Origin of the sequence: Rubripirellula reticaptiva (assembly GCF_007860175.1) — a bacterium.
Taxonomy (GTDB): domain Bacteria; phylum Planctomycetota; class Planctomycetia; order Pirellulales; family Pirellulaceae; genus Rubripirellula; species Rubripirellula reticaptiva.
In genome coordinates, this window is record NZ_SJPX01000006.1 from 290,431 (window position 1) to 348,101 (window position 57,671).

Below are 57,671 nucleotides of genomic sequence, written 5' to 3' on the forward strand. Positions count from 1 at the left end.
AGAACAGCTCGTCGGACATACCAGGCACGAAGTGCACATTCCAGCGCGCGATGCTGTCAAACAGAGGCAGGCCGTCGCGGTCCGCTTCACCCAGTACGATTGGCGGACGAATGATTGTGATCGGAACTTTGGCGGCTAGCCGAATTGCCTCGTACTCGCCGGCCAACTTGCTGTGCCCGTAGTTGGAAACCGGCGTCGGTAGATCGGACTCGATTCGATTTCGATTTGCATCGGTGGGTCCCGCGGCAGCGAGTGAAGAGACCTGAATCAATGTGGGCGGATTGGAGCATTGGGCACACACGCGAACCATATTTCGCACTCCACCCACATTGATTCGTTCGAGATCGCCAATACGCAGTCCTTTAGTCGCGCCCGCTAGATGAAAAACAACATCAACCGACTTCACGGCTCGCCAAAGCGACTCAGGATCACTCACGTCGCCAATTTTGAACTCGGGATCGAACGGAATAAGTCGGCTGCGGTCTGACGTCGGACGTACCAGACAAGTGATTCGAATACCATCTTGGTGCAGCCGCTGCACCAGATGGCTGCCGATGAATCCGCTAGCGCCAGTGACCAGAGCGTGTGGCATGATGAACATTTCCGCAAGTGACAAGACGAACATCAAAGCGGGCAATTTAAGCAAACTGTGTGCCGTCGCCGGGCACGTCTTCCAAGTATACTTACACCGAACACACCACTTCCGTTCCGCCGACATCGACCGGATGAACGTCTAGCTCGCCCTGAATCATCCTTGCTCGGTAGGCCATCGTTCGTAAGCCCATTCCCGTTGCTGGCGGATCGCTCGTCTCGATACCGCGTCCGTCATCAATGATTCGCAAGACGACACGTTGATCCGTGCGTTCTAGAAGAATCCGGACATGCGCGGCATGCGCATGACGGATCGCATTGGTTGTCGCCTCTTGCGCGATCCGGAACAGTTGAGTTGCGGTTTCGTTGTCCCTTAACAAAACCGGCTTGTCACACTGAAATGAACAGTCGATGCCATCGACTTCGCTGAGCTGAATGCACATTTCGGACAGGGCTGACATCAATCCTTCAGCATCGATATCGACAGGATTCATGCCTCGCGACAAAGCACGCACTTGAGCAAGGGTTCGCTGTAACCCGACTTTAATCTTGTTCGCAATCGCCAGTTCCGGTCGCGAGTCGCGTGAAAGCGCGATGACCAACGAGTCGGCGAGCATCGAAAGTCCCGTCAATTCCTGACCCACTCCGTCGTGCAAATCATTTCCAACACGCCGCCGTTCCTCATTGGCAATTTCCAAGACGTGGCGTTCTAGTTTGCGCCGCCCCGTGACATCCTGGCCGGTACACAGCAAACCAATCAGCTGACCGTTTGAGTCAGTTAGCTGTGAGTTATACCACTCGATGTATCGCATTTCTCCGTCTTTGGTGAGGATAGGATTCACGTTTCCATTTGGCAGTTTGCCCGCCAAAGCATTTTCAAACAAGTCTTTAATTACTCGGCAATCAACATCAGGCAAGAATGTTTCGAACCAATCAAGACCCTTGACCTCATCGAAACTATAGCCAGTGATTTTTTGCAAGTACGGATTGAACTCCACGATCCGGCCTTTGCAATCCAGCACTAAAGTCACATATGGACTCGTATTGACGATGTTGTGATTGAATTCGTGTTGGCGTCGTAGTTCTTCGGCAACTTGCTTTCGGTGAGTGATGTCACGCTGGATTGAAACGAAATTTGTTCGTTTGCCGTTTGCGTCAAAAAGCGCTGTGATGAACAGTTCAACATCGTAGGGCGTTCCATCTTTGCGGTAATTCACGAGTTCGACATGGCTGGCCCCATGCGTTTTCAACTCGTAACGAAGTCGTTGCAATGCATCGGATTGGGTTGCTTCACCTTGTAGGATGCGGGGCGATTTGCCAATCAATTCGTTTGGTCCGTAACCGGACATCCGGCAGACTGCTTCATTGACAAAAATGATTACAGGGCCGGGCCATTCCAGGTTGTTGCTTGTAATCATCACGCCTTCACCCAAGTGGGCCATCGCTTCGGACAAAAGTCGCAATCGGTCGATGCTCTGATCCAATTGGCTCGACGTTTCCGAAAGTGAATCGTCCAAGTTGATGTTTAGCTTTCTCAGTGCGTCAAAAGCGATTCTTCGTTCCGATTCGTCCGAAATTGTCGTACGACATTGCTCCAGCTTTCCTTGGTTATTGAAAAAGGCCAAACTTTGCACAAGGAATGAAGTCGGCACGCCTTCTACGGCTTTCATCCGTAGTTCGCACGCCGCTGAGAGAGGCTCTGCGAAAACTGTTCGCCGATGCAGATGCCACGTGTCCTGAGAATCGTTGCTGACAAATTCGCTGAATTTACGTCCTTTCAAGTGTTTTCGCTCGACATCCAACATCGTTGCGGCTGTCAGGTTGGCTTGCTGGATGACACCTTGTCGATCGAGCGTCAGGTAGCCGACCGGCGCAAACTCGTACAGATCGGAATATCGGTCACGGGACTCGGCAAGTTGGAGCTGTGTCTGCCGCAACTGCTCGTTTTGAATCTCCAGTTCCATCTGATGAACTTGAAGTTCATGAAGTAGTTTCGGCATTTCCGCAATCGGCACTTCTGCCGCATCCTTAATGGAGCGTTTAAGTAGCGCCAGGGCACGACGACGGAGGGATTCAGATGGTTCGTTCATGCTCTTCTTCGCCTTGGCCAAAAGTCATGTTTGCTGTTTGCAGTGCCGGTCAATTGACAAGTTGACGATGTTGGTTGGCGGTGGGTTGATCGTTCCGCTTTTCGGCAGTCATTTAGGACCTTCTTGCATTACCAACAACAATCGTCCAGGGAAGGTAACAAGGCTGCTTAGTCGTCTAGCGTTAAGCACAAACTTCCTTTCACCCAGGTCTGCGAAATCTTGTTCGATTTCCAAATCCTTTATGGTCGTATCCTTTGATATGATTTCGTCGAATGATTGCTTCAGCTTAGGCAGGTTCCACGCACCACCTTTGATCTCGTACAGCGACTGGCCAACGACTTCGTTCGATTGCAGTTTGAATGTGTCGTAAAAGAATTGGTTCGCAGAGATTACAGCATATTCTTCGTCCAGCACGACCAGTGGTTCTCTGACTGTGTTGAAGATCGATTCGAAGTACGTCCGCATTTCGCCGGCCGTCTCGGCTGCCTTCAATTCTTGGATATTGACGAACGTCAGCACCAAGCCGTCAATCACATTGTCTGTCGTGCGGTAAGGCATGATTCGCATCAAGTACCAAGTACCGTCGACCGTTTCAACACGCAGTTTCTTGGGCACCAGCGTGTCGAGAACTGCCTTGCAATCGCCGATCAAATCGACGTCTTTCAAATTAGAGTTCAGATCACTAAGCGGTCGCCCCACGTCCGTCGGACGCAAGGAAATGATTTGCGGAGCTTGGACGGTGTAACGACTGATCTGCAAGTCGTCGTTAAGAAAGACCGTGGCGATGTCGGTGCTGTTGAGCAGATTTTGCATGTCATCATTTGCTTGTGACAAATCGTTGACCTTGGACTGCAACTCAACATTGACCGTCGTTAGTTCTTCGTTGAGCGATTGCATCTCTTCCTTCGATGTCTCTAGCTCTTCGTTGGTGCTTTGCATTTCCTCGTTGGTCGACTGCAATTCCTCGTTGGCAGATTTCAGTTCTTCGTTCGACGTTTCCAACTCTTGCAACGTCGCTTGATGCGTCTCACGCAGAAACTGCAGCTCGCGAGTCAGTGCTTCGCTGTCGCCTATTTGACCGAGGACGGATCCATCTATCGTCTCGTCCGCGAATGCGGGCGGGTGAGCGGTTTCAACAGGTTGGAAGGTGATGAAAATCAAACCGCCAATCGACTCGGGACATGTGATTCTTTTGGCAACAAGCCGAACCAAGGTAAAGTCACCATTGGTTTTTACACGCACATTGCTGCGGATGACTTCGTCTTCGGTGGTCGAAGCGAGTCGCATGATCGTTGCCAATTCATGCGGCAATCCTTCGCGTGCCATGTCCAGAACATTTGTCCGTGCGTGGCCTTGCGCCAACTCGAAATAGTCACCCGTGCGGCCATGCACATGCACCAGGTCGCCTTGCTTATTGACGACAACGAACGTCGGGCAAAAGCGATCCAATGCCACGCGCTCCAACAACGCCGCAACCTGAGGCTCTCGAACTTGCGAGACCGCGTTCGAAGCGGTGGGTCCGAGTAAATCCTCAGAGTTCTTTGCGGCGGGCATTGCAGGAATGCGATGAATTGCAGGAGCAGTTTCCTTGCGCCGGTAGACCTTCCACTTCTTATCGACCGTCTCGAACAATTCCAAATAATTTCCGGTCGTCTCGGACGAACCCAGTACCAACAGTCCGCCGGGTTTGAGCGCATAGTGGAAGATTGGCATCAGTTGCTTTTGCAAATCGGCGTCCAAATAGATCAGCAAGTTCCGACATGTGATGATGTCAAGCTTCGTGAACGGTGGGTCCTTGATTAGATTCTGTGGTGCAAAAATCGCCATTTCGCGAACTTCCTTACGAACGGTGTAGTGTCCGTTATCGTCAGTAAAGAAGCGGTCTAAACGTTCAGGCGAAACATCCTCGGTGATACCAGCGGCGAAGCGGCCCATTCTTGCTGTTTCGATCGCGGCACTGTCCAAGTCGGTGCCGAAGATCTGATAGTTCAAACGCAGTTTGAGTTTCTCTGAACACTCGCGCATCACCATCGCTAGCGTGTAGACCTCTTCGCCTGTTGCACAGCCAGGAACCCAGGCACGAATGGTTGTGTCAGAACCAGCGGTTTTCAGTAGCTGAGGCAGCGGTCCGCTGGCCAACGCATCCCATAATTCTGGATCGCGAAAAAAGCTAGTAACGCTGATCAACAGTTCCTTAAACAGCGATTCGATTTCGTGCGTGTTTTGATCCAGAAATTGAACGTAGTCTTCCGGGTTCTCGATCTGATGGACGTTCATCCGTCGCTCGATTCGACGCCTGATCGTATTTGCCTTATATCCGGAAAAATCATGTCCCGTATGCTTGCACAGCAGTTGGAAAATCTTCTCCATCGGCTTTGCTTCGATTTGCACCGGCTGGTCGGTGGACGATGCATCACCGGACAGCCGAGCATCCCTGAGATAAGGTCCCTGTGCATAGGCAACAAGTTGCGGGGGCATGTCGGCCGGCGCCAAAACGTAGTCCGCCAATCCGGTCGATTCGGCGCTGGATGGCATCCCAGCGTACTTGGCTGAATCTACCAGTTGAACCATCGCCATCCCGGACTCAGCTTTGATTGCTTTCAAACCCAGCGTGCCGTCGGTGCCGGTGCCTGAAAGCACAATGCAAATTGCATGTTCTTTTTGATCGGCGGCCAAGGATCGGAAAAAGGAATCAATTGGCAAGCGGACTGATTGCGTGTTGTCTTCAACTCGACGCAGCATCGAGTTGCGGATCGTCAATCGTCCACCAGGTGTTCCGACATAGACATGATTGGGCTGTAGTTCGATTCCATCTGTCGCGGGGACAACCGGCATCTTGGTTTCACGAGCAAGCAACTCTGGCAGCAGACTGGTGTGCGAGGGATGTTGGTGCGTGACCACGACAAAAGCCATGCCGGTATCCGGTGGCAAGTGGTCAAGCAATTCGTCGAGTGCTTCAAGGCCACCGGCGGAAGCGCCGATGCCGACAATCGGAAATCGCCTGGTCGTTGGTTTGTCCTTCGTCAAAGTTGTCGTCCCAAGAAATGTTGCCACACAGATTTGCTGGCAGAAGTTTAACCTTTCCCAAACGTTGCTCCCACCGGGCGCGCGACTTCGCACTGCGCTGTTCTTTTTGGCACTCATCAGGACCGAACGATTCTACGAGTGTAGAGTGAAAAAGCTTTTCCGAAACAAGCAAATCTTCGTGACATGCATTCGCAAAATTGCTGCTTTTTGCGATCGAACGTCATTCGGCGATGCGCTAAAGAACAGATGCTCGATCCGCGAGCACTGGACCGCACTGTTCGGCGAAGAGCCGTCAAGGCAATTTCAGTGCATGTACATGCATCAGGATAAACCTGACATCGAGATTGGGTCGTTCGCGACTGGGCGGCGTCCATCGGCCACGTACATTTCCTAAACACACCTCTGATGAACGCCACTTCGCATCACCTCTTCCTATCGCACCGGAGGCTCCCGATGAATCAAGGCCTAGTTTACTTCAACCAAGACTGTTCCGTTTGCGGTCGTGGCATGCGAGTGCGGATCGAACTGCTTGGTAAAGAAATCGCCTGTGCTCATTGCAGCGCCATCACCGTGGCCTCTGACAATGTGGACCACCCTTGGGCTGGCTCGGACCGGTTCCAAAAGATCGACCGGAAAGAACTACGAGAACTCGCATTTTCGGAGCACAGCCACGACATTCGGCACGTGTCTTGCTCATCAATCGAAACATGAAAGTCGTCATGACTTTGGCAACTCACTATCAATTTTTGGAGACTCACAATGGCGTTTCAATTCACTTGGCCGCGTGAACTCAACCGCTTGCAAAGCGAGATGGACCAATTGTTTGGTCGGGACGGCGGTTCGATTTCTCGTTCGCAAGCGTATCCAGCAATCAACCTGCTGGAAGACGACGACAACTTGTATGTCGAATCTGAAATTCCCGGGATGGAACTGGATCATTTTGAACTGTTTGTCAATGACGAGAATCAATTGACGATTCAAGGAGAACGGAAACAGCCCAACGGGGGAACAACGACGCGGCACCGCGAGGAACGATCGTTCGGCCGATTTTCGCGAATGATCTCGCTGCCGGCACTTGTTGATGGCGATGCAACGACGGCCGAGTATGTCGCTGGGGTGTTGACGATCACGCTGCCGAAGAGACCCGAAGCGAAACCGCGGCGGATTCAAGTTGCGGCTGGCTGAACAAATGAGAGGCTTTCAGTCTTTCAATTCCATTGAACGAACCTTCACTTGATCAAGGATATTTATCATGGCAGAAACCACACTCACCCAAACGGCTCCCGCACAATCCTCGGCCGAGCCGACTCGTCAGGCTCCGTTGTTTCAACCTCGTTTCGATATCACGGAAACCGAAAATGAACTGACGCTCTTCGGCGATTTGCCCGGTGTCGACCAAGGCGACTTGGACATCCGTTACGAGAATGAGCAACTTATCGTTCAGGGTCGGGTAGCGGCTCGCAATGAAGGCTTGCAGGTGTTGCGTCAGGAATACGGCGTTGGTGATTTTCAACGTACCTTCACGATCGGAGAGGCGATCGATGCAGAAGCGATCAACGCTGAAGTACACAATGGCGTCTTGGTGGTGCACTTGCCCAAGGCCGAAGCGGCCAAGCCGAAAAGGATCGCCGTGAAGGCGGTCTAGTCCAATCACGCAGGTCCGTCTCGCAAAGACGGGCAGTTTTGAGCCGACAGCACAGTTGCGGGGGCGCCATGATACCGCACTAAGGAAGTACCCAAAGCTAGCGCCATCACCCTTCGAATCAACCCTTCAAACTTAAGGAATTTTAGTCATGTTTAAAAATCTAATCCCCCGGAAACGTCAAAGCGACTCTGGATTGATGGAAGTCGACCCCAAGAACGAAATGGCACAGTTCCGAGCCAACTTTGATCGCATGCTAAATGATGTGTGGCGTGGCAATTGGGACGACGCCTGGAACAATGGCTGGGGCTGTGACGTGAAAGACGCCGAAGATGAAATCGTCGTCCGTGCAGAAGCCCCTGGGTTTGAGCCCGACGAAATCGACGTCCGTCTCTCAGCCGGTCGCTTGGTCATGCAAGCCGAACACAGGGCAGAGCAACACACGACCGAGAATGGCGATGGCCAATTCAGCAGCTACGGAAAGTTCTATCGTGCGATGAGTGTGCCGGCGGGCATCGAAGCCGACAAGATCGAAGCCCGATATAAGAACGGAGTTCTGGAAGTCCATTTGCCGAAAGGCGAAGAGGCGAAATCAAAACGCATTGCCGTACAGGCGAAGTAGCAGGCCCCGAAAACAGCTCGGTCTGTTGCCCACAAATCAGACCGAGCTCATTCGGGTTTCTTGAACAAATCCAAGAACCGGTCTTCATAGCTCTCGAACAACCCCAGCCTGTCGAGTTCACTCTTGAGCTCAAATGCGAGGCTGCGATCCTGGCCTGCGATCTCAAACAGCGAGTTGATTCGCTGCTCGTCTTCCGGCGAGATCTTCGAAGCCAGTTTCCATTCTTCGCCTGTTGTCTCTTCGCTTGTCGTCTCTTCGCTAGGATCTGGCTCAGGTTCTAAACGCCGGTGCATTTCGGCAACAATCTGTCCCAGCCGATGTTCGGTTTGTTCAGAATGTTGAGCCAGTTCGGCTAGATCCAAATCGATCTTTGCCATACTTAAAAAGACGCGTAGCACCGCTAGCGAAGCTTTCGGATACAGCAATTGCATGAAAATGTGCGGCATTTCGCCCAATAAGCAAAATCCTGGCATCCCCTTTTCCGCTGCCGCTGCTAATAGCACGCCATTGAGTCCGCCGACGTGACCATCGTCGAGGATATGAACATTCAGTGGCACCGCCGCATCGAGTAACGACTGTTGCGTCGCGGCAGCGAATACGCGCGCCTCGCTGCCAGGTTGCATTTCAGTTGCCATCGCTGCGAAGGTGAACAATCGCTCGACACCCTGGTCACGAGCAAAGTCGATCAACCGTTCGCAAAATGCCAGCTTACCAAGTTGAGGCTGCGATTCCCCGATGAAAACGATTACATCGCGACCACCCGGCGGCGCTTTCCAAGCGAACAAGCGGCTACGAGGTCGATGCGGCTTTTGCACCAAGCCGTCTTTGACAACGACGGCGTCAACGTCAAACAGTTCGCCTGCTGTCAGCTCGGCAAATTGGACCATCCCCAGCTTGGACATTAAGTAGTAACCCGCACTTAAGGCAACATGCCCCATACCGGGCCACACGGCGATTAACCAAGGATGATCAAGTTGTGGTGTATCTGTCATTTCGAATCCTCCATGCAGCGAGTGGTGCAAAATCCGCGCCCTTGCGTGTCATCAGCATCGGGCTTGTTTGCGGCAGAATTGCAGTTTGGAACTGCTTACGCCACTTTGGTCCGTAACTTGCATTCGCCTGAGACCCAGTTTTCCATTCGAACACTCGGAGAATTCAATCATGGCTGAAACAATGGTCTATCGAAACGTTCATGGCGTCGAACAGTTTCTCATCATCACCGATGATGAACGCGACAATTCCAAAGCATCAGGGCGCGAGCACAGGGGCGTTGCCGCGTTCGCATCAACGGTCCAGAAAACAAAACAGTGGGTCAACGAACTGATGCAAGAATTGCAATGGGATGACGCGCAAAAGACTTACCACGGTTTGCGCGCGGTGCTGCACGCCCTGCGCGACCGCTTGACCATCCACGAGACCGCCGACTTTGCTGCGCAATTGCCGATGTTGATTCGCGGCATGTTCTACGAAGGATGGCAACCTGATTTTGTGCCCGTCAAAGATCGCACAAAAGAAGCATTCTTGGCGCACGTGTCAAAAGCGTTCTCCGCCGATCAAAACGTGAATGTTGAAGAACTGACCATCGCCGTGTTGAAAATTGTTGCCTCTCATGTCAGCGAGGGAGAGATGAACGATATCGAAGCCATCATTCCTAAGCCGCTTGGTGAGTTGTTTTCGTAGTCGTTTGCCGTTTACCGTCTATCTGCGAATCATGCAAGGAACCCAAACCATGTGGACCAAACCTGCGATCCTATTGATCTGCCTATTGCCCAGCGTCTCGATGAATCTGGTTATCGCCCAGTCCATCCCAGCCGTGCCAACCGAGGACCAAGAATTTGCTCAGCTTGGCGTCGAGGTCACCGACAGTCCGGGTGTTGGCGTCCAAGTGGAGGTTGTTGCCGTCGACGGTCCGGCCGACCAAAGTGGTATTCGGCCCGGTGACTACCTGATGGCGATTAATGGCGAGCCCATCGATCAACCAGACGACCTCATTGCGACCATCCATGCCCAAAATCCTGGGACAGCAGTCAGCGTCAGAGTCTGGCACGACGGCGAAGAGACGGAAATGAAGATTGTTTTGGCAACGTCAGGTAGCACGGTTCAGCGAACCGATCGAGCTTGGTTGGGCGTTACCCTCGAGGTCAACGGGAACGTCGGTGCCAAGATCGGCCAAGTCATTCCCGGCAGCCCTGCGTCCGACGCAAAATTGAAGGAGGGCGATGTGATCGTAGCGATCAACGACACGGAAATTGAATCAGCGAAGGACTTGGTCACTGCGATCGAGTCGCACAAGTCAGGCGATCGCATCACGCTGACGCTGGCGGGTGAAACTGAAAATCCGCGTCAAGTGAAGCTTGGTGCGTTGGCTGTCGCACCACCGATTTTCAGCCATCGCATGCCAATCCCAGAACTGGATGAAATATTCCCCGATTCGTTTGCGCCTCCATCATGGCATCAGGAAATGTCGGACCTGCGTCGTAAGGTGCAAGAGCTGCAAGATGCGATTCGTAAGCAAGGCAAAGGCGATCTGGACTTGGACGAAGAGGACGCTGAGAGTCAGGATCCAACCGAGCATCAGCCCGGCGACGTTTCTGAACTGAACGGCACATCGGCACTCTTTCAATTTGTCGACTACGATCTGCGGCGAGGCGATGCACAGAGTCGTTCCAGTCACGATGGATACCGATATCGCCCCACGTATCGGTATTCGTATCAGTATCGACCGAACTACGGATATCGGTACGGCTACGTACCTCGTGCGATACCGTATTCCAGTTACTACGGACGCTATCCGAATTATCGATCATACTACCGTCCCTACTATCGAGCAGGCGCGCAACTCTACATCGGACCTTTTGGTGTTCAATACTACTATCGGTAATGCGGGATGAAGTTGCATGCTATGCTGCGGGGTGATCCGTTCACCACGGATGCGCAGATTAATTTTGGTGTGTATGATTGAAGGCAAAAGACGATTCGGTTTGCAATAGTTACCGTTTCGCGGCCTCGGGGTATCGATATCATCTGTTTTGGCGATGTCAAGAAAGCGCAAATAAGCGCCAATCGTTGGCAATCTTTTTCCTAGCAGTGACGACTGTCATCTTCTTCTTGTCCGGTTTAATGGCGGCGGTCGACGCCGCCGTTTTGCGTGTGACACGCCGAGAATTCGAAAATTGATGTATCACGGGCGTTGCGGTGCCGAATCTTTACGCGATGTTAAGCTTAGCATTCGTGATGCGGTCGTGGTGAGTGTCATCGCTACGAACACGATCAACGTGCTTGGACCAGTGCTGGTCAGCTATCAAGCGTTCGTGATGTTCTCGTCTGGCGGCGTCGTGATCGCGACGATCGTCTTGGCGTTGGGAACGATTGGATTCTCGGAAATATTTCCCAAAGCGATCGGCAATCACTTCGCCCCTCTCATCGCTCGACTCTTTGCGCCGGCAATTCTTTTCGGCGAGCGCATTTTGTTTCCGTTGGTGAAGCCATTGGTTTGGTTGACCGGTCGATTGACACCCGGTACTCGGCGAATCGGTACCGAACCGCAGATTCAATCACTCGTGCGCATCGGTCACGAAGCAGGGCACATTGAAACTGACGAACATCAAATGATTCACCGTGTGTTCGTGCTCAATGACCGCAGCGCACGCGACATCATGACGCCGATGAAAGACGTTCGAGCAATTGCGGCCCAATGACGCCAGTGCGAAAGACGATCGATGACACATGACCTTCGCCGGTCGACCGCAAGCTCATGATGAATCGCAGCGAGTTTTCACCAATTCCCTTCTGGTCTGGATGCAAAGTGATCGAAGGGTTGAACAACGCCGCCGACGCGAATGCGTACTCCATTGTGAAATACGATCCGATAAGTAGCTTCCGCGAATCATCAACGTTACTTAAACCGGGAACAAGCTCTGCCGCTTCGTTAAAGTGGTCACGCCACACCAAGTTCATATGCCGATGCCGCGATTCGAAGTCGGCCTGCACGCTGGCGAGCATTTCGGCGACCTGAGTATCAGAAAGTTTATTAACGCGGTCGCAAACGCTTCGTACGCGAGTTTCGCCGCCAGGAAAGAATGGGCGAGACACGACCCAAGAGTCGTCTGCGGAAAAGCGTATCGGCAGCCGAGTAACGAGGTCGCAGTCACAGTTCGAATGGCAAGGTTTAGGTTCCATGGTTCGTGGACGTGCAAAACTGGGACCAAATTCAGTTGCGAACACGCAAAATGAACCGCGTTCATAGTTGCGAATTGCAATCCTCGTCCAGGATCACCGACGCATCTCGCCGCACACCTGTGCCGATCAGCGCAGTGGACATTTCGCTTAGTGGCCGCTTTGGCACAAGTCGAAACAACACCTTTGATCACATTTCCGCTGGCTGGCCGTCTTTCGCCATTTCATGGCCGACGGAACGGCACTTGCATTCAATTTGGGGTGATGGAAGTGAGCCATGAAGACTCATTGTGTGCTGAGTTGTAGACCGTATGTCCAACCAAAACGGCACCTTTCGACAAGGTGTTCCGATTGAATAGCCAAGGCCAAGGCCGTGAAAAATCTCTTTGCGTTTATCATCTTCCAAGCTCTGCTGGTGATCTCTATTCCAGGGGCAACCGCGGACGAAGTGTCGTCTTCCAGGGTGGACGTTCGCGTTGTGTGCATGGAGGTATTTGTTCGTGGAGACCGGCCATCCGCAAAGGCGGTACGGCAGTACACGGATGGATTGATGCGGCGTGCACCCGGATTGAATGTGATAGTGCATGACGTCGTCAAACAACGTGACCACCTCGCCCGACTGTACGAACTGAGCAAGAAGGCGGGGCGGGAAAAGCCGAGCGTTCCGGCGTTTCATTGTTGCGATCGGATGTACTTTGGTTTTGAAAGTGCAGCAGCGAGTGGGCCGAGCATTGAGTCGTTATTGACGATGGATGTTTACACTCGATCGACTTGTCCACGATGTGCCGACGCGAAAAAGTATCTGTCAAAGCTCAACCAGGTTTGGCCGGCAATTCGGTTGCAAATTCATGAAGTCGACGCGGATTCAGTGGCGAGACTGCGGTGGGAAGCGTTGTGCCGTGGCGGCGGCAGTGTTCCTGGATTGCCTACATTTGACTTTTCTGGACACGTCATCATTGGATATCAGGGCGACGCGGTCACGGGAGTGCAGATTGAGCGTCTGATCGAGCGCTGTGAATGTCGTTCGGCGACCGATAATTCGCCGAAAAGTACGATGCTGCGATTCGCCGACCTTTCGCTGCAAGCTGAAGCAAACAATCGAGATGGCGACGATTTTGAATTCGAGCTGCCCGAAGAGGCTGGCGACGACGATATCGGGACTGCCACGATCGCATCGGAGTCATTGCAAGAAACCGATCCGCTAGAGAGCATCGACGTCCCTGTCTTTGGCAAGCTAAAAGTCGACGATCTTGGACTGCCGCTATTTACATTTGCGGTGGGGATCGTCGATGGATTCAATCCCTGTGCGATGTGGATCTTGGTCTTTTTGTTGTCAGTGCTCGTTAACATCAAAGACCGTCGCAAAATCATCTTGATCGCGGGTACCTTTGTCGTGGTTAGCGGGTTGGCTTATTACGCATTCATGGCAGCGTGGTTGAATCTATTTCTGCTGATTGGCATCGCTCGACCGGTACAGATCGTCTTAGGCTTAGTGGCGTTGTTTATCGGAGTCGTGAACGTCAAAGACTTCTTTGCATTCAAGCAAGGCATCTCACTGTCGATCCCAGATAGCCAAAAACCCGGTCTTTATCGACGGGTAAGACAAATTGTCGAGGCGAAGTATATCGGTGCCGCCATTGGCGGAGCGATTGTCTTGGCAGTCGTCGTCAATACGGTCGAACTGCTTTGCACAGCGGGATTGCCCGCGCTGTATACACAGGTGCTGACGTTGCAGGAGTTGCCGGCTTGGCAAAACTATGCCTACCTCGCGTTGTACATCGCTGCCTACATGCTCGACGATACCATTTTGTTGACAATCGTTGTCGCGACGCTATCGCATCGTAAACTGCAAGAACGAGAAGGACGATGGCTCAAATTGATCAGCGGGATTGTAATACTGTTGCTTGGCATCGCCATGATTTTCTTCCCATCCTGGCTGACATGGGGACACTGACGCGAAAGCCGCCGCCGAGTGTTGGTTTCGGCGCGGCATGATCAGCGGACTAAATTTTTGCGTCTACGGAGCCATGATCACCTCATCGACACTTCGCCGGGGCGTGGGTTTGACTTCACTACCGTAGCCCAAACGAAGCAGGAGTTGAGGATACCCGTTGACTCCGATCGACTTGGCAAGCTTGGTACGCAGGCTGGGAACTTCGATCGGTTGGTTCAGGTACGACGCATCGATCGAACAGGAAGCGGCACGCAAAGTGATCTTTGCGAGTGCTTGCCCGCAATCGACCCAGTCGGCAGGAGTGTCTGCCTCGGATCCGATCACGGCAAGCAAGGGTGATCCTTCGGCAAGTTGCCGATCCTTGGCGGCCTGTCCATTGCCCCAATCGAACGTGCGAACGGCGAGCCAACCAAAGTGCGACGCCAGGTCACTAATTCCTTGCGAGTAACCCGGTATCCCATCACGCCGCGAACTGCTGTTGGAATGAACCCATTTCGCCAGTTCACGACAGAATTGTTTGTCGCTCGCTTGTATTTTATCGCCTTGGGAAACCAAGTCGGCAACTGCGTGCTTTTCACGATCCGAATGAATCAAATGAATCCAAACTCGTTCCGACTTGGCATCATCAATCCATTCCGCTTGCCGATCGGAATCGATCGCTTGCTTGCTGAACGGAAACCGATTGGTTCGGCGCTTGGGAATCGCATCAAACAGGACTCGTTCGTCATCGCTTGGGTTGTGCGGACCTGCTACCAACACACGAGCGATCAGGTCCTCGTCATCATTCGCTGGAAGCACCCGAACCAAGGTGGCGAGCGAATCATTGTTCATCGCAAGCCTGAGATGATACAGTGCCGCACCGCAACTGATCGTCAGTTCACGATTGTGCGGATCAACAACAGGGCACGCGCGCGTAAGATCGGCGAACAACTCGACTTGGCCGGGCTTCAAACGGAACGCCCATGGCTGTGTGTTGTGGCTCGACGGAGCCATAACGGCGTACCGTATAGCGTCGTGAAGTCGGTGATTGAGCGAATCAGTCAATTTTGGATCGGTCGCAGTGTCCATGGAATCGTCGCCTAAAAAGTAGAGTCGATCTGCTGCGAGATGACACGTCACAGCACTTGCAATGAACAATTGCAAGGTTTGTGCCAACGATTGCCTGCGAACAGGATTGCGATCAACACTTCGGCTCGACGTTGCATTTTCTTATCATGCATCGACGCCACACGTTTCAAGCGTGACTTACAATCGAGCTTGAAGATCGTGAAACTCGTTTCGCAGCTTCTGCAGATTTTCGGCGTAGTCTTCCGCGTCACCAAATTCGCAGAACAGGCAGGTCCGACTGTGGCACCCCTTGGCTCGGCGAGCGTGCTTGATCGGGCACCAATACTGTTCGGTTCGGGCAGCGATCTCGCGGGAAAACGCTAGTACGCCGTTACAGTAACCACAGTAGACGCAGTTTAGTTTCTCGATCACATTCAAGTAGGCCAATGCATGACGGTCGACAACGACGTAATCCTGTCGCTTCACTTTTTGAATTTTGTAGATCGGAAAACAGACAGTCTGGTACACCGTGACAAATAGATCCAGCACTGAAATGGGAAGGATCAATGCATAGATAAACGGCGCAGTAGCGATCGTCAAAAATGACGACTCAAAAATCGTGCGCCAGGCACGCTTCATCAATGCTCTGTGCCGCGATCGCACATCGATATCAAACACCGCGCGCCCATGCTCGATCTCGTATGTCAGCGTTTTCTTTGTTTGCTGAACTTTCTCGGCGACGATTCTCTCGAGCTCCTGGATTTCGTCGAGCAATGGACCGAGGCGATTGGACATGTCGGGTGCTCTTTGCTGACGGAACTCGGTTTGAGTTTGGTTAACCTAGCAAATGGAGTCGCAGAACCTATACGAGTACCGTCAATAACCGCGGCAAGACTAGAAATTCTGCCAATTCAGCCGGAAATAGCAATCCAAGGACGTCGACGGTAGCGTATGAAAAGTTTTCGAATCCGAACGGCACACTCGCAGGGGATCGTCACGGCTGAATAGACGGCTTGCATCATAGATGCGCAGCGACCTGTACCAGATCGGGGACATCCACGACGTGGCTGAGTTCGGATTGCGTCAGCGGTTGATGCGTTGCGAGTTGATGTTCAAGTACTCGCAAGTCGGCGTCCGAAGCATCTTGGTTCTGAGACATTCGGTCGGCAACGCGCTGTCGCAACGTTTGTTCATCGCTGTGACAATCAAGAATCGCAAAGGGGACACCTTCGCTTGTGGCCAATTCGTGAAACCGCTCACGGTCACGTTGTCTTAAAAAGGTCGCATCGATGATTACGCTGTAGCCCGCTCGTAGGATTTGGCTTGCTCGATCTTCTAGATAAGCATAAGTCTTTTCACTGGACGCTTCGCTGTACAGCTCCGTCTTTTGTTCACTTGATGGTCGGTCGGTCGCAAGCAAACCGAAGATTCGTTTGCGTTCTGTATCACTACGTAGTCGGACGGCATCATGTCGTTGAACGACCAGCTCGCTGAGAGTCGTCTTTCCGCTGCCGCTAACGCCGTGAGTGATCCACAACTGTGCTCTTTCTTCCGCAGTGAATTGATGCGCCAATTGGACGTGCTTGCGAGCGTCTCGCATCGCGGATTCACGGTCACTAGGTTTTAAATGGCTCTGGTCGGTGCGGATCGTTGCCACTAACGCACGTACTAACGAACGGTAAATCAGAAACGGGCGAATCAGGTCGAGTGAATCATAGTCGCCCGTACCTTCTAGGTAATGATTCATGAATGTTCGCGACAAATCCAAATGCCCGCAAAAAGCTAGATCCATCTGCAGAAACGCAGCGTCAGCTAGGATGTCGATCCAGCGAAGCTCTTCGTTAAACTCGACACCGTCAAACGGAACCAAACGATCGCCCCAATGGACAACGTTCCCAAGATGTAAGTCACCATGGCATTCACGGACGAATCCGTCGTCCAAACGTTTTGCAAGCGTTGCGAAGTTCTGTTTCAACCAGTCATCTGTCCAACGATGGATAGCTTTCAACGTAGCGACGGTCTCGCGATCAAGTTTGGATTGCAGCGAGAGAACGATCTGATGAAGGTTCTTGACAAAAAAGTCGGGCCAAGTGTTCCGATCCGTGGTGTCAGAAATCGCAGCGACTTTATGAAAGCTGGCGATGTTGTCGGCGAGTTGATGGACTTCTGCAGTGGTCAGTTTTCCGTTCTTGATTTGTTCGCTAAGCAACGAACCTTGCTTGAATCGTCGCATCTTGACCGCGTACTCGACGCGTTCTCCAGAACCATCGACCTGAATGTGACCTTCGTGCAAACAGATTGGTACGACACCCAAATACAAATCGTTTTCATATCTGCCATCCAACCGGACTTCTTCATGACAGAAGTGACGTCGGAGTTCTAGCGTGCTGTAGTCGAGGAAGTTCGTCTTGATTGACTTCTTAATCTTGTAGGCGAATTCGCCAGCCAAGAACACGATTGAAATATGAGTTTCTTGAACTTCAATGATCCCTTCGACCGGGTGCGGGTAAGCGCCGGGTTTTGACAAGCCTTCGACAAGCGTTTCCGTCCTGATCGCCTTTTCAGTTGGGGCAGACATGGAAGGCTCCGATGAAATGGGATGAAAGAATGACAAACGCAAAGCAAATTTAGCAGGTGACTGCTAACCAATCGCGACAAACTCGATCGCTCACAGCAAAGGCAACGGCTCGTCATCTTCGACTAAAACGACACTCGCCATTTGCACCGGAGAAACGAACCCGTCGGGCTTGAGTGCCAATAGCGAACACGTCACGTCCGGAATGACGGTCTCTGCAGTGTTGCCGATCAGGAACCCTGCAACGCCCGTTCGGCAGACGGTACCCATCACTAACAAGTCGGCCTCAATTTCATCGGCAACGCTGCGGATCACCGACGCCGCTGATCCGTGACGCAAATGCAGTTGAATGTCGTCGGCTTGTGAAAAGGGTGCCTGCAGCAACTCGTCGAGCGCTTTACGAACCTTCGCTTCGTGGTCTTTGCGAATAGAATCGACCTCGGCGTTTCCCGCATGTCGCCGCATCGATTCTTCCATCCACAATTGCCACGCGGCGACGATATGCAGTTTCGCGTTGTCTCGTTGGGCGATCGAGTAAGCGAGTTCCAAAATTTTCCGGTTCAGATCACCATGATTCTTATCGTCTGATTCAACGTCGATGGCTGCCAAGACTCGGTCAAACTGACCGTGAATTTGCGGCTTCAACAACCAAACGGGACAGGGACAAAGCCGTAGCAGTGACTTCGCCACACTGCCAAACAGTCGGCCCGCCGGTGAGAATCCATCAGCCGTTTTGACTAGAAGGTCGTGCCCGTCGCGGATCACTTGCCGAGCGATTTCCGTCGCCGGATCACCGATGGCGACCGCCACGTCGAGCTGTAATCCTGTGTCGGAAACGTCACTGGCTAAGTCTAGCAGACGCCTCCGTCGGTCAGCCGCGACAAGCTTTTCGAGTTCTTCTGGCTTAGCGACATCCGTCATCATGCCGAGCGATTTGGGGATGGGCTTGACGACGTCCATCAACGTTAGCGAAGCCTTGTTTTCAAGAGCCAACTGAGCGGCACGCGTGACCGCGACTTCCGGTTGGTCGGTTCCGGCGTACACCAGAATGTGTCTAAATCGTTGCATTTTTATCCTCGCTTTGACTGGTTGATTGACTCGCGTTGTGCGATTACGAGTCGGAACTTGCCGATTCACTCGCTGTTATTTCGTGCTTGTCGTGAAAGCCGTGGATCATCCGGTTGCGGGTAATCCAGACGCTGCAGGGCGCGTGCCGGAGGACAAACCGAGTCATGCTGCCCATCAGTATTCGGCTTAACCGGGTACGCGGAGTTTCGCCGACTACCATCAAGTCAATGTCGTTGACCTCAGCGAACTTCACCAATCCTTCGCCGACATGATCATTCTTGATGACACGTCCGGTGGATCTTTCCGCACACTGTAAAAGTTGTTCGGCTGCTAGGTCTGCGGCTTCAGCCCGACGCTGTTCCTCGCGTTCGTTGTACAAAGGATTCACGGTAACCACTTGGACGTCCGTTTGGGCGCCCCACTGAAATTCTGCAAACTCTTCCACCGCTGCTTGAGCCGGTCCGCTTGGTTCGTAGCCGATGGCGACACGCAATGGATGCTTTCCGCGAAGCCCGCCGGTTGAACGGACCACCAATACACTGCAGGGGGCGTGAGTTGCCACGTAGTCACTAGTGCTGCCCAACAACATGCGAGTCACCGCGGAATGCCCGGTTGCCCCAATGACCACCATCTCGGCATGAATCTCTTTTGAAATCGAGACGATCGTCTCGGCCGGACGACCTTTACGAATAATGGACTTCAGACGAACGTCAGCGCCGGTGAAGATCGCTTCTATCGCTGCGTATGTCTCCTTCGCTGTTGTTCGCTCTTGTTCAAGACAAGTCGCGATCCAATCGCCAACCAGATTGGATTTATCTTGGCCGGGCACAAACAGAACTGAGACTACCGTCAATTCGATCGTTTCATCGTGCGGCAGGTGCGCGAGGAACTTAGCACCGTTCAAGGATGAATCGGAACCGTCGGTGGCAAGTAAGATTCTTCTCATGATCGTTTCCTTTTGGTGAACTCAACTGCATAATTGACGACGAACTTCACGGTGAACGCAAAACGGGTGCAACCTCAGGGCTAACAAAGATTGAGTGAGTCTTGAACGTTTTGGCAAACAAACTGGGGTTCTGCGGACTTGTTACCCGTGGATTCCACGCCTCCCTTCGTCCTCTTCCCACTTGGTTGGCAATTCAGCGTGTGGTGGATGATCTGCATCTGGTTGATGAAAGTCGCTGGTGTTGCGGTAGTATTCTTTACATTCGTCTTCGCGACCCCGGACGATTCTGCGGCCTTGCAGTTCGCCAAACTGGGACGTGATGACGGTCCAGCGACCGTGCGAGTCCGTATCATCGCGATAGATGATGACCCAGTCACGAGTGGTGTGTCGCTGATGAGCCTGTTCGGTGTTGGAATAGAGTGCTGTGTAGTTGCGATTGTCGCGATGAGTGTGCAGGATCGAAAGCCAGGCGACTTTGCCTGGGTTGAAGTTCTTTGGCGCTACTTTGGGTAGACTGTCGTCCTCGGCCTTTTGTCGGTATTCCCGGTCGATCGAGAGCAATTCTGCGATTGGAATCGATTTATCCGAATCGGCATAATTTGCTGCGGCGTCTGAGCTGGTTCGCGATTGGAGGCTTTCCATGATTGCCTGGATCCGTTTGCGGCCAAGTCCGGATACTTCCTTGAGTCGCCCCTGTTTTGCTGCCGCAAATAGTTCCGGAAGGGTCTCGACGTGCAAGGTATCGTAGATTCGGTGAGATAGTTCTGGTCCGATTCCGGGCAACGTTGTGAAGTACGCTTCGGCGTTTGCTACTCCGCGAAGCCGATCCAGCAACGGCATGTGGCCAATTCGCAAATACGTCTCTACGAGTGCCGCGGTCGAGTGGCCAATTGTCGGCAGTGAAACCAGTCCTGTGATACCGTCGTGGTCTAACAATGCGCGAATCGGTGAAGGTAATCCGGCGATCGTGTCGGCCGCCGCGCGGTAAGCACGCAAGCGAAACTCGCTTGCGTGCTGTTCCTCTAACAGCACTGCGATCTCGCGAAGCAAATCAGCGATTTCATGATTTTCATGAAGACCGTCGATGTCTTCGGCAGCATGAATCGGGTCCGACGAGTTGATGGCTACCATCGCATTGGCTCCTGCTAGGTCTTGTGACCGAAAGCGTCGCCCGTTTCGGGCGAAACAACCGGCGTGGGATCGAAATACGTTGTCGAGCGTGTCAGAGGATCGGTCACTTGCAGACGCATGATTCGTTCGGGACCGATCTCGGCGGCCGGCCTGGAATGCTGGAAGTCACTGATCGTCGGATAGTGATTGATTTCAAGGTGACGTCTGATGCCGTCGACGATACTGCGAATTGCGTTGGGCCCCTCGCGGTAAACGGCAGACGTCACCATCACAACATCCGCACCAGCAATCATTGCTTTAATGGCCTCATCGCTATTTGATACACCGCCGCTAGCTGCGATCGAAAGGTTCAGATTCGCATTGTAGACCCGCACGATTCCTTCCAAAATTCCGCCAAGTGAATCGATCGGTGAGAGTTCCCAGGCGATCGTCCAGTGCTTTCGATCCAGCGAAACGTCCCAGTGCGGTAGGTGCGTGAACAAAACGATGCCTTTGGCACCAACGTCACGGATCTGCCGAGTGATGGACGCAAGATTGGTGTACCGCTGACTGACTTTGACCGTTACTGGAATGGAAATTCGACTTACCAAGTCGGCAACCATTTCGCACAGGTCGGACTCGATTGTAGCGGCGGTCGTGTGCGGATCGTAGATCGCCGACTGCACGTTTAACTCCAATGCGTCGGCACCGGCAGACTCGATCTCTTCAGCATAGGCAAGCCAATCACCTTTGCTCGCGCAATTCATGCTGGCGATGATAGGAATGCAGGTGACCCGTTTCAGGTTCGCAATGATACCGGGATAGTTATCCGCACCACCGTTGTATTTGTCTTGCTGTGATTGATAGCCGCTGTCGGAAATCGCTCGCAGGGGGTCGGTTGACTTCAGTTGCCGATGCACGATTTGTTCTTGCAACATCGACGGCAGCACGACTGCCCCGACACCAGCGTCGACGAGCTGACGCACTGTCTCGGGCTGAATCGTCAACGGACACGCTCCCATAACGACGGGCGATGTCAGTTGGAGTCCCAAATAGTTGACAGCAAGTTCGTTTGACATGGCTTGTAGCGAACGAAGTAGGAGAATGACCTGTGAGCGAGTCCGTTAACCGCAAACCGCGTACCTAGACGTTCTGCGAACAAGAGTGGTCCCTGGGGCGCGCCAGTGTGCCGATTTGGTGCGTTGAACGTGGCCGATTTGGCGCGGTTGGAAACGCCATGATCATAAGATCGCCACAATGAATTGCGGTTTCGACTCGTTTGAGAAGCAACAGAGCTGTCTGGCACATTTCTTGCCTTACTGCCTAGACAGATGTCTTCGTCGACGAGAACAGGTTCGTCGAAGACAGGGGCGCTATGGAGAATTTGCACCTAGCGATCCGGTGAGCATCGCCCCAGCGTGACAGCTCGGCTGCCCGCGATTGCTAACCATCGAATGCCCTTTTACTACCTTTCCGCAAGATACAAAGATGCACCGCATGACTCGTAATTCACTGATGCTTTCCGTCACGATGCTCTTGCTCGTCCCGCAATTGGCACGCTCCGAAAGCGACGATGGCGTGGACGGCACGGGGCAGAAGGTGGTCGTCCACCTTTCTCACTTTACCGATGATCTGCATCGCTGCTTCATGGCGTTGAAGGTTGCCAACCTGATGCAAGACTATGGGGCGGAAGTTACCGTTTTTGTGGATCTTGAAGGTGTGCGAATCGCCGAACGACGAGAGCGTCTCGACTTCACATGGCGAGAAGGTTCAACGACGCTAGCAGAACTTTACGAGAAGTTTGATGATGGCGGCGGCAAGGTGGTCGTGTGTCCCCATTGTGCACATTCGGCTCACTTGACAGATCCGAGCCTGAAACGCAACGCATCGATCGCGACAACACCAATGCTCGGTAAACTTCTAATCGAAGCCGACAAGGTGATGGATTACTGATGAAAATTGGCGTCTTATGCAGCGGTGGTGATGCGCCGGGGATGAACGCATGCTTGCGTTCCGTCGTTCGGGCCGCCGTATCAGACGGCCATAGCGTGGTGGGAATTCGCCATGGTTACCAAGGCTTGCTCGACGAGCATTTCTATGGTGATGAATCGACTGGGAAGGCAGCCCCAGTGATGTCAGCTCGCAGCGTATCGCACATCTCGGAGCGTGGCGGAACGATTCTAAGTTCGTCCCGGTGTCAGCAGTTCCGATCTGACAACGGAGTCAGAATGGCGGTGTCAATGCTGGATCGACACCATTTCGACGCCTTGATTCCGATCGGTGGCGATGGCACGTTTCGTGGTGCAGCCGCCTTGTCGAAGGCGTGGAGTGGTCAAGTGATTGGTTGCCCAGGAACGATCGACAATGACCTTATTGGAACCGATTTTACGATTGGATTTGCCACCGCTGTGCAAACTGCAGTCGACTGTATCGATAAACTACGAGACACGGCGGAGAGCCACTCGCGTTTGTTCTTGGTTGAAGTGATGGGGCGTCACAGCGGACACTTGGCGCTCTACACCGCGCTAGCGGCCAGTGCCGAAATTGCCTGTGTGCCAGAGGTCGCCGTCATTGCCGCCAAAGTTTCGGTGCGTGTGCAACTACTGAAATCGCTTGGAAAGCACTCGATCATCGTCGTGGTGGCCGAAGGCAACAGAGAAGGTGGGGCACTAGCATTGCAAGAGAAGTTGAAAGAATCCGACTGTCCCTACGATACTCGTGCGGTCATCCTCGGCCACGTACAACGTGGCGGGTCACCGACGCCGGCGGATCGGATTCTGGCGACTCGCTTGGGTGATTTTGCCGTTCGGTCACTCGCCGGCGGCACATCTGGGATGATGGCCGGTCAACAAAACGGTCGATGTGTTCTGGTGCCTTTCGAGGAAACGTTTTCAAAGCACAAACCGTTGCCTGAGCACCAAATTGAATTATTGGATCGGATGTCGTGCTAAAGAGACGCGAAGAATCGAAAGTGAACAATGGTTAGCGAATCGATTCGCAGACACGTTCCTCGGTTGTCTTGACAACACTCGGTCGGCCGTTGAAGCGATCCAAAAGACGGTAGAGTTTGCGTCGATGGATGCCCAATTTGCGAGCAGCGCCGGCTTTGTTTCCGTCTTCCCTGGCAAGAACTTCCATCACGTGAACGCGGACGATGTCGTCGAGTTTGAATTGTGGGTCGCCGAGCATCCGCTGGAACGTTTCCAAGCTTAACGCCCCGCCAACCATTGAACTGCCGGACGCGAATGCGGGTGGTATTTCACCGAAGTGCGCAATTTCGTCGGGCAGGTCATCCAGGGAAATCTCAAACTGGTCAGCCAAAATCGTGGCACGCTCGAGCACGTTGATCAATTGCCGAATATTTCCCGGCCAAGAGTAGGTTGCGAACGCGTCTCGAACGCAGGAATCCAGATGATAGGACTTTGGCAAAAAATGTTCGATCAAACCATCAATGTCACCCATCCGATCGCGAAGTGGCGGCAAGTTGATTGAGAGCACATTGATGCGATAGTACAAGTCCTCGCGGAAGTTTCCCGCATCGACTTCCGCTTTCAAGTTGCGGTTCGTCGCGGCGATGATCCGCACTTTCACTTTTCGTTCGCAATGAGAGCCGACTCGCCGCAGCGAGCCGTCCTCGAGTACTCGCAACAACTTGGGCTGTAACGCTAGCGGCAGTTCACCGATTTCATCAATAAACAGTGTGCCTCCGTCGGCAATTTCGAACAGTCCAGGCTTTTCTGCGGTCGCCCCCGTAAACGAACCTTTTTGATGGCCAAACAACTCGCTTTCGACAAGATTCTCGGGAAGTGCGGCGCAGTTCACGGTCACAAACGGTTTGTCGGCGAACTGACTTGCCTGTTGAATGGCTTGGGCGACAACCTCTTTGCCGGTGCCGCTTTCGCCTTGAATTAGTACTGGCTTCGTCGTGGGCGCTACTTTGTCGATCATCCTAGCGACCTCGCGAATCGATTTCGATTGGCCAACTAGCTTGGCCACCGGACGGGTTCGAGAGATCACGGCCTTGAGTTGTTTGTTTTCTTTCTTCAACTCATGCCGTTCGCGAGCACGGAAGCAGTGAAATTCAAGATCGCCAAGCGAGCATGGCTTGCTGATAAAGTCGCACGCTCCCATTTTCATCGCTGATACTGCGGTTTCGACGGTTCCTTGCCCCGTCAACATGATGACTTCGATGTCGATATTGTCTTGTTGGACGCGCTGCAACAATTCGAGCCCCGACATCCCGGGCATATTCATGTCAAACACGCCGACGTCAAAATGCTCGCGTTCTAACAAACTCATCGCCTCGGCCGCGCTCTCGACATCGGTCACGTCGTGGCCCTTGCGCAGCATCCACCTGGCCGATGACCGACGAGAATCCTGTTCATCGTCAACGAGCAACAGTTTGATGGGTGATTCAGACATGCCGGCATCCCGCGTGTGAAAAGGACGGTTGATCTGACTCGGACGACAGTGCGAACGGCGTTCCCACCTCGCCAAACGATAGAATTGCGAGGACAGTCGCGAATTGTACAGTTCAAAGCGTGCCATCTGTCTCACCTGATCCTATTCGCACTCACTCGGTTGGAACAAGCTGCGAGCGGCTGGGACCGCGGGCAACCAAATTTTGACCTCGACACCGCCCGCGGGATGATTTTCTGCTTCGATGGTTCCTTCGTGCGCTTCGATGATCCGGCGGCACGCGGATAGCCCCAGCCCGGGACCCTTATGTTTGGTCGTAAAGAAAGGATCGAACATCCGCATGGAAGCCTCCGCGGTTAGCCCGGTTCCCTGGTCACGCAGTGTGGTCAGATCAGCGTTGGGAAGTGATTGGCAGTCCAGCAATATATTGCTGTCAGGCGGGCTGGCGATGATTGCATTGTCGAGCACGTGATGAAATACGGCACGCATGTATGCAGGATCGGCAACGATAAACTGCTGTTCGGCTTGACGACTGACCACCAACTCGGGGGCCGGTCGATCGTTCTTACGAATCCACGATTCCATTGCATCACGGCAAACCGACGCCACGTGTATCGTCGACTTCTTCAGCACAATCGGTTTGGCGTAGTTCGCAGCGTGTTCGTAGCTGCGATGCAAGTCACCAATCGCCAAGCGAATTCGGTTGGTCAGGTGCAGTAAGTCTGAACGATCCGAAAGGTCCAACTCCAACAATTCCAAACAAGACTGCGCTCTCTGCATCGCGTTGCGGCTTTCATGGGCCAATCCCGAAACCATTTGCAATACCGCCGCAACACGCTCTGCTTGGATCCATCGTTGCTGCATCGACTCATCTTGCATTGCATCGATAATGGCAACCCAACCACGGTCGCCCGAGCCTCCATCGATGCGATAGAGCGTGACTCTGACTGAAAAAGTGGAGTCATCTTTGCGTTTGCCGATTACCTCGAAATTCTGCCCCGACTCGCAATCGTGCAGCGGCGCCCAGCAGCACGCCCCCTGTGACGCAGATGCACTCAGCAAACTGGGTGCGAACAGGATCTGCAGAGGCTTCGCGAGCAGATCCGATCCAGAGTAACCGAACAAGGACGACGCGTTTGAATTGAGCTGTTGGACCATTCCGGCTGCATCTGTCACGACAATCGCCAAAGGTGACACTTCGAGGGAATGATCCGCTTGTCGATTTTTGCGGATCAAATTGGGGTCTATTAGCATGGTCTCTCCCGACTGTTTCGGATCGCTTCGCGATACCCCGATTCCATTGCAACTGGGGTACCTAGCGGTAATAAAATCGAGACTCCAACGCATTTGTTCGCCATGCCGGCATCGCCTGGGTCATGGAGTTTGAGGTGTCGTCTGGCAGGGCGGACTTTGGCGGCGCTCCATCAAGCACAGCGAATGGCAACTGCGCGCGGAATCGCACAGATATTTGTTCCTGCGGGATCAAAACATGCCATCCGTCGTTTGGTATGCAACATGCCCTGTCACCAGTCGTTCAACATCATTTCAGTTCGACGACTTTTGTGGGGAGACGCAGCGATGAAAGTGCTTTTGCCGATCGATGGTTCTGCGGCGGCAAGCGATGCTGTCAAATTTGTTCGATCATTGGCCGACAATCAAACTGTCGACGTGATCGTTGTGATGGTTTCCTATGACCCGTCGAAGTACTCGTTTCAACCTTGGGTTCCTGAGTGGACTGTTCAGGAGAACGCGAGGGCGGAAGCGACTCTCAGCAAAGCGAAGCAATTGCTTGCTGAAACATGCAATTCCGTGTTAACGATTCACGGATCGGGAGCACCGATTCCATTCCTATTGAAGCAAGCGATCGATTCGGACGTCGATTTGATCGTTTTGGGTGCGGTCGGACATTCGGCGGTTAGCCGTCTGCTGCTGGGAAGTGTTTCTGACACGATTGCTTCGCAAGCAAAGTGCTCGGTCGTTGTCGTCCGTCCGTCGGATAACGATACGGGGCGGCCCCAACGGTTGGTGCTTGCGTACGATAGATCCGCCGCATCGCGCGAAGCCGTGGCTGAACTGATGCAGTGGAACCTGCGTGGGGACACAAAGGTGGATGTCGTCAGCGTCGTGCAGAACCCGTTTATCTTTGTCGGCGAAGGCTATGTTGCCGAACCGAATATGGTTACGCCAGAGCAGATCCAACCGGTCAGCGAGACCGCCGAACGAATGGCCAGCCAAATCGCAGACCACTTCCACCAAACGCAGTCTCATGTTCCGGTAGCGGATCACATTGGTGACGCCATCGTCCAGGCTGCTCAGAAGGAAAAGGCCGAGTTGATTATCGTTGGCGATACAGGACACAGTCTGCTCGGCGAGCTGTTTTTAGGCAGCACATCCAAGTACGTCTTGCGCCACGCGCCGTGCAGCGTTTGGATCTCACGACACCACTACAAGTCGGACAAGTCGGCACGTGAGAACGATGATGCTGTCGCGGCAAGCTGATCCCTGGACGGTTTGTCCCGCCGTCGTCCGTGAAGTTCAACTTGAAACGCCCGGAGTGATGACGTACAGCATTGAATTGACGGACGCCGGAATGCGAGATGCCTACGCGGCCAAGCCGGGACAGTTCAACATGCTATACTTGCCGGGTGTAGGAGAAGCGGCGATCTCGCTCAGCCGACTTGCCGTCGCGGGCCAACCGCTCACTCATACCGTTCGATCGGTAGGAAATGTAACGCGTGAACTGGCTGCCGGCGGTGTTGGCTATCCGATCGGCGTTCGCGGTCCCTTTGGTACGTGTTGGCCAGTTGACAAGGCGGTGGGCAAAGAATTGATTTTGGTCGCCGGAGGTATCGGTTTGGCGCCGCTGCGTCCGGTGATTCACGAAGTGATGGAACATCGCGATCGTTTTGAACGAGTGATTCTGCTGATGGGCGCGCGCACGCCGGCAGACCTGCTTTACAAAAATGAATACGACCTTTGGCGGTCGCATGACATCGATGTTCAAACAACCGTTGACAGAGCGGGACGTGAATGGACCGGACACGTAGGAGTGGTCACGCTGATGTTGGATCGTGTCGGAATTGCTGATCCAAAACGTACAGTGATGTTCTCGTGCGGACCCGAAGTCATGATGACCTACGCCATTGCATCCGTTCGGCGTCGCGGAGTTCCGCGCGGCCATCTTTGGTTGTCGCTCGAACGCAATATGAACTGCGCTATCGGGCACTGTGGACACTGTCAATTCGGGCCGCATTTCATCTGCAAAGATGGACCCGTGTTGCGTTACGACCAGGTCAACGATTTGATGCGAGTCGATTCGCTATGAACTTATTGCAACCACCGCCGTCAAAAAAGCGTCTTGGCGTTTTCAAATTTGCATCGTGTGATGGATGCCAATTGTCGCTATTGTCCTGTGAAGACGAACTCTTGGAAGTTGCTGGAAAGATCGAGATTGCTCACTTCTTGGAAGCCAGCAGTGAAATCAAACCTGGCCCCTACGACATCGCACTGGTCGAAGGTTCCATCACGACGCCCTCGGACATCGAACGAATTCGACACATCCGACAGCAATCCAAGACGCTTGTTACGATCGGCGCCTGTGCAACATCTGGTGGTATCCAAGCACTTCGAAATTGGGGCGACCACGAAGAATTCATCTCGTGCGTGTACACGAACCCCGCGTACATCGAATCGCTCGCCACCAGTACCGCAATTGCAAATCACGTTTCAGTCGATTTCGAACTGCGCGGCTGTCCGATTGATCGGTATCAATTGCTCGAAGTGCTAACCGCGTTGATTGCTGATCGTCAGCCGCGAACGCCTCAGCACAGCGTTTGTATGGAGTGCAAGCGTCGCGGTACCGTTTGCTTGTCGATCACGCGCGCATTGCCCTGTCTCGGACCTGTCACGCAAGCAGGATGTGGAGCAATCTGCCCGGCGTATGACCGAGCCTGCTACGGATGCTTTGGCCCGGCCGCCCAAGCTAACTGCCCCGCGCTGTCGCAGCATTACCTAGCAACGGGAACTCCGGCGACTAAATTGGTTCACGCCCTACGGAACATGAATGCGGGTGCAGAGATCTTCCAAATTGAAAGCGACCGATTGGAAAGAGGTTCGCCAGAGAGATGACAAAAACTCTAACGATAACCGTCAACGCATTGACTCGGGTTGAGGGCGAGGGGGCGTTGCACGTCCAGGTCAATGGCGACACGATCGAAAGCGTCCGGCTCGCCATCTATGAACCACCGCGATTCTTTGAAGCGTTTCTACGTGGTCGTAAAATTGAAGAAGTGCCAGACATCACCGCCCGAATCTGTGGCATCTGTCCAGTCGCATATCAAATGACGTCGGTGCACGCGATTGAAAATGCGCTCGGCATTCGGATCAGTCTCGGTGTTCGGCAACTACGACGTTTGCTGTACTGTGCCGAGTGGATCGAGAGTCATGTACTTCACATCTTCATGCTCAACGCTCCCGATTTCTTCGATTGCCACAGCGGCATTGAACTGGCCGAGCATTTTCCGGATCAGGTCAACATGGGCCTGCGAATGAAGAAGATCGGCAACGGATTGCTGGAGCTGCTGGGTGGACGGGCGATCCATCCCGTCAACGTTCGAATCGGTGGCTTCTATCGTTTGCCGACCCGTGACGAACTCGCCCGTCAGCTTCCAGACCTGCGGTGGGCACTCGACGCTGCCGTTAAGTCCGCCCATTGGATCGCCGGTTTTGACTTCCCGGAATTCAATATCGAATGCGAGTTGGTGGCGATGAAACACGCAAGCGAGTATCCCATGAACGAAGGTGAAATTGCTTCAACGCGATTCCCGTCGATTCCGGTTGATCGTTACGAAGAATACTTCGGTGAACTGCAAGTCCAGCATAGCACCGCGTTGCAATCGGTCCGGCGTGACTCGCAAACGCCCTACTTTCTAGGTCCGCTGGCACGCCTTGAACTGAATCACGGAAACCTAACGCCGCAAGCAAAGAAACTGTTTCAAGATATTTGCCCGCCTTTGCCTCTGCGAAATCGTTTCCATTCGATCATTGCTCGAATTATCGAAGTCGTCCATGCGTTTGAAGAGGCGATCGCGATCATTGAAAGCTATTCGCCACCGAGCGAACCTTTTACCGAATACAAATCCCACGCCAGTCGCGGTTGCGCCGCCACCGAAGCTCCGCGCGGCATGATCTATCATCACTATGAAATTGACGATCGCGGGTCAGTGGTGTCATCAAAGATCGTACCACCGACATCTCAAAATCAATTACAAATTGAAGCCGACCTGCGAGAATACTTGCCGCGTTTCTTGCAGGAGTCGGATGAAACGATCGCTTCGGAGTGTGAAAAACTGATCCGCAACTACGATCCCTGCATCAGTTGCTCAACCCACTTTCTGACGCTGCGTCTGGAACGAACATGAACAGTTCGTGCACCACCATTGTCATTGGAGTCGGCAGCCCGCACGGAGACGATCAATTCGGTTGGGTTGTAATTGATCAGTTGGATTTGCGTCAGCTTCGCGGCGCCAAGACGCTCAAGATCAGCAATCCGGTTGATCTGATTCCCTATCTAGCGAGCTACGAACACGTGGTCCTGGTTGACGCCTGCATCGGATTACCACGAGGCCAGGATTTCCTGAGACTCGGCTACGCAAATGCAATAGATCGCGAACGGATCCAGAAACTTCCCTGTCGTTCCACTCATGATTTCGGAATTCATCTTGCCCTTCGAACAGCGGAAGTCCTTGGCGAGCGAACCGAACATGTGGCGTTGTGGATTGGCCGGGGTGAGTCGTTTGAAAGGATGAGTGACATGCGTGAAGAGACCGTGAAAAGGGCAATCGCATGCGCCGATGAGATTGAAGGTGCAATCGAGAAGGTGTTGTGCGATGCACGAATTGTCGCTGGTTAAAAGTCTGCTATCGCAGGTGCGTTCGATCGTTGTCGACAACAAGTCGGAATCGGCTGAGGAAGTGGTCGTCGAGATTGGCCCGCTATCGGGCGTTGAGGTCGAGCTTGTTCGATCGGCGTTCAATCAGCTTTCAAGTGAGCTCAATCAGAGCGGAACCACACTAACGATTCATGAAGTTCCACTCGTCGTCCGCTGTCTTGATTGTGGCTGCGAAAGTGAAGTCCGCGGATTCGTCTTTCGATGTCAGCACTGCAGTTCGGGACGAGTGCAAGTGATACGAGGCGACGAGTTTCGTTTGGTTTCAGTAACTTTGACCGAGAGTCCCGTAAATGCCTAACCGAACAATCGTCGTCCAACGCGACATCCAAGCCGAACGACGTGAGGCGGCTGCAAAACTGCGAGACCATTTTACCCGCCAGGGGACACTCGTCGTGAATCTGGTGTCGTCACCGGGTGCCGGAAAAACCAGCTTGCTCGAGGCAACGTGTCGGCACTGGGGCGACCAATGGAACGTCGCGGTCTTGGTCGGCGACTTGGCAACCGATCGCGACGCCGAACGTTTGCGGCCATATGTTCCCGTACAGCAGTTGACGACGGGCGGAGCGTGCCATTTGGAACTGTCGCTCGTCGAACACGGACTCGCAAAACTTCCGCAACAAAAGTTTGACTTTTTGTTCATTGAGAACATTGGCAACCTTGTCTGCCCCGCCTCACACGATCTGGCCGAGCATCTTCGCGTCGTCCTGCTTAGCACGACCGAGGGTGATGATAAGCCGGGCAAGTATCCGAAAATGTTTCGCACCAGTGATGTGATGGTGGTCACCAAGACAGATCTGTTGCCCTATGTGCCGTTCTGTGTCGGCCGTGTCGCCGACGATGCGAGATTGATTCGAGACGACATCCAGGTTCTTGAACTCAGCTCGCTGCAGAATGTCGGCGTCGACATCTGGTGCAAACTTCTTGAATCTGAACGAGCGAAACTCGTTGGCGAGGGGGGGACGCCATGACAGACATTTCCGTAACGGCGGAAGTGACACGATTTGTGCTGCAAGGTCTTGTGCAAGGACAAGGCGTGCGACCAAGGATTGCTCGTTTCGCAGCCGCGCATGAGATCACTGGTACGGTGCGTAATTCGGGCCGCGGCGTCGAGATTTTGGCAGTCGGTGAACTCGATTCGATGGCCGCCTTTGAAAATGCTTTGACTTCGTCGTTTATGGGTTCATCGTTGATCGCGGAGACGGTTCAGGCGTGGGCCGATCCGATCCCCAAGGATTTTCGAATCGTCGAGAGTCTAACGCGTGGCGGAGTTTATACGTCTGTTCCACTCGATATCGCGGTGTGCTCGGATTGTCTTTGCGACGTTCGGACACCTGAGAATCGACGGTTCGGATACCCATTTACGACCTGCACTCGTTGCGGCCCTCGCTATTCCCTACTGCGACGAATGCCGTTTGATCGCGATTGGACCAGTATGGCAGCGTTTCCAATGTGCAACGCTTGCCAAGCCGAATATCGCGACCCATCCGATCGTCGTTTCCACGCACAAACGATCGCCTGCCACGAATGTGGACCAACTTGTTGGGCGAGTGACTTGGACGGAGGATGTCTAGCGAGACAAGAGGATGCAGTCCATGTTGTCGGCGAGCAGATCGCGGCGGGAAAGATTGCAGCGGTCAAAGGAATCGGCGGCTATCAGCTGATCTGCGACGCAACGAATGAAGCGGCGGTGCGTCGACTCCGCGATCGGAAGCGACGTCCAGGCAAGCCGCTGCCCGTGATGGTTCGCGATGTGTCCGCCGCAGAGCAACTTGCAAACTTGTGCCAGTTTGAGCGAGACGCATTGGCAAGTCCAGTCAACGCGATTGTATTGTTGCGAGCGGGTGAAAGCGTCAAAGCCTCGTCGGCGGTGTCTCCAAATCTGAACAAGATCGGCATAATGCTGCCCACATCGCCGCTTCACGCGATGTTGCTTGACGCGGTGGGCAAGCCTCTCGTTGTTACCAGTGGGAATGTGCACGGTTCACCGTTGATCTACAAGAATGCGACCGCCACAGTCGAACTCGCCGGAATCGCTGATGTTTTTTTGCACCATGATCGCGAAATCACGCACCCCGTCGATGACAGTGTTGTTCACTGTTACGGAGACAAAGTTTCGACAATTCGAGCCGCACGAGGAATCGCACCGATGACGATTCCTTTGCCTCGGAACGGGCCGGCGATTGCAGTTGGCGGGCACCAAAAAGTTGCACTGGCGATCAGCAACAATCGCAGTTTCGTACTTGCTCCCCACATCGGCGACATGGAAACAGAATCGAGTCGCATTCGTTTTCATGATGGTGTTAAGCGTCTACAAACGCTTTATCAAAGCGATGCCGATCACATCGCTTGTGATCAGCATCCGAACTACTTCACATCGTCGATTGCCGGTCGACTTGGCTCGTCGAAAATCCATGTTCAACACCATCACGCGCATATCGCGGCCGCAATGCTGGACCACGGGTTAATCGATCAATCCGTGCTTGGAATCGCGTTTGATGGCACGGGGTATGGCGACGACGGAACCATTTGGGGAGGCGAGGCACTGTTGGCTACCGATGCCAATTTCGAACGCGTAGGACATCTACGACCATTTCGACTTCCGGGGGGAGAGCACGCGATCAAACATCCCAAGCGAATTTTACAGTCATTGCTATCGCAACTCGACCATACACTGGCGGTTGAACCGCATCTGGAGTACGCGATCAAGCATGGCCCTGTCACATCGAGCATGGGACGATTGTTCGATGGAATTGCGGCGTTGCTGCTAGACCTGGTCACCGTCGAGTACGAAGGTGAAGCAGCGATGCGATTGGAAGCTCACTGCGAGACAACCGAACTCGGATCGTATGTTTTCCGCGTGACGAACAATTCGCCCCTACAATTCGATTGGCGGCCGGTTCTAGCTGAAATGCATGCTGACCTTGGCCGTCTAAGCTCAACGCGAGTTGCGATGAAGTTTCACCGCGCGGTTGCGTTTTTGGTGATCGATGTGGCATCACGTTACGACGGATTCCCGTGCGTGGTAACCGGAGGAGTGTTTCAGAACCGTATTCTGCTGGAACTCGTTCAGTCGATGGCAATCGAACGAAAAATCGATATTCGGTTGCCAGGACGGATTCCTGTCAACGATGGTGGATTGGCGATCGGTCAGCTGGTCGTCGCGTCCGCAAATCGACGTCGATCCGATGGAGATGCGGTATGTGTTTAGGCGTGCCCGGCCGAATTGTCCGCTGGATCGATCGCGATCCAACGTTTGCTAAGGCAGTCGTCGAGTTTGCTGGCGTTAGCCGCGACGTTCACATGGCCTGTGTACCCGACGCGACCGTTGGGCAATACGTTATCGTGCACGCCGGAATTGCGATTTGCGTACTCGACGAGTCCGAAGCACACAAAACATTGGCGGCGTTCAAAATGCTCGAAGAGGTTGACGATGAAATACCTCAGTGAGTTTCGCAATGTCTCGGCTGCCAAAATCCTGGTTCAGCAAATTCGTGATCGCGCGACGAGACGGTGGGTTCTGATGGACGTTTGCGGAGGTCAGACTCATAGTCTTGTCCGGTACGGCATCGAACAAGAACTCGAAGAGCACGTTGACCTGATCCACGGTCCCGGATGCCCTGTCTGCGTGACATCGACGGAACTGATCGACTTCGCCGTTTCATTGAGTTTGCAGCCGGACACGATCGTTGCGAGTTTCGGCGACATGATTCGCGTTCCCGGAAGTCGTGACTCTTTGATGCAAGCCCGCAGTCGAGGTGGGAACGTAAAAATCGTCTATTCTCCGGTCGACGCCGTCTTGATAGCCGCGAAGAATCCTCAGTCCCAAATCGTTTTCTTTGCCGTTGGTTTTGAAACAACAGCACCCGCTACTGCGATTGCAATCTTACAGGCTGCAAAACTTGGCTTACAAAACTTCTCCGTCTTGCCGGCTCATGTTCGCGTCTTGCCCGCGATGCAAACGATCATGGAAATGCCGGGTAACCGAGTCGAGGCGTTCTTGGCGGCCGGGCATGTGTGCAGCGTCACGGGATTCGCCCAATACGAACCGTTTGTTTCGAACTACAAAGTGCCGGTTGTTGTCACTGGATTCGAGCCGGTCGATCTACTTGGTGGAATCTTGCGGTGTGTTGAGATGTTGGAGCAAGGAATATGCGCGGTCGACAATCGCTATGGTCGCAGCGTTTGTCGCGCGGGCAACGAGTCTGCACAAGCCATCATAAATCGTGTCTACATGGTCGATGACCGTGATTGGCGTGGGTTTGGCACCATCTCGGGTGGAGGCTATCGATTGCGATCCGAGTTCGCCAATTTCGATGCAGCCAAGCGGTTCGAGCGTTGCGTCCAAACGGTGGCCGTCGAGAGCCTTTGTCGTGGAGGTGATGTGATGTCCGGTCGGATCAAGCCGAAACAGTGTCCTGCGTTCGGCGTCGGATGCACGCCAGAGTCACCGATGGGAGCGCCGATGGTTTCGAGCGAAGGAGCGTGCGCGGCCTACTATCGCTTCGATCCGTTGCAACTGGAGAAACCACGATGAGTACCGCAAAGTTTGATCTGAGCTGCCCCGTATCACCTCGCAGCGCAGGCACGATTACGCTTGCGCACGGCGAGGGCGGCCCAGCGATGCGCCGATTGATCCGAGATCGGATCGCTGCCAAATTCAATGGAGATACCGTCCAACTGCACCGTGATGCTGCTTCACTTGGAAAAATCGACGGCGAGATCGCGATGGCTACGGACAGCTTTGTCGTCTCGCCAATCTTTTTTCCGGGTGGCGACATCGGCTCGCTCGCAGTCCACGGCACGATCAATGATCTTGCGATGGCGGGCGCACGGCCGCTGTACTTGACTCTGTCCCTTATCCTCGAAGAAGGCCTACCACTCGATATACTTGACCGCGTCATCACTAGCATTGCGCTCGCGGCCAAAGACTGCGACGTCCAAGTGGTCGCCGGCGATACGAAGGTTGTCTCAAAAGGTGCGGCCGACGGGATTTTCATCACCACCACTGGGATCGGCGAATTCCTGGGTGATCATCGGATGGACAGTGCAGCAATCATGCCCGACGATGCCATCATTGTTTCTGGCCCGATTGCACGACACGGGCTCGCTGTCTTAGCGGCGAGAGAGTCGATTGAATTTGATCCGACTCCGTCAAGCGATTCGGCACCGCTACATACGGTCGCAGCAGCATTGTTGGAAACGCTTGGCAGAGACCTACGGACGATGCGAGACGCCACGCGAGGCGGGGTTGCGGCGGTGCTGCACGAATGGGCGGAAGAATCAGGGCAGGCCATTTGGATCGAAGAAGCACGTTTGCCGCTGTTGGCACAAAGTCGAGGCGTTTGCGAACTGCTTGGGCTCGATCCCTTGTTCGTTGCCAACGAGGGAACTTTCGTTGCAGCCGTTGCGCCCCACCGACTTGACGACGCGATCAACGTTCTTAAGCAACACGCCACCACCGGCTCTCCCGCCCACATCGGTCAAGTTCGCGAGCGACAACTGTCTTCCGTCTTAATCTCGCGTGGCCTTCGTGCTGATCAGCCGCTCGACGAACCCATCGCCGCGATGCTACCCCGCATCTGTTGATGCGGAAGTAGCGGATTGAGACAACGGGGTGTCATCAATCGCTAATTTCTTCGTGATGATTTCAACTCGGCTGATCACTTTGTCATGGTCGATGTCAATTTCGTCGGCATGAACAAGAATCCAAAGCTGGCGTGGTCCTTTACCGGATCGCGGTTGGCTTGGCTGGGGGACTCACTGTTAGACGATGCCTCTTTGCCACCACGTTGATTTCGGTCACGACTGCCGACTAGATGATGTTGGAGAACAAATCGCAGCTTTGCATCACTTTGCTGTACAGACCGTTACAACCAAAGGTAGTGGTGCTCGCCAAGAGTCCAGTAACAATTGTCACTTGACTGGCGGCTGCGATTGCGAGTGGTGTTGTGCCGAAACGGGTCAAGCACAATGTACTGACCATCGCCTCACTGGGATTGATCGTAGTTTTCGGGCAAGCCGATTTCACGCTCGCGTTGTTCGTTGCCCGTATAGAATTCGTTAGGTAGCGGTTTGGGGAAGTATCGTGTACGAGTCAAAGTGGCCCAAACGTTTGAGCCTCGGTTGCCGATTTCACCAACGTGGTTGCTCAGTGCAAAGTACAACGCCGCCGAATGACAAAGTTGTCCAACCCGTTTGCGCCATGATTGGCAATTTAATGGGCTTGGTGAAGCATCGATTTGAGACTGTGTTTGAGGAGCAGCCGAGTGATGCATCACGCTGGCGCGGACTCAAGGCGATTGGTACGTCAATCAGCAATACGACTCGCCGAAGCGGTGATAGCATCGAGATCCGCTACAACATTCTAGACAAGTCTGTTTCAGGAACACGGTTCGCTTCGGCAGTTCGTAGTCACTGGGGAATCAAGAACAGCATTGACTGGCAACTAGATGTCACCTTTGGTGAAGACCAGAGTCGCATCCGAAAAGTTCACGCGAATGAGAACTTCAGCATGCTTCGACGGACGGCATTGAGCCTGCTCAAACAACAAAAGACGGGCAAGTGTGGAGTCAAGAACAAACGGCTCAAATCAGGATGGGACGGTGACTATCTCGCAAAACTTGTGTTCGCAGCATGACTTGCGCTGCAATCGTCCAGGCTGCAAATTCAAATTCATCCACGTCCATCTTGAATACAGCGGCGTATTTTCGGTCCAAATAGGAGGTGGGCGGAGCCTACCTGCGTTTGGTCATTGAGCGTGCGAGTGGCGGCACCGAGCCAAGTCACTAATAACATCCAAAGAACGGAGTCTGAATTGATGAGAAAAAAGACTGTCTTGAATGTGCTGGTGACGCTGGTGATCATTTCTGCGTCGGCATTGTTTCCGCAGAAGATGATGGCGGGATCCGATGTGATGTTAGGCGTGAATGTTCCTCCGGGACAGCAAGTTTCGATCGACCAGATTGACACTAGCGATTGGAATCGTTTGCTGAAACGTTACGTTGATGACAACGGGAACGTGGACTACACCGCATGGAAGCGATCTGCCGCAGACTTGCAGACGCTCGACCAATTTCTAGCCCGGCTATCGACAGCTAAACCCGAGCAACAGGCTCGCCCTGCCGCCAAGCTGGCGTTTTGGATCAACGCCTATAACGCAGTGACTGTGCGAGGGATCCTGCGTGAGTATCCCACGACGAGCATCCGAAATCACACTGCGAAACTGTTTGGCTACAACATTTGGGACGATCTCTTGCTAACAGTTGGTGGCAAACCGTACTCGTTGAATGAGATGGAACATGAAGTGTTGCGGAAGATGAACGAGCCTCGCATTCACTTTGCTATCGTCTGTGCGTCGCGCAGCTGTCCACGACTGTTGAATGAGGCCTACACGGCTGACAAGCTGGAGGCTCAGCTAACGGCGAATGCGAAGGTGTTTTTTCGCAGTCCAAGAGGTTTCCAGTTCAGTGCCGAAAAGAAACAGTTTCGGCTTTCGGCTATTTTGAACTGGTTTGGCGAAGATTTCGGATACGACCAGGCCGCACAACTGCGGACGATCGCGGCGTACCTGCCATCGCGTGAATCCCGCGATGCAGCAATCGCGAACACAGTCTCAGTGTCCTATCTTGACTACGACTGGAGACTCAACGATCAGGAGTCTGCAGGAGATGCGCAAAAGTAGGCTCTACTGCGTACAACGATTCGACGCTCGATATGCACCTGGTGTTTGTCCGGTTTCGCGTTTGAAGACCGAGCTGAGACTTTCTTTGTGGTTGTAGCCTGCCTTGGAAGCGATTTCTTCGAGCGTCATGTCAGTTTCTCGCAGCAGTTGCTTGACACGATCGATTTGAGTCGCCGTGATTTGTTCGTGGGGCGTTAGGCCTAGCACTTCCCGGAAGCGTCGTTCGAGTTGTCGCCGCGAAAGTGATGTCGCTTGGGATAGATCGCTGACGTTGATTCCATCGCAGGCATACTGGCGAATGAAATGGCAAACTCGAGCTAGTTCGATGTCGTCGACCGCAATGACTTTAGTCGACATCCGTTCGGAAACCGAAAGCGGTTCGACGTACTCGACATCCGTTTCCGGTTGGATCCCCGACATCATCTGGTGCAAGATCTCTGCGGCGCGGTATCCGACCTGTTCCGCATCTGGCTTTACGCTCGACAGCGGTGGATCACAAAGCAGACAAATCGCGTCATCGTCATCAACACCAATGACTCCGACGTCATCTGGGATCGCAACGCCGGCTTTTTGGCAGGCATGCATCACTTGCTGGCCGCGAATGTCGTTGCAAACGAAGATACCGGTCGGGCGGACAAGACCGGTAAGCCAGTTTGCCATCGGTTCGATGTCTCGGATGCCTGCACCTTCTAAACTAGTCAGGGTGCTGCCCGGCGGACCTTCAGACTCGTAAACGTCAAAGGGAGAGTTTGAGTTTTCGACCAGTTTTCGAAAACACTTCAATCGTGCGTCCGAGTAGGTTGCAAATCGGAAGCCACAGAACGCAAACCGCCGAAAGCCGCGACTCCACAGATGCTCAAACGCAAGTTCGGCGACGCGTTGGTTGTCCGTTTCGACTTGTGGAACACCTGTGAATTTTCGATTGCATCGAACATCCACAATCGGCACGCCCAACTTTCGTAGCGGTTTGATCGTGTGCGCATCGACACGAGCAATCACCCCGTCAATCTGTGACCGACGAATCCACTCGGGGATGGCCGAATCCAACATCATCTCTTGATGCAGCAGAGCCCAATGAACTTGAGTTCTGGCAAAGTACGCCACACCTCGTAACAGTCCACGCCCATATGCGCGTGACGCCTCGACGACTAACGCAATTCGTGGACGTGACTTTCGATTCATCAAAGACTCCCGTCGGCGTGACGCAAATCGTACGCGGCGTGTCGCAAATGGTTATTGCGGAAATCCCGCACTGCGTTACTATAGCGCAACTTAGGATTGAGGGGCAGTCGTAAATCATTGTTTTGACTGTCGAGCGAGATTTTTTTACGGCATAGACGTGACAGAATACTAATTTCAAATCAGTCGAGCCTTTCTCGGTTGGGTGTCGGCCTAACAGGTTGACACCCACAGCAATTCGAAGCGTTTTGCCTACTTATTTAGATGGGTAGGCAATGGCGGTTCCGCCACGATGATTGCGGTGTCGGCCAGCCGAGGCTTCGCAGGGCGAGTATTGGGGAAGGCGTGCAGGACACGGACTTACGACCGACGATGGCTCCAGATTTGGTATTCAAATTCGCCTCGTTTGACTTGACGCAAAGTTTCAGTCACTACGCTAAACTAACTCGCTCGCAATCGACTGATTTTACCGAAACATTTGTACTAGAACGTTGGCAATGAGCACGAATAATTCACCACTGAGCGTATTCAACGGTAGCCTTCCTAAAATTGGCATTCGTCCAACAATCGACGGCCGGCTCGGAGGTGTTCGCGAATCGCTTGAAGATCAGACGATGAATCTGGCCAAACGAGTAGCGGATTTGGTTTGCGAAAACCTTCGTTATCCAAACGGCGATCCGGTCGAGTGCGTCATTGCAGAGGCTTGCATCGGAGGCGTTGCCGAAGCGAACGCTTGCGAGGACCTGTTTCGCCGCGAGAACGTTGGCGTATCACTGACTGTGACGCCATGCTGGTGTTACGGATCCGAAACGATGGACATGGATCCGCTGCGTCCCAAGGCAGTGTTCGGATTCAACGGGACCGAGCGGCCTGGTGCGGTCTACTTGGCGGCCGTTCTTGCTGGGCATACTCAAAAAGGAATTCCCGCGTTTGGAATCTATGGCCGCGACGTCCAAAATGCTGGCGACGGCGCGATGCCAGATGATGTCGAGAGAAAGATCCTGGATTTCGTCCGCTGCGGATTGGCAACCGCAATCATGCGAGGCAAGGCGTATTTGTCGATGGGCGGAACGTCGATGGGCATTGCCGGATCGATGATCGACTATGCGTTCTGGGAAAAGTGGTTCGGGATGCGTGTTGAAGACATCGACATGAGCGAGTTTGTCGGGCGGATGAAAAAAGGGCAGTTTGATCAAGCGGAATACGAAAAGGCGCTTTCGTGGGTCAAAGAAAATTGCCCCGAAGGCAAGGATTACAACAGCGATGAAACCAAACGTTCACGCGAGCAAATCGATAGCGAGTGGTCGGACAGCGTAAAGATGGCCTTGATCGCTCGCGATTTGATGGTTGGCAATCCCAAGCTGGCGGAGATGGGTTTGGGCGAGCAAGCACAAGGTCACCAAGCGATTGCATCGGGTTTCCAAGGTCAACGTCAGTGGACGGACCATTTTCCCAACGGCGATTTCTTAGAAGCAATTTTGAACACATCGTTCGACTGGAACGGCAAACGGGCACCGTACATTGTCGCTACCGAAAACGACGCACTTAACGCGGCCACGATGCTGTGCGGAAATTTGCTAACCAACACGGCTCAGGTTTTCGCGGACCTGCGAACGTATTGGAGTGCCGATGCGGTCGCGTCGGCATGCGACGGCTATCAACTCGATGGATTGGCAAGCGACGGACTGTTGCACCTGATCAATTCAGGGCCCGCAACGCTTGACGGTACCGGCCGGCAAACCGCGTCTGACGGTACGCCGACGATGAAGCCGTTCTGGGAAATCAGCGACGATGAAGTCCAAGAGTGCTTGAAAGCAACGACTTGGCATCCGTCGATCACCGAGTACTTTCCGGGCGGTGGCTTGAGCACTCGGTATAAGACTCGCGGGGGCATGCGTGCCACGATGACTCGAATCAACCTGATTGACGGGTTAGGTCCAGCGCTTCAAATTGCCGAAGGTCACACCGTCGAACTGCCCGATCACGTACACGATGCGCTGGACGACCGAACCAACCCGAGTTGGCCGACCACGTGGTTTGCGCCGACACTAACCGGGCGAGGTGCGTTCACGTCAACGTACGAAGTGATGAACCACTGGGGCGCCAACCACTGTGTCATGACGACCGGTCATGTGGGTCACCTCTTTATCACCTTGGCGTCGATGCTGCGTATTCCGGTTTACATGCACAATGTGGACGAATCGCGAGTGTTCCGTCCGAGTGCCTGGAATGCATTCGGAACGGACAATCTTGAATCGGCCGACTTTCGAGCCTGTCAGAACTTTGGCCCACTCTATGGACGCCGCTAAGACGTCGCTATTCCATTGCCACTGCGTCTGCATGGACGCAACCAATCGCCTGTAAAGAAGCACACAAGTCATGAATGATCCCAAGACGCTTGATTCGATGCTAGAATTGTCTCGTTTTCTAGGCGAGGAACAACGTCATTTGGCGATTCTGGGCGAGGGGAATACATCGGCGAAGGTGGATGCGGATACGTTCTTGGTCAAGGCCAGCGGCAGTTGTCTGGAAACGCTTTGCGGCGACGATGTCGTCACTTGCCGGTTCGATGCGTTGCTGCCGATGTTGGATGAAGCCGAGCTGACCGACCAAGACATCGAGGATCGATTGTTGGGTTGTCGTGTCGACGAGTCGGCGAAGAAGCCGTCGGTCGAAACGCTCTTTCATGCTTACCTGTTGTCGTTGCCCGATGTGCAGTTCGTCGGTCACACGCACAGCATCCCGGTAAATCAAGTGCTGTGTTCACCGCTTGCTGAAAAGTTCGCGACGAACCGTTTGTTCCCGGACGAGATCGTCTGTTGCGGGTCTCGATCAGTCTTTGTCCCCTACACCGACCCGGGATTGCAGTTGTCGCAGGTCATTCGCGATAAAGTCTCGGCGTTCGTTGAAGAATTTGATGTTCCGCCGCGAGTAATCTTGCTTGAAAATCACGGCCTGATCACCTTGGGCAAAACGGCTGGGGCGGTAAAAGCCGCGATGCTGATGGCTCATAAAGCTGCCGAGATTTTCGTTGGTGCTGCTTCACTTGGAGGCCCGGTATTCATGACTGACGCGGACGTCCATCGAATCGCAAACCGAATCGACGAACACTATCGCCAACAGGCACTGAAGCTGTAGGAATCGCTCGAAAAATTCTTTATAAACAGGCTGGTGATTCGCTGAAAGGTATGGCCCATGATCGAAGAAACATTGAGTTCATGCCGCTCTTTTCGATAGCCTGTGAGCCGCATCAATTCGCATGCGATGCAGACTTTTCATCGCTTCCTTGATCGGGAAACTTAGTGGTTGCGATTCTTTCGCTCTATCAACGACTGCGCCCCGCTGCTTATCTCGTTTCTGCCGCCGTCGCAATTTTGCGCAAGGTGTCGCAAAACGTCATCGCCCACCTGCATCTCGATAGCGATATTTCCAATCGAGATTGAAGTGCGATCGCATTTCATTACCTGATCACTCAAGAACGACAACAAACAACTCTTCGGAAGCGAACCGTTGTTGTCGCATGAGTCACTCTTCTCTTTTCCTTTTTTGGATTCTCTTTACGATGAAAAATGCGCGCGTACAAAATGGATTCCCCTAGTGGAACTGCTGGTTGTTATTGCAATCATCGGTGTCCTCGTTGGACTGCTGCTGCCCGCCGTACAGGCTGCACGTGAAGCAGCTCGACGAATGAGCTGCAGCAATAATTTCAAGCAACTTGGACTTGGAATTCACAACTACCACTCTGCGTTCAAGCAGTTGCCTACCCACGGTACCGGCACCGTTGAAGCCAACGCAGGAAACCAGTGGTGGCAGAACACTGACGTCACCAACAACATGCAATTGAGTGTGCTGGTTAGCATGTTGCCGATGATCGAACAACAAGGTCTCTGGGAACAAATTTCGAACCCAAGCACCGTTGGCGGAACTTGGTATGCAATGGGACCAACTCCGGATCGCATCACTTACACTCCTTGGACATTAGATATCCCAACTCTTCGCTGTCCAAGCGATCCAGGTGTTGGGCTGCCTGCACTCGGGCGTACAAACTACGCCGCTTGCATCGGCGATTCATCGGATGAAACCGCTTACGGACCATGGCCTAATCTGCGAATCGTTGGCATGACCCGAACTCGGGCACAGACCGCGCAATCGGCTCACCGTGGTTTCTTCAAACCATTCGACACCACTAAGTTTCGTGACTGCTTGGACGGGCTTTCCAACACCGTTGCAATGGGCGAGATCGCGACGTACTTGGGCGACAAAGACAAGCGAGCTGTTTTGCCAAACTTTACAGCTGGCAACAACAGCGGGACGATGACGGTGATCCGTGACAATCCGAAAGCTTGCGAAGGAACGATTGATCCCCTTCGTCCTCAGTTCTGGACAGCCGATAGCCGAGGGACTCGCGGTCGTGGCTATCGCTGGGCTGATGCAAAGACGATCTTCTCGGGCATGGTCACGATTTTGCCACCCAACAGTGAAATTTGCAGCCGAACCAACGGTGATGACTTGAACCTTTGCGGTTCAGCATCGAGCTATCACCAAGGTGGCGCCCACGTCTTGATGGGTGACGGAGCGGTGAAGTTCATCACGGACTCGATCGAAGCCGGAAATTCACGTGGCGGTATGGTTTGGAATGGCGGTACTGGTACTCAGTCGCCTGGTTCGCAAAGTCCGTTTGGGCTTTGGGGTTCGCTGGGCACACGAGCCAGCAAAGAAGTCATCGACACCGAAATCTAGTCCAACTCTTTAACCGTCGCACCGAGCGATGAACACACACCAACCAGCAGCCCGCGTCCTAAACGCGGGCTGCTTTCGGCGAATTCAGAGCAAGTCAATTGATTTGGTTTGTAACGTCGCCACTGGTGTACTCGTAAATCTCAGTTCAGTTCTCATCACACCTAATCACACAAAGGTCTCCCTTGAAAAAACTAACTCTATCTCACTTGTTCGTCATTGGCTGTTTCGCATTGATCGTCGGTTGCGCAGAAGAAAAGCCCCAAAGCGTCACCGAAGGTTTGGCACCGTCTGCAATCGAAGAGTATCAGGCGAACGAAAAACGGCTGATGGAAGAAACTCAAAATTCGATGGACACAAAGGCAAAATAGCCTCAATCTTTATCGACCAGTCGCCTTGCGTTTCAATGGATGCCGCCGGCGACGTGTCGCAAATCGTTAGCGGAGTGTCGCGAATCGGGATCGGCTTTGGCGGTATTTCTGCCACAATGTTAGGCTTACTCGCTTAACCCGTTCACGATTCGCTTTGGCAGATAATGATGTTCAGTTCGCTTGATTCTTTCCGCGTCCGATTGACGGCAATTGGAATGTTGACGATCGGTGTCAACGGAATGTTCGGCGGTGATTTTGGTGCTAGTGACCTGGTCGCCCAGGAGCAGGTTGCGGCGAAATCCGAATCGGCTAGTTCCGAATCGGTTGATGTTGCTCGCGACCAGCGAATGGCGTGGTGGCGTGAAGCACGATTCGGCATGTTCGTCCACTGGGGTGTCTATTCGACAACCGGCGGTGAGTACAACGGCAAGAAATTGCCGAACAGTGCCGAGTGGATGATGAACAAGGGTCGCATCCCGATTGCTGAATACGAGCAGTATGCGGCTCAGTTCAATCCCGCAAAATTCGATGCGGCCGCGTTCGTTGGCTTAGCGAAACAAGCCGGCATGAAATACTTGGTGATCACTGCCAAGCACCACGACGGTTTCTCGATGTTCGGTTCGACCGCGAGTGACTACAACGTCGTCGATGCGACGCCGTTCAAACGTGACATCATGAAAGAACTGTCAGTCGAGTGCCAGAAACAAGGCATTCGGTTGGGGTTCTATTACTCGCAAGCCCAAGACTGGCACCATCCCGGCGGGATGGGAAACAGTTGGGACAAAGATCTGAAACGCGTCAGCAATGATGAGTATGTTCTCGGGAAGGCGGTACCTGAAGTCAAGCAGTTGTTGACCGAGTACGGCCCGATCGGAATCTTCTGGTGGGATACGCCGCGAAAGATGAGTCGTGAATCGTTTAACGCACTTCACTCGCTGACCAAATTGCAGCCTAGCGTGATCACGAACGATCGTCTTGGCGACGACTTCCCCGGTGACTACAAAACGTTCGAACGCCAAATTCCACCGAACGCGCCTGCAGACAAGGACTGGGAAGTCTGCATGCCGATTAGCGGTAGCTGGGGCTACAAAAAGGGCGACAACGATTTCAAGTCGCCATCAACGTTGATCCGTAACTTGATCGATATCGCCAGTAAAGGCGGAAACTATCTGTTGAACGTCAGCCCCACCGGCGACGGAACTCTGTTGCCTCCAGCAGTTGAACGTTTGAAAGAAGTCGGCAAGTGGATGGCGATCAACGGTGAATCGATCTACGAGACCTCGGCCAGCCCATTGCAGGCACTCGGATGGGGACGTTGCACATCAAAAAAGATTGACGGTGGTACGCGATTGTACTTGCACGTTTTTGATTGGCCGAAAGACGGTCGTTTGGTTATCCCCGGTGTGAAGAACGAAGTACGAAAGGCTAGCCTGCTTGCCAGCGGCACGGATCTGCAAGGTCGTTTGACCGATGACGGAATCGAGTTGTTGGTTCCCGCGGAAGGGCCCGACGCGGTTGCTAGTGTGATCGTCTTGGACGTTGATGGCGTTCTTGAACTCGATCCACAGTGGCCGTCCGTTGACGCAGCCGGCTCGCTTGTTTTGGCGGCTGACGCGGCCTATCTGCACAACAACGAAGGCAGCAAACAAGCAAGCATTCGTCACCACAGCGACATCCCGCACGTCGGTTACTGGATGGACGCTCAGGCTTGGGTCGAGTGGACTGCAAACATCGACAAGCCTGGAATTTACGAGGTCGTCGCGACGTTGTCGGTCGAAGCCGAAATGACTCAGTTCGACGTCAGCATCGGCGATCGCCAACTGGCGGCAACCGCAGTCTCTACGGGGGGCTACGGAAAGTACACGGAACAATCGTTAGGGTCGATTGAGATCGATCAAGTTGGCGAGGCCAGCATCAAGTGCAAGCCGATTGCCGACCGTTGGAATCCGATGAATCTGCGTTCGATTACGCTGAAGCGAATTGAATCGGCAGAATAGCTTGCCGTGACCGCCACTTTACCGACATCGCGACCACTCCAAATAAAATCGCTGCATGAACACCATCGTCCAACGTGCTTCTCTTTCACTCTTCATCGCATGTCTGAGTGTTCAGGCTCTCGCTGCTGCTGAACTCTATGTCAGCTCCAGCGGAAGTGACAACAATGACGGCAGCAAGTCGGCGCCGGTCGCGTCGATCGGGAAAGCAAAGTCGCTGGCCCGATCGTTTGCGGGGAATCAGGCTGTCACCGTTCACGTAGGCGACGGTGTCTATTACTTGCCCGAGACGCTTGTGTTTGAATCGGCGGATTCGGGTTCAGCCCAGAACCCGATCGTCTATGTCGCGGATAACGAGGGCGGCGCGGTCTTGAGTGGCGGGACAAAACTGGACCTGACTTGGCGTCCGTTTCGCGATGGAATCTTGCAAGCCACGACTCCGCCCAATGTTGTAATTGATCAGTTGTTTATCGATGGTCGGAATCAGAGGATGGCTCGTTATCCAAACTTTGACGCCAGCAAAACGACGGAGGCCTATCAGGGTTTTTCCGCGGACGCGTTCGCAAAGGAACGGGTCGCCGGTTGGGCAGACCCCGTTGGTGGATACATCCATGCGATGCATCGCTCGCGTTGGGGCGGGTATCACTATCGAATCACGGGGAAAGACTCCGCCGGCGACGTGACCTTTGAAGGCGGTTGGCAGAATAACCGTCCATCGGGGATGCACAACGAGTTTCGGATGGTGGAAAACATCTTCGAAGAACTCGACGCGGCAGGCGAATGGTTTCACGATGCAAAAACGCGAACGCTCTACTACAAGCCAGCCCCTGGTGTGGATTTGGCATCGGCGACAGTCGAGATCGTACGGCTAAGACGTCTGATCGAGTTTTCCGGTAGCGAAGAATCGCCGGTGCGGTACATCACGTTAAGCGGATTTACGATCAGGCACGCCGCGCGAACGTTCATGGAAACGAAAGAACCGCTGCTCCGCAGTGACTGGGCGATCTATCGCGGCGGTGCGATCTTCTTGTCGGGAACCGAAGACATTTCGGTCACCGACTCGACATTCGATCAGGTCGGCGGCAACGCGGTGTTCGCCAGCAACTACAACCGCCGAGTCCATGTGAAAGGATGTCACATCCATGACGCGGGCGCCAGCGGAGTTTGTTTTGTGGGCGACCCGGACGCGGTACGTGATCCATTGTTCGGCTACGGTGCGAAGAATGACTTGTCTAAGATCGACCGAACGCCAGGCCCGAAAACAAACAACTATCCGGCGGATTCGGTCGTCGAAGACTGCTTGATTCACGGCATCGGCCGGGTCGAACGGCAACCCGCAGGTGTCTTGATCGAGATGGCACAGCGAGTGACAGTGCGAGATTGTTCGATCTACGATTGTGCTCGAGCGGGCATTAACATTGGGGACGGCGCATGGGGCGGTCACCTGATCGAGCGATGTGATGTGTTCGATACGGTGCAAGAAACTCATGACCACGGTTCGTTCAATTCTTGGGGGCGAGACCGGTATTGGCGAAGCGATCATTTGGCTGCTACGCAAAAAGCGGTGGACGCCTCGCCTGAATTACCGTTCTTGGACGCCGTGGAAACGACCGTGATTCGGGACAGCCGCTGGCGCTGTGATCACGGGTGGGACATCGATTTGGACGATGGTTCGTCGAACTACGACATCTACAACAATCTGATGTTGGGTGGCGGTTTGAAACTGCGCGAAGGTTTCCGTCGTCGTGCTTGGAACAACATCACGGTCAACAATGGATTTCATCCACATGTCTGGTTCAATCACAGCGGTGACGAGGTCTTCAGCAACATCTTCATGGCGGCTCATCGTGGTGCTCGGATGCCAAGCGACTTAGCAAAGGGCAAACGGGTCAACGAGAATCTTTTTTTTGTCAGTGACGCATCCATCAAGGATCGATTCGCCGAGTTTGGCTGGGACACCGAATCGATTGTCGGCGATCCCCTGTTTGTGGCACCGTCCGAGGGTGATTTTCGAGTGAAACCGGACTCGCCTGCCTTGAAAATCGGATTCAAAAACTTTCCGATGGGCCAGTTCGGTGTAAAGAAACCGGCGTTGAAATCGATCGCGAAATCACCAACGATCCCAGTTCCCGACAGTCGCAGCAAAGCTGATTCGGACCCGTTGCCAGTCAAAGCCGATCCGATGCAGCGGTTTTGGCTCGGTGCAAAGTTAAGGCAGCTTAGCGGCGAAGAATTCTCGGCTTACGGATCTCGCAAAGAAGACGGCGGAGTCTCGCTGGACGATGTTCCAAAGACCAGCGAAGCAGCGGCCGCCGGATTACGTGCTGGCGATTTGATTCTGTCGATCAATCAACAAAAGACACCTGATTTCAAATCGTTCTTTGCCGCGGTTGTGTCGCTAGGTGCCGCGCCGCTTGAACTGCAACTTGTCCGTGACCAGAACGTCATGGCTCAGTCCATTTCGCAACATTCGTATGTCGTTATCGAATCGGCAACCGAGCCAGGCGGCTTCCATGATGTCGCATTGTCGGCAAAGACGCTCGGGACCGTTTCCGCGAACCAGAAGACACGTAATGAACCGATCGAAATTTTGCTCGATGGTAAACTTGCCGTTGGATTCGGCCCAGTCTTTGCGAATGGCGTGAACAGCGGAGCTTATCGAATGGACCTGGGCCAATCGCGACCAATCTCAACCGTTTCGACGTGGTCATTTGCAAACGGCGATCGCGGTCATCAAGTCTTCACGCTTTACGGCAGCGCGTCCGCTGATGACCCGGGCTGGGACGTCACCAAATACACAGCGCTAGCAACGATCGACACATCGGTTGTGAAGCCGGACGCGATCAGGTCATCAATGTTCATAGCAACCGAACTACGATCACCGTCGGGGATCGGGAAGTATCGATGGATCGTTTGGCGCGTATCGCCGGTTACAGACACCGCTGGCGGCGAAAACACGGCATTTCAAGAATTTTCCGTTCAATAGCATTGAACCCGGAATTTGAAACGGCGGCTTTAATTTCGGTTAGATTATCGGTTTGATTTTTGCGGTCAACGGCGATGTCGTTTCAATGGCGGAAATAGTTCATGGAACTGATTTTTTTTGCAAGTACGAATGTTCGCGACGCGAAAACCGCAACGACCGCGTTTGTCAGAATCGCCAAAAGGTTGGCAATCGATTACGACTAATAAGTTTGCCGGTCGACGTCACGATAGTCACCTCACACGCCTCCCCTCGATCCTCCGCGTTTCCTACTCCTGTATCGCAAATCACCGTTTTGCCAAGCTTCCTCGCACTCGGCTTCTCGACTGAAGAATCAAATGAAAACCTTTCTCCTTTCAGCTTTTCTGTTGTTGATTCTGCTGCAGGCCTCGATCGTCATCGCGGCGGACGACCGTCCGAACATCATCTATCTGATGGCAGATGACCAGAACACAGGTTCACTCGGATGCTACGGCAACGATGAAGTTGTGACGCCTAATATTGATCAGTTGGCGCGTGATGGCATGGCCTTTGACCGTCACTACAACACGACGTCGATTTGCATGGCGAGCCGCGCTAACGTGTTCACAGGAATGTACGAGTACAAGACGGGGACCAATTTTACACACGGCGATATGAAGCCCGAGGTTTGGTCCAAGTCATATCCCGTGTTGCTTCGTGAGGCCGGTTATATGACTGCGTTTGCAGGGAAGTTTGGAATCGAAGTTGAAGGTCGGGGTTTATGCGGATCGGACTTTGATTTATGGGGAGGTGGTCCCGGACAGACGAATTACGAGACGCGGCGAAATAAGTCGATGGAAAAATACGCCGATGAGTTTCCGCACTCAACATTGTCTTACGGCGCCTTCGGTCGAGACGCGATACGCGAAGCTGTGAAGCAGAAGAAACCTCTGTGCCTCTCGATCAGCTTTAAGGCGCCTCACAAGCCTGCGACACCGGATCCAAAATTCGATTCCGTCTACGCAGGAAGGAAGTTTACCAAGCCCGCGAACTTTGGACGCGCCGCTGGTGAGCATCTTTCAACGCAGAGCAAACAAGGACGCCAATACCCGCGTTTCAGCGAGTGGAAGTACGACTCGGACTACGACGGCGAGATGGCAAAGTACTATCAACAGATCCATGCGATTGACGTCGCCGTGGGAATGATCCGCGACGAACTGGCCGAGCAAGGGATCGATAGAAACACTGTCGTGATCTACACCAGCGACAACGGGTATATCTGTGGTGCTCACGGGTACGGTTCCAAAGTGCTGCCGATGGAGGAATCGTCTCGCGTGCCGCTGATCATCTACGATCCTCGCAGCGCATCTGCCGGTCGCCAGTGGCGTTGTTCTGCATTGACGGGGAACATCGATTTCGCGCCGACCATTTTGGAACTCGCAGGGCTGTCAGCGCCCGAAAACATGGATGGTGTCAGCTTGTGCCCGTTGTTGATGGATGCAAAATCCGAAGTCCGCGAGCAGTTGGCGTTCATCAACACATTCGACAAACTGCCCACGCACTCGCTAAGTGTGATGACGCGTTCGTGGAAGTACACGTATTGGTGGTATGGCGATTCCGAGATGAAACCCACCGAAGAACTTTTTCATCTCGACGACGATCCACTGGAAATGGCCAACCTTGCCTTAAGCCCGGGTGCAGAAAGTTCGCTTGCGACAATGCGAGCAAAGTACGACGAAGAGTTGGCGAAATGGAAAGAGCAGGTTGTCCCCTACAACAACTATACGCAGTATGGAACGTTGTTTGACCGCGACATTCCTTGGCAACAAAAGAACACGCAGAAGAAATCAAGGAATCGAGAATGAGATATCTAAAAACCATGTTTTTATTTGCGTTGCTAGCGGCAACTTCACTTTCCACAGATGCGGCGGAACCTGGGAAAGGCGCCGCTGCGAAGCCGAACATCATCGTGATTTACACCGATGATCAAGGTTACGGAGACGTCAGCGTGCAGAATTCGGACGCGAAATTCGAGACTCCCAACATGGACAGACTTGCTCGTGAGGGCGTCACGTTCACTCGCGGGCACAGTTCGGATTCGGTATGCACGCCGTCTCGATATGGTTTGCTGACGGGACGTTATGCGTGGCGAACGAAACTTAAATCGGGCGTCATGGGGTCCGAGGGCGATTGCTTGATTGCCGACGGACGGATGACGATCGCAAGTCTGTTAAAGCAGAACGGCTATCATACGGGTATGGTTGGTAAGTGGCACCTGGGAATGGACTTCCCAGGCACCAAGGAGCAACGTGACTGGGCCGTGCCAATCGTCGACATGCCACTGGACAAAGGATTTGATTACTACTTCGGTGTGCCTGCTTCGCTAAACTATGGAGTCCTGGCTTGGTTTGAAGGGAGGAACGCGAAAGTTCCACCGACGATGTACACCGCCAAAAAGAAGAACCGTCGGTCCTCCGACTACCGGATCATGCCACCCTATGATCCTGCCAAGGGGATGGAAGTTGCCGAGGACTTCATCGACAACGAATGTCTGACGCGTTTCACGAACAAGGCGATTGATTGGATTGGCGACAAAGCCGAGGACGCAAAGAATGGCAAGCCGTTCTTTCTGTATCTGCCGTACACGTCGCCACACTTTCCGATTTGTCCGTTGCCAAAGTATCACGGCAAAGGTGCCGCAGGGGCCTATGGCGAGTTCGTGATCGAAACGGATGATCACATTGGGCGAGTTCTTCGTGCGCTCGAAGACGAAGGGCTGGATGAGAATACGTTGATCGTTTTCACCAGTGATAACGGCCCCGAAAGTGTCTGGGCAGCGAGAATCAAAGAGTTTGATCACGATAGCCGTGGCGGGTTGCGAGAGGGCAAACGCAGTGTTTACGAAGGTGGACATCGGGTGCCGTTCTTGATCCGATGGCCCGCAGGAATCGCTAACCCTGGTCGTACATGGGACAAGCCGGTCGGCCAAGTCGACTTGTTGGCAACGTTTGCCGAACTGCTGGGCGTTGAAGTGGGGTCGGACGCGGCCGAAGATAGCCAGAGTTTTGCATCGGTGCTTACTGATCCGAAAGCTGACTACAATCGAATGCCATTGATCACGCACGGCAACGGAGCCGGAAAGCGAAAAGATCGATATGCGATCACCGACGGAGACTGGAAACTTGTGATGCCAGAAGGCCAGGACGGCGCTGAGCTTTACCATTTGGTGTCTGACCGATCCGAGTCGACCAATGTTGCAGATGGCAACCCAGAAATGGTTGAACGAATGACAGCTGCAATCAACCGAATCATCGCGTCGGGGCACACCAAGCCGGCCGCCGAAGCAGCGAACGACACACCGTATTGGCCTTCCCTAGGCTGGATGACACAACAGCAGTATCAATCGATCGCAGACAGAAACTAGCAATCGCGTTCTAACTTTTTTGCTGCGCAGCAACTCATCGTTGCCCTCTTTTCCAACTTTCCCACCAGCATTCCCCACCTCGATCCCTCAAAAAGTTACATGTCACGAAAGCACATGCCGGATTTCTACCGAACTCAACACCGAGACAATCAAAACATGAACCGCAGTTTAAACGCAATTTTAAAAAAACATCTCTCAATCCTGGCGGCGATTTGCGTGTTGCTTGTTGCGTCAGCGGCACAGACCGTCAACGCTGCTGAACCGTTTGAGTTTGCAGAAAATGATGTCGTCGCCATTTTCGGCAACGGACTCGCTGACCGGATGCAGCACGATCCTTGGGTCGAAACGGTTCTGCAGACTCAATTGAAAGGCAAGAACGTCAGCTTCCGGAATATGAGTTTTTCCGGAGACATCGTGAACAACTTGCCTCGCAATAAGGGGTTTACGAACGATGCCGAATATCTGCAGCACGTCGCGCCGGATGTCGTGTTTATTTGTTACGGATACAACGAATCGTTCGGCGGAGCGGAAGGTGCAGACGCGTACCGCGCCGAGTTGGTGAAATTGGTCCAGCGATACAGCACGCTTCGAAGGGAGGCGGGCAACGATTGTCGGTTCGTTTTGTTCAGCCCCATTGCCTATCAGAACACCGGCGACCGAAATCTGCCGGACGGCGACCAACTGAATGCAAATTTGGCGATTTACACGGAAGCCACCCAACGAGCTGCGGCAGAAACTGGCTCGACGTTCGTTGACCTCTTTTCACCGACGCTTGCGTTGTATGAGGCAAGTTCCGAACGCTTTACGATCAACGGAATTCACCTTAACGCGAACGGATACCAGAAGCTTTCCGAAATCATTTCCAATGCCCTGATTGGCACCAGCGTTTCGGCAAACGACAATCTCGATCGTGTCTACGCAGCGGTCAAAGACAAGAACTGGCATTGGCACAATCGCTATCACGCAACCGACGGGAATGACGTTTGGGGTAGCCGTTCAACCCTGACCTTTGTTGACGGACAAAGCAATGCGGACGTCTTGAAGCACGAACTAGTGATGCTGGACGTGATGACCGCAAATCGCGATAAAGCGATTTGGGCCGCCGCCGAGGGCAAGCAGTTGGTCGTCGACGACAGCAATGTTCCGCCACCGGTCAAAGTAATTTCGAATGTGGGTGGTGGCAGCAAGAGTTCAAGTGCTGTGAAAGAAGGCAGCATTGACTACCTAAGTCCCGAAGAATCACTTGCCAAAATCAAGGTGCCTGAAGGCTATGAATTGAATCTCTTTGCGTCCGAAGTTCAGTTCCCCGATCTGGCCAATCCTGTCCAAATGCAAGTTGACGCCAAAGGTCGGCTTTGGGTTGCAAGTTGGAACACTTATCCCAAGTGGGAACCCGGCAAGGAAATGAATGACAGCCTCATGATTTTCGAAGACACCGACAAAGATGGCAAAGCGGATTCACGAAAGATTTTTGCGAACGTTCATAACCCGCTAGGCTTTGAATTTTGGGGCGGAGGCGTGATCGTGACCTCAGGGCCTGATCTTCTTTTCTTAAAGGATACTGACGGGGACGATAAAGCAGACGTTCGATTATCACTGCTTCAGGGGCTCGGGACAGCAGACACTCACCACGCGGCCAATAACTTGGTTCACGGTCCTGACGGTGGCATCTATTGGCAAAGTGGAATCTTCCTGGTTCACAATCACGAGACACCGTGGAAGCAAAACTTGAATGTCGGCGGATCAGGGATGTACCGCTTTGATCCTCGTACGTTTGCGATCACGCCGCATGCAGCCAACTCGCCGAACCCGCACGGGACAAGTTTTGACTACTGGGGATATTGCTACGCGAACGACGGTACAGGCGGAAAGTCGTACCAAGTGCGTCCGGAAGGCAACGGATTCAAGATGCACACGTTGTTGACCAAAGAGTTTCGACCGGTGGCAGCGAATGCGATTCTTTCGTCTGAACACTTCCCGGACGAACTACAAGACGACTTCTTGATTTGCAATACGATTGGCTTTTTGGGCGTCAAGCAGTATTCCCTTGATCGCGAAGGCGACGGAAAATCGCGTCAGTTCGGTGAGGTTTGGGGAACACCGGGCCTCGAATTGATCAACAGCGAAGATCGCAACTTTCGCCCGACTGATGCGGTGATCGGTGAAGACGGTGCCTTGTACGTATCCGATTGGCACAATGCCATCATCGGCCACATGCAACACAACATTCGCGACCCGAACCGTGACCACCAACACGGTCGAATCTTCCGACTGACGGTCAAGGATCGTCCGTTGCAAAAACCCGTCAAGATTCACGGTCAAAGCATTGTGGCGCTTCTGGAGAATCTCAAACATCCCGTCAATGGTGTTCGACATCGAACACGAATCGAATTAAGCAGCCGGGATTCGGATTCTGTGATTGCGGCGGCTCAAGAATGGATGAAGGACTTTGATCCAAATGACGAAACCGAAGCCCACCATCTGCTCGAAGCACTCTGGTTGCACCAGCAGCACGGTGTTCGTAACGAAGACTTGCTAAACACTTTGTTACGTTCGGATGTCAAACATGCAGTAGTAGCGGCTAACACGGTCCGACATTTTTGGCTGAACGTGGACACGAAAGGAGCGAGTGGATTTGCCGCGGCGCCTGAATCTGAATTCGTGAAGTTCAAGGCTCCGAAACACCTCAATCGCGCCGATCAAAAGGTTTACACGTTGGGGTCGAAGATCTACCAGCGTGAAGCACACTGCGCAACGTGTCACTTGACGCACGGCAAAGGCAGCGAAAATGTTTATCCGCCGCTTGTTGACAGCCCATGGGTCATCGGCAGCGAAGAACGACTGATCAAGATGGCACTGCATGGAGTGTGGGGAAAGATGACGGTCAACGGAAAGACCTATGACCCATCACGAGGTGTACCACCGATGACCGCCTTTCGGTCGTTGTTAAACGACGAGGAATTGGCAGCAGTGCTTACGTTTGTTCGAAATTCGTGGGGGAACAACGCATCGCCAGTCAGCACTGCGAGTGTCAAGAAGGTTCGTGAGCAGTCGATTTCCCGCACGACATTCTGGAAACCAGAAGAACTGTTGGCAGAACATCCGTTGGAGGCGGAGCTAGGTGGATCGGCGGTAGCGGAAGTCGAGTTTTCGAATGAGGCTTTGGAAAGCGAACTGCTGAACACACCGCCGGCTGAGCTTGTGAAAGTCGCGATCGATCGTGGGAACGCTAAGCGTGGAAAGGATGTGTTTTATCAATCCGCCGCTGCCTGCTTTGCCTGTCACGATCCACCGCGAGGTGCAGCCCGGCTTGGTCCGGACCTGCAGAAAGTTGCGACCACGCTGACGCCGGAGCAGTTAGTCGATTCGATCCTGCGTCCGTCGAAACTAATCGACAAGAACTACGCTCAAGTCAGCGTCTTAACGGTCAGCGGAGAAGTTCAAACAGGCGTTCGGGTTTCTGAGGATGATAAGGAGATCGTACTGCGAAATATCGCCGCACCGGATCCGATCACCATTGCTCAGGATGACATCGAAGTGGTCAAAGAATCTGATGTGTCGTTGATGCCTGAGAACTTGACCCGACAGTTGAAGAGCCGCAAAGAGTTCGATGACCTGATGAAGTACATCATCGAAACTCGCAAACGGTAACCGAAGCTGTAATCAAAGAGATGCCGCAGCAATCGCCGGCGCGAGAATACGTTTTCTCGCCGGCTTGCTGCGGGGAATTGGCTGACCCGTTCTTAGGCGATCAGCTTGTCGATTACGTTGCCGCCGAATTGGCTTAGCTGCTTGAAGCGGCCGGCGTGGTAGTACGTCAGTTTGTTGTCGTCGAGCCCCAGCAGACGCAGCAAGGTGATATGCACGTCTCGAATGTGATGAACTTCTTCGACTGCGGTCGCGCCGATTTCGTCGGTGGCTCCGATCGTATGCCCAGCGTTGCAGCCGCCGCCAGCAAACCAAATCGTCATCGCCTTCGCATTATGATCACGACCATACGATTGGCCACCGCTGCGCATTCCGTTGTCGGGCGTACGGCCGAACTCGCCGCACCACACGACGAGGGTGTCGTCCAGCATGCCGCGATCCTTCAAATCGCCCAAGAGTGCTGCGATTGGCTTGTC

48 protein-coding genes (2 of these 48 only partly in view) are annotated in these 57,671 nt (G+C 53.4%); 32 read left to right on the forward strand and 16 right to left on the reverse strand.

Annotated features, from left to right (window positions below; all coding sequences use genetic code 11):
* The 3 genes from Poly59_RS26700 to Poly59_RS26710 all read right to left on the reverse strand — a co-directional run.
* Window positions 1-592 carry the 5' portion of an NAD-dependent epimerase/dehydratase family protein gene (locus Poly59_RS26700; protein WP_246151956.1) on the reverse strand. The gene continues 443 nt to the left of window position 1, outside the view, so 592 of the gene's 1,035 nt are visible here — the first part of the coding sequence; the start codon lies at window positions 590-592; its stop codon lies off the left edge, out of view.
* A 91-nt stretch (window positions 593-683) separates the two neighbouring features.
* A complete protein-coding gene (locus tag Poly59_RS26705; protein WP_146537162.1) occupies window positions 684-2,681 on the reverse strand; it encodes a sensor histidine kinase in 1,998 nt (665 codons plus the stop codon).
* A gap of 108 nt (window positions 2,682-2,789) precedes the next feature.
* Window positions 2,790-5,708 carry a chemotaxis protein CheB gene (locus tag Poly59_RS26710; RefSeq protein ID WP_186776542.1) on the reverse strand — a complete coding sequence of 973 codons (2,919 nt, stop codon included), beginning with the start codon at window positions 5,706-5,708 and terminating at the stop codon, window positions 2,790-2,792.
* Between the two features lie 453 nt (window positions 5,709-6,161).
* On the opposite strand from Poly59_RS26710, the gene Poly59_RS26715 reads away from it, so the two are divergent.
* The 4 genes from Poly59_RS26715 (at window position 6,162) to Poly59_RS26730 (ending at window position 7,972) form a co-directional block, all read left to right on the forward strand.
* A complete protein-coding gene (locus Poly59_RS26715; RefSeq protein WP_146537164.1) occupies window positions 6,162-6,419 on the forward strand; it encodes a hypothetical protein in 258 nt (85 codons plus the stop codon).
* Window positions 6,420-6,467: 48 nt separating this feature from the next.
* Window positions 6,468-6,893, forward strand: a complete 426-nt coding sequence (locus Poly59_RS26720; RefSeq protein ID WP_146537165.1) for an Hsp20/alpha crystallin family protein — start codon at window positions 6,468-6,470, stop codon at window positions 6,891-6,893.
* A gap of 67 nt (window positions 6,894-6,960) precedes the next feature.
* Window positions 6,961-7,353 (forward strand): Hsp20/alpha crystallin family protein, encoded by a 393-nt coding sequence (locus Poly59_RS26725; RefSeq protein ID WP_146537166.1) that lies wholly within the window; start codon window positions 6,961-6,963, stop codon window positions 7,351-7,353.
* Between the two features lie 148 nt (window positions 7,354-7,501).
* The gene (locus tag Poly59_RS26730; protein ID WP_146537167.1) at window positions 7,502-7,972 is read left to right on the forward strand and encodes an Hsp20/alpha crystallin family protein; all 471 of its coding nucleotides are present in this window, start codon (window positions 7,502-7,504) and stop codon (window positions 7,970-7,972) included.
* Window positions 7,973-8,019: 47 nt separating this feature from the next.
* On the opposite strand, the gene Poly59_RS26735 is transcribed toward Poly59_RS26730, so the two are convergent.
* Entirely contained in the window at window positions 8,020-8,964 is a 945-nt protein-coding gene (locus Poly59_RS26735) for a PAC2 family protein (RefSeq protein WP_146537168.1), read from the reverse strand.
* A 169-nt stretch (window positions 8,965-9,133) separates the two neighbouring features.
* On the opposite strand from Poly59_RS26735, the gene Poly59_RS26740 reads away from it, so the two are divergent.
* From Poly59_RS26740 to Poly59_RS26750, 3 genes are all read left to right on the forward strand, one after another.
* Complete coding sequence (locus Poly59_RS26740; RefSeq protein ID WP_222436176.1) at window positions 9,134-9,652, forward strand: DUF2267 domain-containing protein; 519 nt, start codon at window positions 9,134-9,136, stop codon at window positions 9,650-9,652.
* A gap of 49 nt (window positions 9,653-9,701) precedes the next feature.
* Window positions 9,702-10,853 carry a PDZ domain-containing protein gene (locus Poly59_RS26745; RefSeq protein ID WP_186776543.1) on the forward strand — a complete coding sequence of 384 codons (1,152 nt, stop codon included), beginning with the start codon at window positions 9,702-9,704 and terminating at the stop codon, window positions 10,851-10,853.
* A gap of 181 nt (window positions 10,854-11,034) precedes the next feature.
* A complete protein-coding gene (locus Poly59_RS26750; RefSeq protein WP_261343572.1) occupies window positions 11,035-11,670 on the forward strand; it encodes a DUF21 domain-containing protein in 636 nt (211 codons plus the stop codon).
* Here the strand turns inward: Poly59_RS26750 and Poly59_RS26755 are convergent.
* Window positions 11,627-12,151 carry a hypothetical protein gene (locus tag Poly59_RS26755; RefSeq protein ID WP_222436177.1) on the reverse strand — a complete coding sequence of 175 codons (525 nt, stop codon included), beginning with the start codon at window positions 12,149-12,151 and terminating at the stop codon, window positions 11,627-11,629. The two genes, Poly59_RS26750 and Poly59_RS26755, sit on opposite strands and share 44 nt — an antisense overlap.
* Before the next feature lie 370 nt (window positions 12,152-12,521).
* On the opposite strand from Poly59_RS26755, the gene Poly59_RS26760 reads away from it, so the two are divergent.
* Window positions 12,522-14,102: a thioredoxin/cytochrome c biogenesis CcdA family protein gene (locus Poly59_RS26760; protein ID WP_246151957.1), complete on the forward strand. Its 1,581-nt coding sequence runs from the start codon at window positions 12,522-12,524 to the stop codon at window positions 14,100-14,102.
* 63 nt (window positions 14,103-14,165) lie between these two features.
* Here Poly59_RS26760 and Poly59_RS26765 read toward each other — a convergent pair whose 3' ends face one another.
* From Poly59_RS26765 to Poly59_RS26795, 7 genes are all read right to left on the reverse strand, one after another.
* Entirely contained in the window at window positions 14,166-15,170 is a 1,005-nt protein-coding gene (locus Poly59_RS26765) for an Acg family FMN-binding oxidoreductase (protein ID WP_146537550.1), read from the reverse strand.
* Between the two features lie 177 nt (window positions 15,171-15,347).
* Window positions 15,348-15,944, reverse strand: coding sequence for a hypothetical protein (locus Poly59_RS26770; RefSeq protein WP_146537172.1), 597 nt, complete (start codon window positions 15,942-15,944; stop codon window positions 15,348-15,350).
* A gap of 223 nt (window positions 15,945-16,167) precedes the next feature.
* Window positions 16,168-17,727, reverse strand: a complete 1,560-nt coding sequence (locus Poly59_RS26775; protein WP_146537173.1) for a bifunctional aminoglycoside phosphotransferase/ATP-binding protein — start codon at window positions 17,725-17,727, stop codon at window positions 16,168-16,170.
* Window positions 17,728-17,817: 90 nt separating this feature from the next.
* Window positions 17,818-18,792: a universal stress protein gene (locus Poly59_RS26780; protein WP_146537174.1), complete on the reverse strand. Its 975-nt coding sequence runs from the start codon at window positions 18,790-18,792 to the stop codon at window positions 17,818-17,820.
* Between the two features lie 43 nt (window positions 18,793-18,835).
* The gene (locus Poly59_RS26785; RefSeq protein ID WP_146537175.1) at window positions 18,836-19,738 is read right to left on the reverse strand and encodes a universal stress protein; all 903 of its coding nucleotides are present in this window, start codon (window positions 19,736-19,738) and stop codon (window positions 18,836-18,838) included.
* A 141-nt stretch (window positions 19,739-19,879) separates the two neighbouring features.
* Window positions 19,880-20,869: a helix-hairpin-helix domain-containing protein gene (locus Poly59_RS26790; protein ID WP_146537176.1), complete on the reverse strand. Its 990-nt coding sequence runs from the start codon at window positions 20,867-20,869 to the stop codon at window positions 19,880-19,882.
* A gap of 14 nt (window positions 20,870-20,883) precedes the next feature.
* Complete coding sequence (locus Poly59_RS26795; protein WP_146537177.1) at window positions 20,884-21,927, reverse strand: dihydroorotate dehydrogenase-like protein; 1,044 nt, start codon at window positions 21,925-21,927, stop codon at window positions 20,884-20,886.
* A gap of 418 nt (window positions 21,928-22,345) precedes the next feature.
* Here Poly59_RS26795 and Poly59_RS26800 point away from each other — a divergent pair, with 418 nt between their 5' ends.
* The gene (locus tag Poly59_RS26800) at window positions 22,346-22,801 is read left to right on the forward strand and encodes a DsrE family protein (RefSeq protein WP_246151958.1); all 456 of its coding nucleotides are present in this window, start codon (window positions 22,346-22,348) and stop codon (window positions 22,799-22,801) included.
* Window positions 22,801-23,799 (forward strand): ATP-dependent 6-phosphofructokinase, encoded by a 999-nt coding sequence (locus Poly59_RS26805; protein ID WP_222436178.1) that lies wholly within the window; start codon window positions 22,801-22,803, stop codon window positions 23,797-23,799. The genes Poly59_RS26800 and Poly59_RS26805 overlap by 1 nt, the downstream gene beginning before the upstream one ends.
* A gap of 31 nt (window positions 23,800-23,830) precedes the next feature.
* Here Poly59_RS26805 and Poly59_RS26810 read toward each other — a convergent pair whose 3' ends face one another.
* Window positions 23,831-25,270: a sigma-54-dependent transcriptional regulator gene (locus Poly59_RS26810; RefSeq protein WP_146537180.1), complete on the reverse strand. Its 1,440-nt coding sequence runs from the start codon at window positions 25,268-25,270 to the stop codon at window positions 23,831-23,833.
* A gap of 141 nt (window positions 25,271-25,411) precedes the next feature.
* Window positions 25,412-26,521: a sensor histidine kinase gene (locus tag Poly59_RS26815; protein WP_186776544.1), complete on the reverse strand. Its 1,110-nt coding sequence runs from the start codon at window positions 26,519-26,521 to the stop codon at window positions 25,412-25,414.
* Window positions 26,522-26,845: 324 nt separating this feature from the next.
* Between Poly59_RS26815 and Poly59_RS26820 the strand changes: the two genes are divergently transcribed.
* The 13 genes from Poly59_RS26820 (at window position 26,846) to Poly59_RS26885 (ending at window position 38,898) form a co-directional block, all read left to right on the forward strand.
* A complete protein-coding gene (locus Poly59_RS26820) occupies window positions 26,846-27,766 on the forward strand; it encodes a universal stress protein (protein ID WP_146537551.1) in 921 nt (306 codons plus the stop codon).
* Window positions 27,744-28,592: an FAD/NAD(P)-binding protein gene (locus Poly59_RS26825; RefSeq protein WP_246152020.1), complete on the forward strand. Its 849-nt coding sequence runs from the start codon at window positions 27,744-27,746 to the stop codon at window positions 28,590-28,592. Before Poly59_RS26820 ends, Poly59_RS26825 begins: the two co-directional genes overlap by 23 nt.
* Window positions 28,589-29,395, forward strand: a complete 807-nt coding sequence (locus Poly59_RS26830; protein ID WP_146537182.1) for an NADH-quinone oxidoreductase subunit B family protein — start codon at window positions 28,589-28,591, stop codon at window positions 29,393-29,395. The genes Poly59_RS26825 and Poly59_RS26830 overlap by 4 nt, the downstream gene beginning before the upstream one ends.
* Window positions 29,392-30,687: a Ni/Fe hydrogenase subunit alpha gene (locus tag Poly59_RS26835; protein ID WP_146537183.1), complete on the forward strand. Its 1,296-nt coding sequence runs from the start codon at window positions 29,392-29,394 to the stop codon at window positions 30,685-30,687. Before Poly59_RS26830 ends, Poly59_RS26835 begins: the two co-directional genes overlap by 4 nt.
* A complete protein-coding gene (locus Poly59_RS26840) occupies window positions 30,684-31,178 on the forward strand; it encodes a hypothetical protein (RefSeq protein ID WP_146537184.1) in 495 nt (164 codons plus the stop codon). The genes Poly59_RS26835 and Poly59_RS26840 overlap by 4 nt, the downstream gene beginning before the upstream one ends.
* Window positions 31,156-31,515: a hydrogenase maturation nickel metallochaperone HypA/HybF gene (locus tag Poly59_RS26845; RefSeq protein WP_186776545.1), complete on the forward strand. Its 360-nt coding sequence runs from the start codon at window positions 31,156-31,158 to the stop codon at window positions 31,513-31,515. The genes Poly59_RS26840 and Poly59_RS26845 overlap by 23 nt, the downstream gene beginning before the upstream one ends.
* Complete coding sequence (gene hypB / locus Poly59_RS26850) at window positions 31,508-32,185, forward strand: hydrogenase nickel incorporation protein HypB (protein WP_146537186.1); 678 nt, start codon at window positions 31,508-31,510, stop codon at window positions 32,183-32,185. The genes Poly59_RS26845 and hypB overlap by 8 nt, the downstream gene beginning before the upstream one ends.
* A complete protein-coding gene (gene hypF, locus Poly59_RS26855) occupies window positions 32,182-34,425 on the forward strand; it encodes a carbamoyltransferase HypF (protein WP_146537187.1) in 2,244 nt (747 codons plus the stop codon). The genes hypB and hypF overlap by 4 nt, the downstream gene beginning before the upstream one ends.
* Window positions 34,426-34,427: 2 nt before the next feature.
* Window positions 34,428-34,664, forward strand: a complete 237-nt coding sequence (locus tag Poly59_RS26860; protein WP_246151959.1) for a HypC/HybG/HupF family hydrogenase formation chaperone — start codon at window positions 34,428-34,430, stop codon at window positions 34,662-34,664.
* Window positions 34,648-35,751 (forward strand): hydrogenase formation protein HypD, encoded by a 1,104-nt coding sequence (hypD, locus tag Poly59_RS26865; RefSeq protein ID WP_146537189.1) that lies wholly within the window; start codon window positions 34,648-34,650, stop codon window positions 35,749-35,751. The genes Poly59_RS26860 and hypD overlap by 17 nt, the downstream gene beginning before the upstream one ends.
* Window positions 35,748-36,803 (forward strand): hydrogenase expression/formation protein HypE, encoded by a 1,056-nt coding sequence (gene hypE / locus Poly59_RS26870; RefSeq protein WP_186776546.1) that lies wholly within the window; start codon window positions 35,748-35,750, stop codon window positions 36,801-36,803. Before hypD ends, hypE begins: the two co-directional genes overlap by 4 nt.
* 616 nt (window positions 36,804-37,419) lie before the next feature.
* Window positions 37,420-37,854 (forward strand): ISAs1 family transposase, encoded by a 435-nt coding sequence (locus tag Poly59_RS26880; protein WP_146537191.1) that lies wholly within the window; start codon window positions 37,420-37,422, stop codon window positions 37,852-37,854.
* Window positions 37,855-38,034: 180 nt separating this feature from the next.
* On the forward strand, window positions 38,035-38,898 hold the full coding sequence (locus Poly59_RS26885) for a DUF547 domain-containing protein (protein WP_146537192.1): 864 nt from the start codon (window positions 38,035-38,037) through the stop codon (window positions 38,896-38,898).
* A gap of 3 nt (window positions 38,899-38,901) precedes the next feature.
* Here Poly59_RS26885 and Poly59_RS26890 read toward each other — a convergent pair whose 3' ends face one another.
* Window positions 38,902-40,080, reverse strand: coding sequence for an AraC family transcriptional regulator (locus tag Poly59_RS26890; protein ID WP_146537193.1), 1,179 nt, complete (start codon window positions 40,078-40,080; stop codon window positions 38,902-38,904).
* A gap of 494 nt (window positions 40,081-40,574) precedes the next feature.
* On the opposite strand from Poly59_RS26890, the gene Poly59_RS26895 reads away from it, so the two are divergent.
* The 9 genes from Poly59_RS26895 (at window position 40,575) to Poly59_RS26935 (ending at window position 57,198) form a co-directional block, all read left to right on the forward strand.
* Complete coding sequence (locus Poly59_RS26895) at window positions 40,575-42,386, forward strand: L-fucose isomerase (protein WP_146537194.1); 1,812 nt, start codon at window positions 40,575-40,577, stop codon at window positions 42,384-42,386.
* 70 nt (window positions 42,387-42,456) lie between these two features.
* Window positions 42,457-43,215, forward strand: a complete 759-nt coding sequence (locus Poly59_RS26900; protein ID WP_146537195.1) for a class II aldolase/adducin family protein — start codon at window positions 42,457-42,459, stop codon at window positions 43,213-43,215.
* 450 nt (window positions 43,216-43,665) lie between these two features.
* Window positions 43,666-44,817 (forward strand): DUF1559 domain-containing protein, encoded by a 1,152-nt coding sequence (locus Poly59_RS26905; RefSeq protein WP_146537553.1) that lies wholly within the window; start codon window positions 43,666-43,668, stop codon window positions 44,815-44,817.
* A gap of 182 nt (window positions 44,818-44,999) precedes the next feature.
* Window positions 45,000-45,185: a hypothetical protein gene (locus Poly59_RS26910; protein WP_146537196.1), complete on the forward strand. Its 186-nt coding sequence runs from the start codon at window positions 45,000-45,002 to the stop codon at window positions 45,183-45,185.
* A gap of 167 nt (window positions 45,186-45,352) precedes the next feature.
* A complete protein-coding gene (locus tag Poly59_RS26915) occupies window positions 45,353-47,182 on the forward strand; it encodes an alpha-L-fucosidase (protein WP_246151960.1) in 1,830 nt (609 codons plus the stop codon).
* 55 nt (window positions 47,183-47,237) lie between these two features.
* Window positions 47,238-50,165, forward strand: a complete 2,928-nt coding sequence (locus Poly59_RS26920; RefSeq protein ID WP_146537197.1) for a right-handed parallel beta-helix repeat-containing protein — start codon at window positions 47,238-47,240, stop codon at window positions 50,163-50,165.
* Window positions 50,166-50,500: 335 nt separating this feature from the next.
* Window positions 50,501-51,988, forward strand: coding sequence for a sulfatase family protein (locus tag Poly59_RS26925; protein ID WP_146537198.1), 1,488 nt, complete (start codon window positions 50,501-50,503; stop codon window positions 51,986-51,988).
* Window positions 51,985-53,547, forward strand: a complete 1,563-nt coding sequence (locus tag Poly59_RS26930; protein ID WP_146537199.1) for a sulfatase family protein — start codon at window positions 51,985-51,987, stop codon at window positions 53,545-53,547. Before Poly59_RS26925 ends, Poly59_RS26930 begins: the two co-directional genes overlap by 4 nt.
* Before the next feature lie 156 nt (window positions 53,548-53,703).
* Complete coding sequence (locus tag Poly59_RS26935) at window positions 53,704-57,198, forward strand: PVC-type heme-binding CxxCH protein (protein WP_146537200.1); 3,495 nt, start codon at window positions 53,704-53,706, stop codon at window positions 57,196-57,198.
* Window positions 57,199-57,290: 92 nt separating this feature from the next.
* On the opposite strand, the gene Poly59_RS26940 is transcribed toward Poly59_RS26935, so the two are convergent.
* A protein-coding gene (locus tag Poly59_RS26940; protein ID WP_146537201.1) for a DUF1501 domain-containing protein crosses the window boundary here: on the reverse strand, window positions 57,291-57,671 show its final stretch. 1,017 nt of this gene lie beyond the right edge of the window; the window shows 381 of its 1,398 coding nt (coding positions 1,018-1,398); its start codon lies off the right edge, out of view — the gene reads right to left on this strand; its stop codon occupies window positions 57,291-57,293.

What these genes read in the sequence shown, in the direction of transcription:
- Poly59_RS26785 (WP_146537175.1), bottom strand. Translation starts at nt 19,738, where the DNA reads ATGAGAAGAATCTTACTTGCCACCGACGGTTCCGATTCATCCTTGAAC.
- Poly59_RS26930 (WP_146537199.1), top strand. Translation starts at nt 51,985, where the DNA reads ATGAGATATCTAAAAACCATGTTTTTATTTGCGTTGCTAGCGGCAACT.
- Poly59_RS26745 (WP_186776543.1), top strand. Translation starts at nt 9,702, where the DNA reads ATGTGGACCAAACCTGCGATCCTATTGATCTGCCTATTGCCCAGCGTC.
- hypD (WP_146537189.1), top strand. Translation starts at nt 34,648, where the DNA reads ATGAAATACCTCAGTGAGTTTCGCAATGTCTCGGCTGCCAAAATCCTG.
- Poly59_RS26720 (WP_146537165.1), top strand. Translation starts at nt 6,468, where the DNA reads ATGGCGTTTCAATTCACTTGGCCGCGTGAACTCAACCGCTTGCAAAGC.
- Poly59_RS26835 (WP_146537183.1), top strand. Translation starts at nt 29,392, where the DNA reads ATGACAAAAACTCTAACGATAACCGTCAACGCATTGACTCGGGTTGAG.
- Poly59_RS26780 (WP_146537174.1), bottom strand. Translation starts at nt 18,792, where the DNA reads ATGCAACGATTTAGACACATTCTGGTGTACGCCGGAACCGACCAACCG.
- Poly59_RS26840 (WP_146537184.1), top strand. Translation starts at nt 30,684, where the DNA reads ATGAACAGTTCGTGCACCACCATTGTCATTGGAGTCGGCAGCCCGCAC.
- Poly59_RS26845 (WP_186776545.1), top strand. Translation starts at nt 31,156, where the DNA reads ATGCACGAATTGTCGCTGGTTAAAAGTCTGCTATCGCAGGTGCGTTCG.
- Poly59_RS26730 (WP_146537167.1), top strand. Translation starts at nt 7,502, where the DNA reads ATGTTTAAAAATCTAATCCCCCGGAAACGTCAAAGCGACTCTGGATTG.
- Poly59_RS26725 (WP_146537166.1), top strand. Translation starts at nt 6,961, where the DNA reads ATGGCAGAAACCACACTCACCCAAACGGCTCCCGCACAATCCTCGGCC.
- Poly59_RS26735 (WP_146537168.1), bottom strand. Translation starts at nt 8,964, where the DNA reads ATGACAGATACACCACAACTTGATCATCCTTGGTTAATCGCCGTGTGG.
- Poly59_RS26795 (WP_146537177.1), bottom strand. Translation starts at nt 21,927, where the DNA reads ATGTCAAACGAACTTGCTGTCAACTATTTGGGACTCCAACTGACATCG.
- Poly59_RS26775 (WP_146537173.1), bottom strand. Translation starts at nt 17,727, where the DNA reads ATGTCTGCCCCAACTGAAAAGGCGATCAGGACGGAAACGCTTGTCGAA.
- Poly59_RS26885 (WP_146537192.1), top strand. Translation starts at nt 38,035, where the DNA reads ATGAGAAAAAAGACTGTCTTGAATGTGCTGGTGACGCTGGTGATCATT.
- Poly59_RS26705 (WP_146537162.1), bottom strand. Translation starts at nt 2,681, where the DNA reads ATGAACGAACCATCTGAATCCCTCCGTCGTCGTGCCCTGGCGCTACTT.
- Poly59_RS26900 (WP_146537195.1), top strand. Translation starts at nt 42,457, where the DNA reads ATGAATGATCCCAAGACGCTTGATTCGATGCTAGAATTGTCTCGTTTT.
- Poly59_RS26880 (WP_146537191.1), top strand. Translation starts at nt 37,420, where the DNA reads ATGATTGGCAATTTAATGGGCTTGGTGAAGCATCGATTTGAGACTGTG.
- Poly59_RS26770 (WP_146537172.1), bottom strand. Translation starts at nt 15,944, where the DNA reads ATGTCCAATCGCCTCGGTCCATTGCTCGACGAAATCCAGGAGCTCGAG.
- Poly59_RS26815 (WP_186776544.1), bottom strand. Translation starts at nt 26,521, where the DNA reads ATGCTAATAGACCCCAATTTGATCCGCAAAAATCGACAAGCGGATCAT.
- Poly59_RS26830 (WP_146537182.1), top strand. Translation starts at nt 28,589, where the DNA reads ATGAACTTATTGCAACCACCGCCGTCAAAAAAGCGTCTTGGCGTTTTC.
- Poly59_RS26820 (WP_146537551.1), top strand. Translation starts at nt 26,846, where the DNA reads ATGAAAGTGCTTTTGCCGATCGATGGTTCTGCGGCGGCAAGCGATGCT.
- Poly59_RS26915 (WP_246151960.1), top strand. Translation starts at nt 45,353, where the DNA reads ATGTTCAGTTCGCTTGATTCTTTCCGCGTCCGATTGACGGCAATTGGA.
- Poly59_RS26895 (WP_146537194.1), top strand. Translation starts at nt 40,575, where the DNA reads ATGAGCACGAATAATTCACCACTGAGCGTATTCAACGGTAGCCTTCCT.
- hypF (WP_146537187.1), top strand. Translation starts at nt 32,182, where the DNA reads ATGACAGACATTTCCGTAACGGCGGAAGTGACACGATTTGTGCTGCAA.
- Poly59_RS26715 (WP_146537164.1), top strand. Translation starts at nt 6,162, where the DNA reads ATGAATCAAGGCCTAGTTTACTTCAACCAAGACTGTTCCGTTTGCGGT.
- Poly59_RS26765 (WP_146537550.1), bottom strand. Translation starts at nt 15,170, where the DNA reads ATGGACACTGCGACCGATCCAAAATTGACTGATTCGCTCAATCACCGA.
- Poly59_RS26935 (WP_146537200.1), top strand. Translation starts at nt 53,704, where the DNA reads ATGAACCGCAGTTTAAACGCAATTTTAAAAAAACATCTCTCAATCCTG.
- Poly59_RS26925 (WP_146537198.1), top strand. Translation starts at nt 50,501, where the DNA reads ATGAAAACCTTTCTCCTTTCAGCTTTTCTGTTGTTGATTCTGCTGCAG.
- Poly59_RS26920 (WP_146537197.1), top strand. Translation starts at nt 47,238, where the DNA reads ATGAACACCATCGTCCAACGTGCTTCTCTTTCACTCTTCATCGCATGT.
- Poly59_RS26740 (WP_222436176.1), top strand. Translation starts at nt 9,134, where the DNA reads ATGGCTGAAACAATGGTCTATCGAAACGTTCATGGCGTCGAACAGTTT.
- Poly59_RS26755 (WP_222436177.1), bottom strand. Translation starts at nt 12,151, where the DNA reads ATGGAACCTAAACCTTGCCATTCGAACTGTGACTGCGACCTCGTTACT.
- Poly59_RS26810 (WP_146537180.1), bottom strand. Translation starts at nt 25,270, where the DNA reads ATGTCTGAATCACCCATCAAACTGTTGCTCGTTGACGATGAACAGGAT.
- Poly59_RS26825 (WP_246152020.1), top strand. Translation starts at nt 27,744, where the DNA reads ATGATGCTGTCGCGGCAAGCTGATCCCTGGACGGTTTGTCCCGCCGTC.
- Poly59_RS26890 (WP_146537193.1), bottom strand. Translation starts at nt 40,080, where the DNA reads ATGAATCGAAAGTCACGTCCACGAATTGCGTTAGTCGTCGAGGCGTCA.
- Poly59_RS26805 (WP_222436178.1), top strand. Translation starts at nt 22,801, where the DNA reads ATGAAAATTGGCGTCTTATGCAGCGGTGGTGATGCGCCGGGGATGAAC.
- hypE (WP_186776546.1), top strand. Translation starts at nt 35,748, where the DNA reads ATGAGTACCGCAAAGTTTGATCTGAGCTGCCCCGTATCACCTCGCAGC.
- Poly59_RS26790 (WP_146537176.1), bottom strand. Translation starts at nt 20,869, where the DNA reads ATGGTAGCCATCAACTCGTCGGACCCGATTCATGCTGCCGAAGACATC.
- Poly59_RS26800 (WP_246151958.1), top strand. Translation starts at nt 22,346, where the DNA reads ATGACTCGTAATTCACTGATGCTTTCCGTCACGATGCTCTTGCTCGTC.
- hypB (WP_146537186.1), top strand. Translation starts at nt 31,508, where the DNA reads ATGCCTAACCGAACAATCGTCGTCCAACGCGACATCCAAGCCGAACGA.